This is a genomic window from Streptomyces sp. NPDC017936 (genome assembly GCF_044328485.1).
GTDB lineage: Bacteria > Actinomycetota > Actinomycetes > Streptomycetales > Streptomycetaceae > Streptomyces.
This window is the reverse complement of sequence record NZ_JBIRHK010000001.1, coordinates 267,697-312,249: the sequence shown is the minus strand read 5'-3', so window position 1 is coordinate 312,249 and position 44,553 is coordinate 267,697. Positions and strand designations below refer to the sequence as shown.

Genomic DNA, 44,553 nt, shown 5'->3' with positions numbered 1-44,553 from the left:
CGTGTGCCGGGGGGGGGCAGGGTCCCCCCGGGGCCCGGGGGCGCGGGGGGGGGGGCGGCCCCGCCCCGGGGGGGGGGGGCCGGCCCCCCCCCGGGCCCCCGGCGGGGGGGGGCGCGGGCCCCACGGTCATGTCGCCTGCCGCGCCCCGCTCGCCCGCGACAGCAGTCCGTCGACGATGGCCACCAGACCGGCGCGGTGGGTGTCCTGTGTGGTGATCTCGTCCCACCGGTCGGCGAGTGAGGCGAGCCGGGGGAACTCCTGCGGCGTCAGGGCGGCGAACGCCTTGTCGCGGTGCGGCGGCCGCTCGAGCCCGGCGCGGTGCCGCTCGCGGTTCACCCGGATGGTGAGTTCGCCCGCCGTGTAGTACCAGATGACGCGGTAGGCGTAGACGGCCTCCTCCGGGGTGAGCCCGCACCGGATCCCGGCGTCGATCATGTTCTCCACGATCCACAGCGCGGACACGGCCATCAGGTCGTCGGAGGCGAGGACCTCCACGATCCACGGGCACTCGGCGAGGATGTCGTGCAGCGCCTGGCTCGCCGAGATCAGCCGTTCCCGCGGATCGTCGGGCAGCGGGGGGCGCGGGAACCGCTGGGCGTGCCGTTCGAGCAGCAGGAGCAGCAGTTCGTCCTTGTCGCGCACGTAGTGGTAGAGCGCCATCGCCGTGCTCGACAGCTCCTGCGCGAGCCGGCGCATCGACAGGTTTTCCGGCCCCTCCTCGTCCAGGAGGCGCTGGGCCGCCGTGAGGATGGCCTCCTGGGACAAGCGGGGCGGGCGGCCGGTTCTGCCGGTGCGTCGGGTCTGAGACGTCATCCCTGTGTCTTCCTGTTGTTCGTGCCGGATCCGGAACGGGGCGTCGGCCGTGGGGCGGTGGCGGCCTCAACCGGGGCGCCGGGCGGCCGGCGGCGCCGTCGTCGTCCTGCCCGGCTCGCCCGTCGGGACCTCCGTCGTCCGCGCCGTCGTCCGCGGGAGGTGACGCACGATCCAGTCGGCGGTGTCCCTGGGGGGCAGCGTAGCCGCCATGACGTGGACACCCGACGGGACCCGGCCCCTCGTGACCTCGTGCGCGGTGATCGAGGCGAACACCCCCACCAGTCCGGTCACGTCCGTGCAGTGCAGGAGCGCGCTCCTGCGCACGCCGGCGCCGTCGGCCCTCGTTCCGTCGAGCGTGCCGTACATGACCTGGTACGGGGAGCTCCCGGCCGCGTCCCGCAGGCTCGCCCTGGCCAGTTCCCGGGCGGCGGCCATGAGCGCCCGGTCCTCGCCCGCCGCCGGCCCCCGCAGGGCGAACCGGTCCAGGAAGGCGGGCACTCCGGGGCCCTTGAGCACCTCGTGCCAGCGGGCCTCCCGCAGCCGCAGCAGGTAGGCCTGCTGCCGCAGCTCCTCGGGGAGGACGCGGCGGACGGCGACGGCGTGGGCGGGCGGTTCGGCGGGCGACGCGAGGGCCTGCGGCACGTCGAGGGTCTCCTCGCCCCGCGAGCCCTGGCCGTCGCACGTCGGACAGTCCTCGGGGTGCCCGTCGCCGGGCAGGTCGACCGCCCGGCGCTTGCCGAGCAGACAGGAAACCGCCGTGTGCGGCGGGATCGCGCCGAGGCCGCCCCACCAGCCGCTGAAGCGGGTCGCGGAGTCGAGCCCGTCGGCCAGCCAGCGCGGCACCCAGCCGGCCAGGGTGCCCGAAAGACCCGTGAAGAGCACGGCCGAACACGGCCCCGACGGGGTGCGCGAGCCGCCGTCGTCCGTCATGCCGACGTAGTGGACGCCGGCCGCGAGGACCGCGGCGCGGACCCGGCCGCGGAGCGAGAACGCGGTCCCGGAGCAGTCGAGCACGGTGTCGCAGCCCCGGACGAAGTGCATCAGGCTCTGGCTGTCGCGGGCGTCGACCACCGCGGCCTCGGCGCAGTCGCCGAGCCGGCGGGTGAACCGCCAGGCCCGGTCGGCGGAGCGTCCGCCGATCCGCAGCCGGTAGCCGCCGCCGTCGGCGAGGAAGCGGGCCGCGGCCGCGCCGACGCGCCCGTACCCGCCGAGGATCCCGATCATGGGTGCCGTCTCGATGCTCATGCGTGTTCTCCCGGATGTGTCGGACGTCCGCCGAGCAGTCCCTCGACGATGTCCTCCAGGGCCTCCCGGTGGGTGTCCCGCGCGGTGAGCGAGGACCAGCGGTCGGCGAGCGAGGTCAGACGGGGGAAGGCGTCGGACGACAGGGTGGCGAAGGCCTGCTCGCGCCGGGTGGGGCGGGTCAGTTCGGCGTGGTGCCGGCGGCTGGTCGTGCGGATCAGCAGGACGCCGACCGTGAAGTGCCAGATGGCCTGATGCGCCTGGGCCGCCTCCTCGAGGGTGAGACCGCACTCGACCGCCGCGTCGAGGAGGGCCTCCATGACCCACAGCGCGGACACGGCCAGGAGGTCGGGGGAGGCCAGGATCTCGTTCAGGAAGGGGTACTGGGCGAGGACGTCGTGGAGCAGCTGGGCGGCCGCGAGGAGTCTCTCGCGCGGATCCTCCGGCAGGACCGGCCGGGCGTGGCTCCGGGACCGGTGGGCGACCAGCAGGAGCAGCAGTTCGTGCCGGTCGCGCACGTGGTGGTAGAGCGCCATCGGCGTGATGGACAGCTCCTTGGCGAGCCGTCGCATCGACAGCCGCTGGGGTCCCTCGCTGTCGAGGATGTGCAGCGCGGCCGTGACGATGGCCTCCTGCGAGAGGGGCGCGGACTGCCGCGCGCCGCCTTTGCGCCCGTTCCGGGGCTTCATCCCTGGTTCTCCCATCCGAGTCGTGGAGCCGTCCGTCCGCGCTCCGACCGCCGGCCGGATCACTGCGTTGTGCTGGGTCGTTCGGGGCGGGGGTGACAACGGCAGGAGTCCGGGCTACAGTTATTGTACGCGTACGACTTACAAGTATAAAAACCCGAGGGAGGGGGCTCGGCGTTCGGATGGGACGGGCTCCGTCGCACACCGCTGTCACCCGGTGCGGCGGACGGGGCCAGGCGGCCCGGTCAATCCCCCGTGCAAAAGCACCGGGCCGCCTCCACATCGTTTTCCGTGGAGGGAATTGAATTCAGCCAGAGTGGCGCTGCGCGCAATGTCTGTCGAGCGAGGGAAAGTCAAGCCACGGTAAAGTCTCGAAGGTGTCATGGAATGTTGTTGATGCGGAGATAAGTCCTTGGGTAGAGTCGGCCTCGGTTCGGCCGCTCTTGGGGTTTGCAAGCGGGAGTCACAGGGGTATTCAGCCGCCGGGGTGATGGTGTTTCTGGCGGTCGGCCTCCTGTGAAACAAGGCTTCACGGGGTGTTTTCGCATGCCCAAATGTCCCTTCGGGCTGCGCTGGTGGGCTGGTCGCCGCCTGCGGAATCATCGCGTGATGACTTTCCCGTAACATGGACTTCACCACCTCCTTGAATTCTCCTCGGAGGAACGGTCGAGTGTTTTCCGCCCTTGTAGTGGTCAATTTCGGTCGTTAGCTCCAAGGAGGAAGAACCGTGGTTCTGTCGTACCAGACGAATACCGTGCGCACGGGTGTCGAGCCACTGGTCGCGGCGACGAGTCTCGCCGCGTCGGGCCTGTTTTCCACTTATGTCGTGTACGAAGCGGCGGACGGCTGGTCGGTGGCCGGCGGCACGGCGGCCGAAGTCATACTCAAGCCGGACACCGTGCGATGTACGAAGGACGGCACCACCGTGGAGCGCCCCTGGCAGGGCGACCCGCTGGCCCAGGTCCGCGAGTTCCTCGACGGCCTGGAGCTGGCCGACTGGCGGGCCTACGGCTGGAGCGCCTTCGAGCTCGCCTACGCCGTCGCCGGCCGTCCGGTCGACAACGACGTCCTGCTCCACCTCGTCGTCCCGCGGACGGAGACGCGCCTGTCCGGGAACCACGCGCTCGTGCGCGGTCTGGACCCGCAGGAGATGGCCCTCGTCGAGAAGACCCTGACCGGCCTGGAGCCGGAGGCGGCCCCCCGGGGCCGGCCCGTCGACGTGGACATCGAGGCGGGCGCCGACGCCTACCGCGGCTCCGTGGCCGCCGTCGTGGACCGCATACGCGCCGGGAAACTGCAGAAGGCCGTCGTCTCCCGGATCGTCCCCGTCACCGCCGACGTCGACTTCACGGCGAGCTACCTCGCCGGACGCCGCGCCAACACCCCCGCGCGCTCCTACCTGCTGAACATGGGCGGCCTCCAGGCCCTGGGATTCAGCCCGGAGACCGTCGTGGAGGTCGAGCCCGACGGCACCGTCTCCAGCCAGCCGCTGGCCGGCACCAGAGCCCTGACCGGCGACGCCGACCAGGACCGGCGGCTGCGCGAGAACCTCCTGGCGGACCCGAAGGAACTCCACGAGCACGCCATCTCGGTGAAGGTCGCCGTCGACGAACTCGCCGGGCCCTGCAAGCCGGAGACGGTGGTCGTCCAGGAGTACATGGTGATCAAGGAGCGGGGCTCCGTGCAGCACCTGGCCTCCAGGGTCGTGGGCCGGATGCCGCGGGAGGCCGGCCCCTGGGACGCCTTCGCCGCCGTCTTCCCCGCCGTCACCGCCTCGGGCGTGCCCAAGCACCCCGCGTACGACGCCATCACGGCCGTCGAACCGCGCGAGCGCGGCCCCTACGCGGGCACGGTGATGACGCTGGCGCAGGACGGCTCCATGGACGCCGCGCTCGCCCTGCGCAGCGTCTTCCGCCGGAACGGCGAGACCTGGCTGCAGGCCGGCGCCGGCGTCGTCGAACAGTCCCTCCCCGAGCGGGAGCTGGAGGAGACCAGGGAGAAGCTCAGGTGCGTGGCCGGGTGCCTGGTGGCGCCCGCGGCCGAACGCGCGGCGGCGGCGCCGGACGCCGCGCCCGAGAAGCGTCTGTACGTCTGAACCACCGGCAGGAGCGGATCCGGTGACCGTGACCACGATCTCAGGAGGCGACGGGGCCATGCCGACAGCGGGGGAGCCCTTGGAAGTGCAACTGCTCGGTCCGGTCCGTGCCTGGAGGCACGGAAGAGAGGTCGTCCTCGGACCACCCAAGCAGCGAGCCGTGTTCGCGTTGCTCGCCGGCCGGGCGAACGACGTGGTCAGCGTGGATCACATCATCGACGCGGTGTGGGGCGGAGACATCCCGCAGACGGCGGCCAACGGCGTCCACACCTACGTGGCCGGACTCCGCCGGATCCTCGAGCCGCAGCGCAGCCGGCGCGAGAGCGGCGAACTGCTGATCTCGACCGCCGGCGGATACGCGCTGCAGACCAATCCCGAGGCGGTCGACGCCACGCTCTTCGCCCAGCGCCACGCCCAGGCGCGGCGCGCACGCGCCGAGGGCAGGCTCCAGGAGGCGCTGGAGACCGCCGAGTCCGCCCTGTCCCTGTGGCACGGGGAGGCGCACTCCGGCGTTCCCGGCCCGTTCGCGGCGATGGAGCGGACGAGGCTCCAGGACCTCAGGCTCACGGCCGTCGAGGAGTGGGCCGCCGACATGCTGGCGGCGGACCGCCCCGTCGAGGCGGTCACCGTGCTCCTCGGCGCCGTGGCCGAGGAGCCGCTGCGCGAGAAGCTGCGCTGGCTGCTGATGACGGCGCTGTACCGGTGCGGACGCCAGGCGCACGCCCTGGAGGTCTACGCCGAGACCCGGCGGCTGCTGCGGCACGAGCTCGGCATCGACCCCAGCGCCGAACTGCGCACGCTGCACCAGCAGATCCTGACCGGCAGCCCACTCTCCCCGGGCGGAGCCGCCCGCGCGAGCGCCGTCGTCGCCGGGGGCGCCCGGACCGCCGCCCCGGAGCCCGCCGCGCCCCGCATGGTGCTCGCCGAGACCCCCCGGCCCGCCCAGCTTCCCCCCGTGGCCAGGGGGTTCGTCGGGCGTCACCGGGAACTGGAGCACCTGGCACGGCTGCTCACCGAGAACGACAGGCGGGGGACCTCCACGCCCATCGTCGTCATCGACGGCCCGGCCGGAGTGGGCAAGAGCGCCTTCGCGCTCGAACTGGCCCACCGGCTGTCGGAGCACTTCCCGGACGGGCAGCTCTACGTCGACCTGCGCGGGACGAGCATGGAGGGCCGTTCGCTGAGCGCCTCCCAGGCCCTGCTCCAGGTGCTGCGCAGCCTCGGGGTCGACGACGCCCGCATCCCCGCGGATCCCGTGAGCCGCGCGACGCTGTACCGGAGCCTGCTGCACGGCAAGCGGGTCCTCGTGATGCTCGACGACGTGCTCAGCGCCGACCAGTTGCGGCCGCTGATCCCGGGCGGCTCCTCCTGCGTGCTCAGCACCGGCCGACAGCGCCTGGGCGGGCTCGCCGTCCGCGACGGCGCGCATCTGCTCCGGCTCGACCCGCTCGGCACCCAGGACGCCCTGGCCCTGCTGCGGTGTCTCAGCGGGGACCGGCTGCTGCGTCAGGAGGCCGTGGCCAGGCGGCTGGTGGGACTGTCCGGCGGACGGCCCCTGACGCTGCGCATCATGGCCGAGACACTGGCCGCCAACCCGGACGTGCCCCTGACGGCGCTCGTCGAGCGCTTCGCCGAGGAACACGGCCGGCTCGACCGGCTGGCGTCGGGAGGCGACGCCTCGACCAGCCTGCACGCCCTGTTCGAGACGGCGTACCAGGCGCTGCCCGACGAGGCGGCGAGGATGTTCCGGCTCCTCGGGCTCTTCGGCGACGGGACGATCACCGTGTCGGCGGCGGCCGAGCTGACCGGCACCGGCGAGCGGGAGGCGGCCGGCACGCTGAGGCTGCTCGCGCGCCGCCACCTGCTCGTCGAGGACGACCGGGGTACCTACCGGTTCCACGAGCTGATGCGGCTCTACGCGGCCGAGTGCGCCGAGCGCGAGCCGCTGACCCACCGCAGCGCCGCCGTCGCACGTCTGCTGCAGGCGACCGCCTCGGTCGCCTGAGGACCGGGACCGTCCCGCCCCCGGGGGTGCGACGCGGGCCACGGCGGCCTCGCCGCGTCCGCACGCCCGGGGCGTACGGACGGCCCCCGCCCCGGTGGCACTCGCCCGGACGCCGGACGCCGGTCCGCCCCGGGCCACGGGACCCCCCGGGGGTCCCCCGCGTTACCGCGCCCCGTGACACCTCCCCCTGGTCACGGGGCGCCTCGCATGCCCGGGGCCGGGGACCCGTGACCGGCCCCCGGCGGGGCGTCGCGGGCGTTAGAGACCGTTCAGAGCATCTGTAGGCGGCTGAAGGAGAGTGGTCGCCATGGACGGTAATCAGGTGGCATTGCTCCTCTTCGACCTCGCGTTCATCCTCGCCCTGGCCCAGGCACTCGGGCACCTCGCCACCAGGATCGGACAGCCGCCCGTGGTGGGCGAGATCCTCGCCGGCGTGCTCCTCGGGCCGACGCTCCTGGACGGAGCGGTCTCCGACGCACTGTTCCCCGACGGGATACGGCCGTTGCTGAGCGCGATGGCCGACGTCGGCGTCACCCTGTTCATGTTCGGAGTGGGACTGGAGATCGAGCGCCAGGCGCTGCGCGGCCGAGGGCGGATGGCCGCGGTCGTCAGCCTCGGATCGACGGCGGTGCCGTTCGTCCTCGGCACCGGCCTCGGCTACCTCCTGCTGCGCCACCACGAGACCGACCAGAAGGCGGCCTTCATCGTCTTCATGGGCCTGGCCGTGTCCGTGACGGCCTTCCCCGTGCTGGCGAGGATCCTCACGGACCGCAAGCTCACCGGCACCACGCTCGGCGGCATCGCGCTGGCCGCGGCGGCCCTCGTGGACATCGTCGCCTGGACCGCCCTGGCCGGGGTGCAGGCCGCGATCGGCGGCGGGGGCGCCCACTGGCGGGTGGCCCTGATGATCCCGTTCGTCGCGGTGCTCGTCCTGGTCGTACGCCCCTGGCTGCGCCGCACGCTCCGGGGCGACGGCCGCGGGCCCGCCGCGTCCTGGTGGTACGCGCTGGTGCTGGTCGGCGCCCTGCTCTGCGGCGCGGCGACCGAGGCCATGGGCATGCACTACATCTTCGGCGCCTTCCTCTTCGGCCTGATCATGCCGAGCGAGGACGCGGACCGGCTGCGCGCCGACCTCATGCAGCGCACCCGCACCGTGACCTCCGTGCTCCTGCCCGTCTACTTCGTCGTCGCCGGACTCAAGGTGGACCTCAGGCAGTTCGGCTGGGCGCAGATCGCCGAACTGGCCGGTGTCCTGGCGGTCGCCGTGCTCGGCAAGTTCGGCGGGACCTACCTGGGCGCCCGGAGCACGGGGCTGCCCGCGAGGGCCGCCACGGCGCTCGCCGCGCTGATGAACACCCGCGGCCTCACCGAGCTGGTCATCCTCGGCGTCGGGCTCCAGGCCGGGCTGCTCGACGGCGGCCTGTACTCCCTCATGGTCGTCATGGCGCTGGTGACCACCGCGATGACCGGTCCGGTGCTGACCCGGACGTACGCGAAGCCCGTGATCGTGCCGGAGACCACGCCCGGGCCGTCCGACCGCTCCCCCTCCGTCACCCCCGCCGCGTAGCCGGCGGAAGCGGGACAAGGACCAGAAGGAGAAGAAGCAGACATGCTCTCGGCCGAACTCGGGGAATCCGTCCGCCCAGGCACCCGCCGTCAGGATCACCAGACCGGGTCGGTCCGGACACTCGACGGACTCTTCACCCGGGCCGCCCGGCGCCACCCGCGGGCCGTCGCGGTGCGCGAGGGGCCCTACACCCTCTCGTACGGCAAGGCCGACCTCCTCTCCGCCCAGCTCGCCACGGCGCTGCTGAGCGCCGACGTACAGCTCGGGGACCCGGTCCTCGTGCACTGCGCCGACCACCGGCAGGCGCTCGTGGCCCACTTGGCGGTCATGAAGGCGGGCGGGGTGTGCGTCCCGGTGCCCGCCGGCCTCACCGTCGGCCAGACCCGCCGGATCGCCGTGGTCAGCGGCGCCGACACGGTGCTGTGCAGCCGCGCCACCCAGGCGGTGTGGGAGCAGGCCCGCCGCCGGCGGTTCGCCGTGGACGACGCCGAACTGTGGAAGCGGCTCGGAGCGCGCCCCGTCGACCGGGCGCTGCCGCGCTCCGCGCCCGCCGAGCCGGCCTACCTGCTGGCGGCACGGACGGACGGGGCGTGCAGCTCGGGACACCTCGTGGACCACCGGGCCTGGCACCTGGCGATGGCCGCCAGGTCCGATCAGGCCGGACCCGCCGGCCGGACGGTCGTCGTCGCCGAACATCCCACCGGGCCGGCCACCCTGTCCGCGATGTGGTGGGCCTTCGGCTCGGGCAGCACCCTCGACGCGCGGCCCGACGCCCCCGTCGCGGGTCTCGACGGGGCCGTCGCGGTGTACGACTCGCAGGAGTACGCGCACGTGCTCGACGCCCTCGCGCGGGAACCCCGCCCGCCGCGGCCCCGGATGGTCCTCCTCGTGGGCGCCCCGTGCGCACCCGGGCTGGTGGCCCGGCACGCCGAGATCCTGCCCACCACGGTCCTGCGCGCCGAGTTCGCGCCCGGCGGGAGCGTGCTGCCGTGGGCGGTGAGCACGCACCCCGCGGAACAGGGCACGTCCTGCGGCGGGAGCCCGGTGGTCGGGGCGGCCCCGGGCGTACGGCTGAGCGTGCGCGGAGCCCTGGGGGAGGACCTCCGCGGCGGGCAGCCGGGGGAGGTGTGCGCCCGGGGGCGGACCCTGCCCTTCGACGTCATCGGCGACGGCCCGGCGCCCGGCCGCGGAGGCGCCCTCCTGCGTTCCGGCTTCGCCGGCCGGCGCAACCCGGACGGAGGCGTCGTCCTCACCGGCCTCAGCCCCGCGGACGCCCCCTAGCACCCACCCCGTGAGCCGGGACGACGGAGGAGGGCGCCCCCCCCCCGGGGGCGGGCCCCCCCCCCCCCCCCCCCCCGCCCGCCCCCCGCGCCGGGGGGCCCACGCCCCCCCCCCCCCCCGGGGGGGGGCCGCGGGGGGGGGCCCGCCCCCGGGGGGGCGGCGCCCTCCTCCGTCGTCGCACGGGGCGCGGCCCCGGGGGCGGTGTCAGGCAGGCCCGTCGCTCCGGGCCGTGATCCACTGCCACTGGGTGTACGAGTCCCAGGCGAACTGCGCCCCGTGCCGGGCGCCGTTGCCCGAGGCGCCGAAGCCGCCGAAGGGCACCACCGCCTGGTGGTTGACGGTCTGGTCGTTGACGTGGATCATGCCGGTGCGCAGCCGGTCGGCCAGGCGGAGCCCCCGTTCGGCCGAGCCCGTCCGCACCGCCGCCACCAGGCCGTAGTCGGTGTCGTTGGCGACGGCCACCGCCTCGTCGTCGTCGCGGACGACGACGACCGGCGCCACCGGACCGAAGATCTCCTCGGTGAACGCGGGCATCTCCCGGGTGACCCCGGTCAGGACGGTCGGCGGGTAGAACGGCCCGTCCGGGACGCCGCCGCACCGGACTTCGGCGCCGGCCGCGGCGCTGTCGCGGACGATGCCGTGGACGCGCCGCAGCTGACGGGCGTCGATCACCGGGCCCAGGTCGACCCGGTCGGTCCACGGATCGCCGACGGTGAGCCGCCGGGCCTCCTCGACCAGCCGGCGCACGTACTCCCCGGCGACCGACGCGTGCACGATGTGCCGCCCCGCCGCCATGCAGATCTGGCCCTGGTGGAAGAAGGACGCGAAGGCTCCCGCCGCCGCGGCCGCGTCCAGATCGGCGTCGTCGAGCACGATCAGCGCGTTGTTGCCGCCGAGCTCCAGCGAGACCCGCTTGAGGGTGCGTCCCGCCACGGCTCCCACCTCCCGGCCGACCGCGGTCGAGCCGGTGAACGACACCATCGCCACGGCCGGGTCGGCCGTCAGCGCGCCGCCCGCGACCGCGTCGCCCGGCAGCACGTGCAGAACCCCCTCCGGGAGCCCCGCCTCCTCGAAGAGGCGCGCCACGACCAGGCCGCCCGAGACCGGGGTGCGGACGTCCGGTTTGAGGACCACGGCGTTGCCCAGGGCGAGCGCGGGGGCCACCGCGCGCAGGGCGAGCAGCAGCGGCACGTTCCACGGGCTGATCACCCCGACCACGCCCAGCGGCACCCGGCGGGCCACGCTGGACCGGCCCGGCGCGGACGGCAGGACCTGCCCGTGCGGCTGGGTGGGCAGCGCCGCCGCCTGCAGGAGTTCCTCCACCGTGTCCGCGATCTCGGTCTCCGCCTTCGCCCGTACCGCGCCGCCCTCGCGGACCAGCCACCGGACGACCTCGGCGCGGTGCTCCTCCAGCACGGCGGCCGCGCGCCGCAGCACCGCCGCCCGGGCGGCGGCGGGGAGGGCGCCCCACGCCGGCTGCGCCCGCGCCGCCCCGGCCGCGGCCCGCGCGACGTCCGCGGCGTCGGCGACACCGACCCGGGCCAGCGTCTTCCCGGTCGCCGGTTCGGTCACCTCGACGACGGCGTCGCCGGACGCGGACCGCCAGCCGTCGCTGAACACCGTCCCGGCCGGCCCGACCGTGTCGACCAGGCTCGTCATGGCTTCCTCCTGATGTTCCGATGTCGTCTTCGGGTCCGTCCGCACGCCCGTCAGGCACTGTCGGCGTGGCTCGTGACGGGGACGTCGATGAGGACCGGCTCCGCTCCCGCTGCGGCACGCGCCACGGCCTCGGCGAGGTGGTCCGTCGAGCGGGCCCGCACCGCGGTGATGCCGAAGAACTCGGCGACGCGGGTGAAGTCGAGCTCCGGCGGCGTGAGATCCAGGCCGTCGGGGGTGCCCGGTGTTCCGTCCGCGAGGCCCAACAGGCCCGCGGCGGGCGTCAGATCGAGCCGCGGCGGCGTGAGCTGCAGGCCGCCGGCGCTGCGGCGGGCGGCCCGGCTCCGCTCGCGCCGGGCGGCCGTCTCCTTCAGCGTGCGGTACTCGCCGTTGTTCATCACCACGAAGGTGACCGGGACCCGGTAGTGGGCGGCGCTCCACAGGCCCTGGAGCCCGAACAGGGTGCAGCCGTCACCGAGCACGGCCACCACCGGGCGGCCGGGATCCCCCATCCGGGAGCCGATCGCGGCGCCGATGCCGGAGCCGAGCCCGCCGCCCACCGTGTGGACGTAGGACCGGGGACGCTCCAGCGGCAGGACGCTGCGCAGCAGCAGCCCGCTGGTGATCGCCTCCTCCACCACGACGCAGCCCGCCGGAAGCCCGCGGACCACGGCGTGGACGGCGGCCAGCGGGTCCATGGGGGCGTCGCCGCGGCGCCGCAGCGCGCGCTCGCGCACCCGCGCGCGGGCGGCCTCGTGCACCCGGCCGATCGCCTCGGCGCGCGACGGCGCCTCCGGCACCTTCCCGGCGAGCTGCGACGCGAGCGCCGCCAGCGTGGTCCGGACCCCGCCGACCAGGCCGAGCGCGACGGGGAAGGTCCGCCCCGGCTCGCCCGGGTCGTCGTCGAGCTGGATGACGGCCGTGCCGGCGGGAATCGGCGAACCCGGCTCGTAGTGGTGCGCCATGAACGCCCGGGTGCCGGCGATGAGCACCACGTCGTGGTCCTCGAGGGCGGCCCGGATCGCCGAGTAGCGGGCGTCGAGCATGCCCGCGTACAGCGGATGCACGGTGGGGAAGTCCACGCCGTCGTGCATCGGCTGGTGGAAGACGGTCGCCCCGGTCGCCTCGGCGACCGCCACCAGCTCGGCCACGGCGTCGTCGCGTCCCACCCCGTCGCCGGCGACGATCGCCGGGCGCCGCGCGGCGGCGAGCCGCTCGGCGGCCTCCGGCCATCCGGCGGCGGGACCGAGGCCGCCGAGGTGCGACCGCGGCGCGGGCGGGGCGACGGGCGTGTCCTCCTCCAGGAGGTCCATCGGGACGGAGAGGAAGACCGGGCCCGCGGGCGGCTGGACGGCGAGCGCGAAGGCCCGCCGGAGCATGCCCGCGAGGTCGTGGGCGTGCTGGACGTCGAAGGTGTGCTTGACCGCCGCGCGGGCGATCCCGGTCAGGTCGCCGGAGAGCATGGGGTCGTGCGCCAGATGGCGGCGGTCCTGCTGTCCCGCGGTCACCACCAGCGGCGTCCGCGAGCGCGTGGCGTTGAGGAGCCCGACCAGGCCGTTGGCGAGGCCGGCGGCGATGTGCAGGCTGACGAAGGCGGGACGGCCGGTGGCCCGGGCGTACCCGTCGGCCATCGCGACCACGGAGGCCTCCTGCACCCCGAGGACGTACTGGAGGTCGGGGGCCGCCGTGACCGCCTCGACGAAGGGGAGTTCCGTCGTGCCCGGGTTGCCGAAGACGCGGGTCACGCCTTCGTCGCGCAGCACCTCCAGCATCGCGTCGACGGGCCTCACGAGCCGCTTCCCGTCCGCCGCTCGGGGGACGCGCCGGCGCTGAACCGGTCCACCTTGTCGATGACGTCGGCGCTGTACAGCCGCAGCGACTGCTCGAGTGCGAACTCGGCGGCGTACGCGCGCAGGTGGTCCATCGGCTCCTCGGCGAGATTGATCATGTGCCGGTTCGGGACCACGGCCGGGCTCGCCAGGCGGGCGACGGCGGCCTCGACGCTCGCGTCCATCAGCTTGGGGTCGACCACCTCGTCGCAGACGGCCCCCGCCTCGGGCTCGTGCGCCCAGAGCTTGCGGCCGGACAGGATGACCTGCCGCGACAGCCGCCCGCCCGCGAGCGCGGTCAGCCGGAGGTTGGCCATGCCCGGCACGATGCCCTCCTGGGCCGCCGGAAGGCTGAAGTAGGAGTCGGCGGCGGCGACGACGTGGTCGACGGCGAACAGCAGCTGCATGCCGCCGCCGATGGCGAAGCCGTCGACCGCGGCCACCCACGGCTTCTCCACCAGGGGCCGGGGCCAGGCGCCGTCGACCCGCACTCCGCGGATCAGCTTGTGGAGGTAGCCGAGTTCGCGGCGGAGCAGGAAGTCCACGAACGAGATCCGGCCCTGGTGCAGGTCGACCAGGTTGATCCCGGCGCAGAAGACCCGGCGGCCCTGGTAGCGCGGGTGGGTCATCTTCCCGCCGCGCAGCACCCCCACCTCGACCCGGTCGTCGAGCAGGGCCAGGTCGACGGCCGTCTCCAGGTCGTCCACGAGCTGGTTGTCCTCGGCGTTGAGGAAACGGCCGTTGCACAGGGTGAGGTGAGCCGCCCGGTCGACCCGTTCCAGCCGTACGGTGCCCAGTTCGAGGTTCCCCGTCCGGTCGAACTCGCCCAGCAGCGACCGGGCGCGCAGGGTGGGCCGCAGCAGGGCGTGCATCAGATGGGGGCCGGCCTGCGGCGACCGCAGCACCCAGTGGAAGAAGATGCCCTGGTCGATCTCCCGCCCGTCCTTGTCGGCCTGCGTCGCGCACGCGCGCTCCGCCGCCATCTGCGCCTCGGTCGGGGTGAGGCCGGGAAAGGCCTCGGACGCGGCCAGCACCAGCTCGGACAGCGAGCGCTGCTCCCGCAGGCCCCCGGTCAGCTCGTGGTAGACCCGCTCGGCGTGCCGCTCCATGAAGGCGCTGCGCAGGCGCCGCTGGTCGTCGATCACCTCGGCGGCGAGCTGCTGCTGGCCGGGATCGCGCCCGGCCTTGGCCGGGAGTTCCGCGAGCACCTTCTCGGCCTCGGCCGTGTACGCCCTCAGGGCGTCGGCGTCCGCCCTGAGGGAGCCGCTGAGGACCGGTGCCTGCGCGGACCACCGCGCCACGCCCGGTACGGGAGACACCGTCATGCTCCCCACTCCTTCCGTGCCGCTCATCACGCGTTGCCGCGGGCGCCCGCGAACTCGCCCCTGGTCCGGCGCAGCGTCCGGTCGCAGGCGGCGAGATGCTTGCCCAGCGCCTCCTCGAAGCCGGTCACCCCGGCCTCGAGGACGAGCTGCCGACGGATCGCGAGCTCGGCGGCGTCCAGCCGGGCGAAGCGCCCGGCCAGCCGCGCGGCGACGGCCGCCGGGTCCTTGGCGGTCTGGTCGATCAGCCCGACGGCCAGGGCCCGCTGCTCGGACAGCTCGGCGCCGAACAGGACGAGCCGGCGGGCGTGCAGCCCGCCGAGCTGGTTGGTGAGGCGGTGCACGGCCATGCCCGCCCAGACGCCGTCGTTGTTCACCGGCACGGCGATCCGCAGGCCGGGCGCGCCGATGCGGTGGTCGGCGGTGAGCAGCACGTCGAGGGCGGGGCCGCTGCAGTAGCCCTCGACGGTCACGATCTTGGCGAAGCGGCCCTGCTCGAGCCGCCGCAGGGCCTTCTCCCAGCGGCTCACCACGTCGATCCCGACGTCACCGGGCCAGTTCCGGGCCGGGCCCGTGCCGTGCAGCCGGATCACGGCGCTCGTCGTGCCCTGCGCGTCCTCCAGGCGGTCGCAGAGCGCGTTGACGTCGGCGACCAGCAGGGGGCACAGGGGGCGGGTGCTGTCGATCTCGAGGGTGTGGGGGGACGGGGCGGGGGCGAGGTCCGAGGAAGACATGTGTGAGTCCCTGGTCGTGGGTGGCGTGTCGGAGAGGAGCCGGGAAACGGAGGGTGCGGCGCGGGGGCCGTTCAGTAGCGGACGAGCGCCGTCTCGAGCGTCGAACCGGGGCCCATCGTCATGAGGACGCCGTAGTCGCCGGGGCGCGTCACGCCTTCCCGCATCTGCTGCTCGTACGAGAAGAGGAAGGAGCCGCTGGAGAGGTTGCCGTAGTCGCGCAGCACGTCGGTCGTGTGCCGCACGTCGTGCCGGGTGAGGCCGAGGTTCACCGACACCGAGTCGATGACCTTCTTGCCCCCGGAGTGCACCAGCCAGTGGGCGATCTGACTGCGCCGCAGCCCGGTCCCGCTGAGCAGGGACGACACGACGCGCTCGGCGTGCGCGCCCACCACGTAGGGCACGTCGCGGTCCAGGTAGAAGCTGAACTTGCCCTGCTCCTCGTCCCAGTCGTAGCGCATGGCGTCCACGGCGTCGGGGACGATGCAGCTGGCGTACTTCAGCACCTGCGGGCCGGGCTTCTCCGGGTCGTGCGAGACGGCGATCGCCGCGGAGCCGTCGCCGAAGAGGCTGTTGACGACGGAGGTGCGCATCGTGCCGTCGAAGACGTACGCGGCCGAGCACACCTCGATGCACACCATCATGGCGATCTTCCCCGGGTTGGCCGAGGCCCAGCCGGTGGTCGCGTTGAGGGCGTTGAGGCCGGCGTTGCAGCCCATGCCGACGATGTCGAGGCGGCTGCAGTCGGTGGGGATGCCCAGTTCCCGGATGAGCAGGGCGCTGAAACCGGGCGTCAGCAGACCGGTGGAGGTCACGCAGACCAGGTAGCCGATGTCGCTGACCGCGGCCCCGATCCGCTTCAGGCAGGACTGCAGCGCACGGGCGCCCATGTCGGTGCCCCGGGCCTTGTGCTTGGCGAGCAGTTCGCCCTGGGTCTCCGCCCGCGGCCGGCCGTCGTCACCGTACGGCGGAACGTTCAGGAAACGCCGGTCTATCGCACTGTTGAGGAAGACGGAACGGATCCTGCTGTCCTGGATGCCGTACAGGTCCAGGAGATCCTGCTGGGAATAGGAGGAATCCGGGGTCGCGGTTCCGACGCCGAGAATGGTCGGTCCGCTCCGCGATGCCGCCCAGGGGGTCGTGTCTTCACCGAGGATCATTCTCACTGCCCCTCGCTCATGTCGGTGGAAAGGCTCTCGATGCTCTGTGAAACAGTCGCGGATTAAGCCTAGTTGAATGATCCGTGGCTGCGGATACCCCAATTTCTGTGAAGGCGGTCACCGTGTCCTCTAGGGGGAATAGGGGGGTGAATCCGAAAACACTTCCGCGAGTAAGGGTTCCGCCCCTGTCGTGTTTTCCGGCGTCTCCCAGAAGACCGGCAGATCGGTGCGGCGGCGCACCTGGAGTTTTCTGTAGATCTGGGTCAGATGCTGCTCGACGGTGCTCACCGTGATGCACAGCCGCTGCGCTATCTGCCGGTTGCTGTGACCGTGCGCGGCCAGGGCCCCGACCCGGCGCTCGGCCGCGCTGAGTTCCGCCGCGCGCTCGCCGCCGGGGCGGGGCTCCGCGAAGGCCGCCCCGGCCGGCGGCGTACCCGCCAGGCCCGGCTGCAGGGACCGGGCCAGGCGCTCCGCGTGGCACTCCCGCGCCGCCCGCCACGCCCGGCGCAGGGTCGGCCTGGCCCGCCGCCCGTCACCGTTCGCGGCGTAGGCGTTGCCGAGGTCGGCGAGGGCGTGGGCGAACTCCACCCGGTCGCCGGCCGCCTGGGAGGCCCGTGCGGCGTCGTCGAGCAGGGGCGGCCGCTCGTGCGGCTCCAGCGTCGCGGCCAGGTGCCGCAGTGCCCGGCCGAGGGAGCGCTCGTCGTCGGCGGGGAGGCCGTCGAGCTGCTCCTCCAGGAGCGCGCGCGCCTCGTCCCGGCGGTCGAGGTGCACCAGGGCCTGGGCGGTGTCGATCCGCCAGGGCGGCTGCCGGGGGCCGTCGGCCTCCCAGTCGCGCAGCAGCCGGCCGCAGGTCCGGAAGTCGCTGAGCGCGGCGTAGGGCCGGCCGACCGCCAGGTGGTACTGCCCGCGCGCCCGCAGGTAGCGCAGGCCGAACGGCGTCTCGAGCAGCGCGGCCGGCACCGGCGCGTTCAGGTACGCGGCGGCGTCCTCGTCGCGCCCGGTCTCCACCGCCGTGGTGAGCAGACAGGCGAGCGGCGCGCCCGCCAGTACGCCCCAGTGCGCCCGGGACGTCTCGTCCAGGGCCGCGGACGCGAGCTCGCCGGCGGCCCGCAGGTCGCCCTGGAGCAGCGCCGCGTCGGCGCGCGCCGCCGTGAACAGGCCCTGCCACCGCGGGCCGTCGTGCCCCGCCGCGTCCGCGAGCATCGGCAGGCACCACGGCGCGACCGTCGCCAGGCGCTCGGGCCTGGCCAGCGCCAGCAGGGCCAGGGCGATCCGGGAGAGCGGCTCGTCGGTGCGCAGGTCCTGCCAGAGGTGGTCGCCCGACACGGCCACGTCGCCCCGCACCGCGGTGAGCACGGTGCCGACCAGGGAGGGGGCGGCGCGGGGGTCGACGGGCGCGGCGGCCGGGGCGCCGGCGCCCGCGCGGCGGCGCCGGGCGGGATAGCACAGCTCCAGACAGGCGCGCACGGCACCGAGCCCGGCGGCCGTCGGCCCGGTCGCCGTCGCGGCGAGCCGGTCGAGCAGCGTGCCCGCCTCGTCCACCCGGCCGTGCCACAGCAGGTACTCGAGCACGGCCAGGGGCTGGTGCCCCGTCAGCAGACCGCGGCCCGCCGCGTCCGCGAGCGGGCCGAGGTGGCGCACGACGCGGGCGGGCGCGACGCGCCACTCGGCCTCGGCGAGCACCGCACGGCTCACGGCGCGCTGCTGCTCGTCGTCGGCCAGGGAGTGGGCCAGTTCGAGGCAGTCGAGGGCGAAGTCGACCTGGCCGCTGGCCGTGGCGCTGGCGGCGGACTCCCGCAGCACGTCCGGCGCCCAGGGTTCGCGGGTGTCCCCGGCGGCGATGAGCTGGTGGGCGATCGAGGTGGAGCGGCCGCCCTCGGCGTGCAGCATCGCGGCGGCGCGCCGGTGCCACGCGACGCGCCCGGGCGCTCCGAAGTCCCGCAGGACGGCTTCCTGGGCGGCCCGGTGCCGGTAGCGGCCCCGGTGCAGCAGACCCGACTCGTCGAGCAGTTCGACGAGCGCGCGGGCCTCGATGACGCCGGTTCCGGCGAGCCGGGCGAGGAACTCCGTGCGGTGCGTCTCGCCGACCACGGCGACGGCCCGGGCCACGGCGAGCGCGTCCGGTTCGAGGCGGTGCAGACAGCTCACGACCCGTTCGGCGAAGCGGTCGCCCACCACCAGACCGGTGGGCGGCTCCCTCACCGCCGAGCGGGCGGACGCCTCCCAGTCCTCGGCCAGCGCCCTGACGAGCAGGGGGTTGCCGCCGGTGACGGCGAACGCGCCCGAGGCCAGGCTGTGCGCCACGTGCGCGTCGAGGTCGTGGGCGAGCAGTGCCGCGACGCCGTCGCTGGTGAGCGGGGCGAGCCGGATCTGCGTGCAGTACGGGTGGCGGGACAGCTCGGTGCGCAGGTGCGCGTGCCGGGCGCCGGAGCGGTCCTGGTCGCCGAGGACCATCATGACGCGCGACCGGCGCAGCCGCCGGGCGAGGAAGAGCAGGCACTGCAGCGAATCGGCGTCCGCGTGGTAGACGTCGTCCACCCCGATGAGCAGCGGCTCCTCGGCGCTCATGTCGAGGAAGACCCGTGAGACGCCCTCCAGGACCTCGGGGCCGGCCGTGCCGTCCGCACGGGCCCCGCCGTCGATGACGGCCGCCGCCCGCCGGGCGTACCCGGCGTCGGCGCCGTGCAGGAGCTGGCTGAGGAGGCCGAAGGGCAGGTGGCGTTCGGTCGGCGAGGCGGCGGCGCCGAGGAAGCGCACCCGGGGACCCGCCACCCGCTCCGCGAAGGTGTGCAGCAGTTCCGTCTTGCCGACCGCCACCGGGCCCCGGAGGACGACGACGCTGCCGGCTCCGTGCAGACAGTTCTCCAACAGGTCGGACAGCTGCGCGAGTTGGGGATCCCGCTCGACCAGCACCATCCGTGTGCACCTCCTTGCGCCGTGACGGCTCCAGTCTGCGCGGAGCCCTCTGAAGGAGTGCTGGACGTTCTCTCCCCGCGGCCGGCGGGGTGTGCGGGAGGGGCCGGTGCCCGGAGAGGGCGGTGTCCGGGAGCGGACGGTGGGCGCGGGCGAGGCCGTGCACACGAAGGACCGGCCGCGCGGGTGCCCCTGCGCGGCCGGTCGGGTGGTGGGTGAGGACGAGGGGCGTCAGTTCCGTTCCGCCGGGGTCGCCTCCTCCTTGCGCGCGCCGGGACGGGGGGTGCGTCCGGCGTCCTTGCGGGCCGCCGGGCCCGGTACGGGGCCGGCGCTCGTGCGGGGGAGGAGGAACACGGCGACGAGGACGGCGAAGACCAGCAGACCGCCGTTGGAGGCGAACACCCTGCCGTACCCGTCGGTGAGCCGCGAAGCGGCGGAGGCGGACGCGGAGGCGTCCGAGGTGGCGGCGGCCGCGACCGTGCTCATCGCGGCCAGGCCGATGCTGCCGCCGAGCTGACGCGCGCTGTTGAGCAGGCCCGACGCCATGCCGGCCTCGTTCGGGGCGACCCCCGCGGTCGCCGCGTTGGCGATCGGGACGAGGAGCGGGCCGATGCCGAAGCTGGTCACCAGGGACGGACCGAGGACATCGGCCGGGAAGGTGCCGTCGGGCCTGATCCGGCTGAACCAGAACATCCCGACGGCGCCGATGATCCCGCCCACGATGAGCAGCTGCCGGGGCGAGAACCGGGCGAGCAGCTTCACCGCGTACAGCGACCCCACGACGAGACCGAGGCAGAACGGCAGGAAGGCGAGGCCGGCGCTCAGCGCACCGAACCCGAGGACCTGCTGGAGGTAGAGGGAGACGAAGTAGAAGGAGGTGAAGATCGTGATGGAGACCATCATCATGTAGAGGTTGGCGCCGGCCACCGACCGGTTGGTGAGCACGCGCAGCCGCAGCAGCGGTTCCTTGGCGGCGGTGCCCTCGTAGACGAAGAAGCCGGTCAGCAGGACCGCCGCGACGACCAGACCGGCGATCGTGCTCGTCGAACCCCACGACTCGGTCTCGGTCCTGACGAGCGCGAAGACCAGCAGCGACGTGCCCAGGGTGGCCAGGACCGCGCCGACCACGTCGAGCTTGCGCGCGGTGTCGCCCGCACCGGCCGCCGCCACGTGCCGCCGCGCGAGCCACATGCCGACGACCGCCATCGGGACGTTCACCAGCATGACCCAGCGCCAGTTCAGGTACTCCGTGAGCAGACCGCCCACCACGACGCCGACGGCGGCGCCGCCGGCCGTGACGGCGCTGTACACCCCGAAGGCTTTGCCGCGCTGCGGCCCGGCCGGGAAGCTCGTCGTCAGGACCGCGAGCGCGGCCGGGGCGATCAGCGCCGCGCCCACGCCCTGCACGGCACGCGCGGCGATCAGCTGGCCCGGGTCCTGCGCGAGACCGCCCAGGAGCGAGGTGACGCCGAAGAGCGCGAGACCGATCAGGAGCAGTGGCCTGCGGCCGAACCGGTCGGCGGCCCGTCCGCCCAGGAGCAGCAGTCCGCCGAAGGTGAGTGTGTAGGCGTTGACCACCCAGGACAGTCCCGACTCGTCGAAGCCCAGCGCGGTGCGCATCGACGGCAGAGCGACGTTCACCACCGAGACGTCGAGCGAGACCATCAGCTGGGCCACCGAGACGGTCCACAGGACCCCTCCGGGGCTTACGGCCCGTTCCTCTCGTGCCGAGTTTTTGTACATGTAAAAATAGTAGCCCCGCGGAATGGTCTTGTCGAGCGGGGACGGAGGGGCTCCCCGCACGGGGAGGCGTCCGTGCGGGGAGCCCCTCATGCCCCGTACGCGGGGGCGGCGCGCAGCAGCTCCGCCGTGAGCTGTCCGGTGGTCTTCACCGCCGCGCAGCAGCTCGCCGCCCAGGCGAGCGCCGCCCGGTGCTCCCGGGCGCTGAAGTCCGCGACCGCGTCGGCCGCGAGGAACACCTCGAGGTTGTGGCTGAACGCGTCCACCGCCGTGGTGACGCAGCCCAGGTGCGCGTACACGCCGCAGATCACGAGCTGGTCGCGGCCCAGCCGCCGCAGCTGCCGCTCCAGGCCCGAGCCGAAGAAGGCGCTGTAGCGCCAGGCGGACAGCACGGCGCCGCTCACGTCCGGGGCGAGCTCGCTCACGATGGCCGCGTCCTCCAGGACGTCGTCGAGGCCCTTGCCCCAGAAGTCCGTGAGCAGACCGCGCTCGCCCGGCGCCTGGGTGCCGGGCTGCACGGTGTGGACGACCGGCACGCGCAGCCCGCGGCAGGTGTGGAGCAGGGCCGAGCAGTTGGCCAGCAGGGCGTCGAGCGGTGACGTGCCGCGGGCGTACGGCCGCAGGAAGAAGCCCTGCATGTTCAGGATGAGCAGAGCGGCCCGCTCGGGGTCCGCGACCCAGTCGACCCTGTTCTCGACGGCCGGGTCCGGACCGGGCATCGGATACGGATGGATCACGGGGACGTCCATGGTCTGCCGTTCCCTCCGCCGCATTCGTCAGGAGATGAAGTCGTACGACAGGAAGCCGTTCTCCATGTCCTCCGCCCAGGACCCGTACCGGCGCATGCCGTAGAGCAGGGGGATCGGCCGGCGCAGGGAGGTGACCCGCGTGGCGCGGGCCATCACCACCGTGTGGTCGCCGACGGCCTGTTCGGCGGTGACCGTGCAGTCGGCGATGGTGTGCGCCGCCTCGGTCAGGTGCGGCCCGCCCTGCCGGGCCGGCGCCCACGGCACCCGGTCGAACCGGTCCGCGGCCCCCGAGCCGAACAGCTCGGCGGTGGACCGGGCGTGCTGGTGGAGCAGGTTCACCGACAGCGACCCGCTGTCCAGGACCGCGCCGAGGGTGGGACTGCCGGCGCGCAGGCAGACGAGCAGGGTGGGCGGGTCGAGGGCGACGCTGCACAGTGACGTGCACGTCATCCCCCAGGGGGTGCCGTCCGGGGACTGCGCCGTCACCACGGAGACGCCCGTGGGGAATCCGGCGAACAGACGGCGCAGATCGGCTTCGTACCGCTGGTGCGACATGGTTCCTCACTCGCCTCGGTCGGCAGGGATGCGGACGGGGAAGGGCTCCGGCCCTCCGGTTCCGGACCGCCGGACGGCCTCGTGGGGAAGGGGGGTGTCCACGAGGCCGTCCGGCGGGGGGAGGCGCCGGGGCCGCGACAGCGCCCCCGGCGGGCCGGGTTCGGGGACCGGGATCAGTAGTCCGCGGAACCGGCCCCGGCCTCCGCCTCCTTGGCGAGCGCCATGCCCCGGGCGGCGTTGAGCATGCGCTTGCCGATCTCCGGCGGCGCCTGGGTGCGCGACCACTCCTCGGCCGCCTCCATCCGCTCCCGCGTCATGTTGAAGCAGCGGTTCTCCGGCGAGCCGAACTTGTCGGCGTGCGCGATGAAGTCCACTTCCTTCTGGATGTACTCGTGGATGCGCGCGGCGGCGTCGCCCGGCTCGACGGTCCCGGCCTCGACCGCCTCGCACAGCTCACGGGTCAGCTTGCCCATGCGCACGAAGGTCTCGCTGATCGGCAGGGGGGACCCCGGGTTCCCGGACCGCTCGGTCTCCAGGAAGACGTCGGGGTCGCCGGTCTCGCTGAACCGGTAGTAGGCGTCCTCGACCATCATGTTGCCGCTCATCGTCCCGAGCATCCAGGTGCGGTTGACGGCGTTCCACAGCTCGTAGTGCCCGAAGCCGACGAACGAGCTGTAGACCAGGTCGTCGTGGAAGTCGAACAGCCCCTGGTGCAGGGCCTCCACGTGGGCGAACCGCTCCTTGGACCAGTCGCCGTCGCGGGAGGCGGCGATGAGCCGCCAGCCCAGCGCGTTGACGAGCTCCAGGGTGTTCGCCAGGCCGCGCGAGTACAGCGCGTCGATGAAGCCGGCGGCGTGGGACGTCAGGCAGTAGCGGTCGCCGACGACCGTCTTGGCCGAGTACTGCAGCCGGCCGGTGGAGACCCACGGACGGACCGTCTTGGCGCCCTCGAACTGCCAGGCGATCTCGGGGAACCGCGCGAGGAAGTCCTGGAACTCCTGCTCCGGGGGCGTGTCGCCCTTCGGGTACTTCCGCGGGTCCAGGGTGAGGCCGACGCTGCACAGCGGGTTGCGGGCCGCGTCGTGGTTGTCGAACGGGATCACCCAGAGCCAGCCGCCGTCGAAGACGTGGTGCAGCGTGCCGTGGTGCCAGGGGCTCGGCTGGTCGTGCTGCTGCGCCGTGGGCGAGTCGTCGAACGGCTTGACCCCGATCATGTGCGTGAAGAGACAGCGCGAGTGGGTCCGGGCGCGCGTGGGCGTCTCGCGCAGCTCGAACTTCTCCGCGAGCGGCGAGCGGAACCCGCTGCCGTCGACCACGTACGAGGCGCGGAACTCCTCGCCGTGCTCCGTACGCAGGACCGCGCCCTCGTCCGGGTCGACGTCGATCTCGGTGACCCGGGTCGCGAGCCGCGCGTCGGCGCCGTACGTGAGCGCGACGTGGAACAGGTGCGCGTCGACGTCCTGGCGGAACAGGTGGGTCTCGGTGCGCAGGTCGACCGGGACCACGAGCTGGTTGATCTCCTGCGGATTCTGCGGCTGCCCCTCGCGGTGGTAGACGAAGCCGAAGTTCTGCTTCTGGCCGCAGTTGGGGGAGATCTCCTCGATGGTCCCCTTGTAGTGCGACAGGGCCTTCAGCTCGGGCACGTCGTAACGCTTGGCGATGAGCCGCGCCATGCCCGAGGTGTACGGGATGGTCGACTCGCCCACCGCGAAGCGCGGGTGGGTGCCCGCGTCGAGGATGAGGGTCTTCACCCCGTTGCGGGCGAGCACCGCGCCCAGCATGCCGCCGGCCATGCCGCTGCCGAGGATCACCACGTCGTACCGGTCTGTCGCCGCGGAGGCGGAGTTCTTGCCGTGCACCAGTTCTTCCTTCCCGTTGAGGGGCGGTCGGTCGCTCAGTTCCCGGCGGTGGCGGAGGGCTCGGTCTGCGGGACGAGGTCGTCGACGGTGATGTCCAGGGCGAGGTGCTTGCCGCGCAGGCCGGCCAGGAGCGTGACGAAGTCGTTCGCCGGCGTGTTCTTCTGCTCCGGGTCGATGATCGACTGGGCCAGCTTGTGGTAGTCCTCCTTCTTCAGCGACCGGTCGTAGAAGCGCTCCACGAAGGAACGGACCTCGTTGAAGAAGCTCAGGTAGGCGGTGGCGTAGCGCTTGAGCGCCACCTCCTCGATCTCCGGGTACTGCAGCACCTTGTCGATGACCCGGGACAGGATGCTGCCCGCGGTCGTCGCCAGCGCGACACCGGTCGAGATCAGCGGGTCGACGAACGCGGCCGCGTCGCCGACGGCGGCCCAGCCCTTCCCGTAGACGGTCTGGTTCGTGTACGACCAGTCCCGGGCGCTGCGGAAACCGGCCGACTGGCGCGCGTCGCGCAGCATGTGCTTGAGCTTCGTGGTCTTCTCGACCTCGTCGCGGAAGAGCTGCTCCAGGCCCTGGTCGCTGTCGCCGGCGACCGTGCTCGGCGTCACGAAACCGACGCTGACCGTCCCCTTGTCGAGCGGGATTCCCCAGAACCAGCCGTTCTCGATGCCCTCGATCAGGATGTTGGTGTACTGGTCGCCGGGCAGCCGCTCGCAGTTGTCGAAGTACGTCCACACGGCGACGTTGCGCAGCTTGTCGTGCCAGTGGATCTCCGAGTACTTGCGGGTGAGGACGCGCGCCTGGCCCGAGGCGTCCACCACCATGGAGGACCTGACCTCGTAGGTCTCCTTGCCGCCGCGCACCGTGAAGCGCACGCCCGTGACCCGGTCGTCCTCCTCGACGGGCTCCTTCACCGTGGCGTCCTCGACGACGTACGCCCCCAGCTCCCGCGCCCGGTCCAGGATCACCGAGTCCAGGTCGGCGCGCCGCGTGTGGTACGCGAACGGGTACTCGCCGCCGTCGACGAAGGAGAAGTCCCAGGCCGCCTGCTCGCTTCCCCAGACGAACGTGCCGCCGTACTTGCGCTCGAATCCGCGCTGTTCCAGCCGTTCGGTCAGCCCCATTTCCGCCATGGGGGCCATCACGACCGGGATAAGCGATTCACCGACGTGGTAACGCGGAAAACGCTCTCGGTCGAGAATCAGCACCTTGTGGCCGCGCTTGGCGAGAAGTCCGGCGGTGGTGGCGCCGGCCGGGCCGCCCCCGATAACGATGACATCGAATTCAGTGGGTATGCCAGTGAGACTGGACGGCATGCTCGACCTTCCCGATCCGAAACGTGCCACGCCCGCCGAGCGGGCTTCCGCAGCACTGCGTTGGCTGGACCCAGCCAGGTTCGGGGAGGCGGGCTGAATGCCTTCTGCACAGCCTCTGGACGACTCCTTGTGAAATCCGGAACGGGCGCTGGATCGGGGGAGGAAATAGGGGTTGTATTCGCCGTCCCGGACTTTCTAGCGTTACGCGAGGTGAGCTCGCCGGTCACGGCGGAGGTATGAGCAGGCTCAAGCAGGCAGGAGCGTACGCGTGACGCAAGTCGAAGACATCCGGCCACTTTCCGCGGTGCTGCGCGACCACGCGCTCCACCGCCCGGACCAGGTCGCGTTCGCCGACGAGGAGCGCGAGGTCACCTACGCGCGGCTCGCCGAGCGCACGGGGCGGCTGGCCGGCCACCTGGCCGGAGCCGGGGTGGGACGCGGCGACCGGGTCGCGATCCTCCTCGGCAACAGCGTCACGACCGTCGAAAGCTATCTCGCGGTCACCCGTGCCGCGGCCGTGGGCGTGCCGGTCAACCCCCAGTCCTCGGACGCCGAACTGGCGCACCAGCTGGACGACAGCGGGGCCCGCCTCGTCATCACCGACGCCGCCCACCTGGAGCAGGTCGAGCGCATGAGGACGACCCGGGAGGGGATCCTCGTCGTCCTCGCGCACGGCGACGCCTCCCGCGCCGGCGCCCGAGCGGCGGGCACCCTCGCCTTCGAGGAGCTCGCCGAGAGCGAGCCGGCCCGGGGCCCCCGGGACGACCTCGGCCTCGACGAGCCGGCCTGGATCCTCTACACCTCCGGCACCACCGGGGCGGCCAAGGGCGTGGTCTCCCACCAGCGGGCCTGTCTGTGGTCCGTCCACCACTCCTACCGGGGCGTCCTCGGCCTCGGCCCCGACGACCGGCTGCTGTGGCCGCTGCCGCTCTTCCACAGCCTCGCGCACATCCTCTGCGTCCTGGGCGTGACCGTCACCGGCGCCACCGCGCGCATCCTCCCCGGGTTCGGCGCCCAGGACGTGCTGGAGGCCCTGCGCGCCGAGCCGTTCACCCTGCTGCTCGGCGTGCCGTCCATGTACTTCCAGCTGGTCGAGGCGGTGGAGGCGGCCGAGGAGAGCGGCCGGACGGTCCCGAAGCCGCGGGTGTGCGTCGTCACCGGCGCGGCGACCGGCGCGGCGCTCGCCTCGGCCGTCGAGCGGGTGCTCGGCGCGCCGCTCGTGAACAGCTACGGCTCCACCGAGACCTGCGGCGCGATCACCATGAGCCGCCCCGGCTCCTCACGGCCGCCCGGCACCTGCGGGACCGTGGTGCCCGGCGGCGAGCTGCGTCTGGTCGACCCGCGCACCGGTCTCGACGTGCGGGACGGCGACGAGGGCGAGGTCCTCGTCAGGAGCCCGAGCCTGATGCTGGGGTACCACGGCCGGCCGCAGGAGACCGCGGCCGCGCTGCGCGAGGGCTGGTACCGCACCGGAGACCTGGCCCGCCGCGACGCCGGAGGACACCTGACGATCACCGGCCGCGTCAAGGAGCTCATCATCCGGGCCGGCGAGAACATCCAGCCCGGCGAGATCGAGGACGTCCTGCGGAGCGTCCCCGGCGTCGAGGACGCGGCCGTCACGGGCCGCCCGGACGAGGCGCTGGGCGAAGTGCCCGTCGCCTACGTGGTGCCCGCCGCCGAGGGGTGGTCGCCCGCCGAGGCGCTGGCGGCCTGCCGGGACCGGCTCAGCTACTTCAAGGTCCCGGCGGAGCTGTACGAGATCGCCGCCCTGCCGCTCACCGCCTCCGGCAAGGTCAGCCGCCGCAGGCTGCCGCACCTGCCCGCGCGGCTGCGGGGCGTCGGCGCCAGCCATCACGACCGGCTGTGGCGCACGGGATGGGTCCCGTGGGAGCCCGGGCCGGCACCGGCCGACGCCGATCACGTGCCGTCGGCGTCGGACCCGGAGCCGGCGGCCGGCCCGGCGCCCCGCTGGGCGGTGATCGGAGCCGGGGACCCGGCGTTCGCGGAGGCCGTGCACCGGGCGGGCGGCGTCACCGAGTCCTTCCCCGGCATCGGGGCGGCGCGTGCGGCCGGGCCGTTCGACGGCTTCCTGCTGACGGCCGGCGCGCCGGACACGGACGCGCTGCTGTCCGGGGTGCTCGCCGCGGAGGCGGACGGGCCGGTGGACGCGCTGTCCGGGGTGCTCGCCGCGGAGGCGGACGGGCCGGTGGACGCGCTGTCCGGCGTGCTCGCCGCGGGGGCGGACGGGCCGCACGGCGCCCGGGTCGTCGTCCTCACCCGGCACGCCCTGGCCGGCCGCCCCGACGAGCGGGTCGATCCGGCCGCCGCGGCCGCGCGCGCCCGGCTCCTCGCGGCCGGGACCGGCCGGACGGTCCTGGTCGACGCGGAACCGGGGGAGCGGCCCGGGGAGGCGTACGTCGCCGCCTGGCGCGCCGTCCTCGAAGCACCCGCGGGGGAGCGGGAGTTCGCCGTCCGCGGCGGGGAGGTCCTCGTCCCGCGGCTCGCGCGCGTACCGGCGACGGCCGAGGTCGCCGACGTCCCGCCGCGACGGGGCGGCACCGCCCTCGTGACTGGTGCGGCCACCCGCCTCGCCCGCGTCCTCGCGGCCCACCTCGTCGTCGACCACGGGGTCCGCGACCTCGTCCTCACCGACGCCGACCCGGCCGCGGCCGAGTCCCTGGCCGCCGAACTGACCCGGCTCGGCGCCACCGTGACGGTGCGCACCGAACGCCCGGACACGCCCGAGGGCGCCGCCGCCCTGCTCACCGCCCCGGGCCCGGACCGCCCGCTCGACACGGTCGTCCACCCGGTGCTCACCCCCGCCGACGCGACGGCCGCGGCCTGGCTGCTCGCACTGACCCGCGACACCGGGCACACGACCCTCACCCTCTGCGGCACGCTCGCCCACCACGGCACCCACCCCGCCGACCCCGCCACGGCGGCGGCCACGGCCTACGCCGCCGCGCTCGCCCAGGGCGCGCCCCACGCCGGCTTCCTGGCCTTCGGCCCGGTCACCGCCGACGGCGACACCCCGGACACCCCGCCGCCGGGCCTCGCGGCGCTCACCGCCCGCGAGGCGGCCGACGCCTTCGACGCCGGGCGGGCGACGGCGGGCGGCCAGGCCCTCGTGCTGCGCACCGACCCGTGGACCGTGCGGTCCGCCGGAGCCGCCCGGCTGCGCCGGCTGCTGCACGCGCCCGCCGCCGACGCCGGCCCGGCAGCCGACGAAGGGCTGCGGGACCGGCTCGACGGGCTGCCCCCCAGGGCCCGCGAGCGGGCGCTGACCGACCTCGTACGGGACGAGGCGGCACGGGTGCTCGGACTCGACGGGCCGGGACGGATCGACCCCGCCGGCGCCTTCACCCACCTCGGGCTCACCTCGCTCACCGCCGTCGCCCTGCGCGACCGGCTGTCCGCGCGGACCGGCCTGCGCCTGCCCGTGCCGATCGCCTTCGACCACCCGACCCCCGCCGCGCTGGCCGCCGCCCTGGACCGCGAACTGTTCGGCCGCCGGCCGGACGCGGCCCCCGCACGGCCGCCCGCGCGCGCCGGCGGCGACCACCACCACGACCCCGTGGTCGTCATCGGCATGGGCTGCCGCTATCCCGGCGGCGTCGCGTCCCCCGAGGACCTGTGGCGGCTCGTCGCCGAGGGCCGCGACGCGATCGGCCCGTTCCCCACCGACCGCGGCTGGGACCTGGAGCGGCTGCTGGACGGCGACGGCACGCGGCCCGGCACCTCCGCCACCGGATCCGGCGGATTCCTCGACGCGCCGGGCGACTTCGACGCCGCGTTCTTCGGCATCAGCCCGCGCGAGGCCCTCGCCATGGACCCGCAGCAGCGGCTGCTCCTGGAGGTCGGCTGGGAGGCGATCGAACGCTCCGGCATCGACCCGGCCGCCCTGCGGCAGACCGACACCGGCGTGTACGTCGGACTGATGTTCCACGACTACGCCAAGAACCCCGGCCCCCTCCCCGAGGACCTGGAACGGCTCCTCGGCACCGGCACCGCGGGCAGCGTCGCCTCCGGACGCCTCGCCTACACCCTGGGCCTCACCGGCCCGGCCCTCACCGTCGACACCGCCTGCTCCTCCTCGCTCGTCGCCGTCCACCTGGCCGCGCAGGCCCTGCGCCGCGGGGAGTGCTCGCTCGCCCTGGCCGGCGGCGTCGCCGTCATGGCGACCCCGAGCACCTTCGTGGAGTTCAGCCGCCAGCACGGTCTCGCGCCCGACGGACGGTGCAAGGCCTTCGGCGAGGGCGCCGACGGCACCGGCTGGTCCGAGGGCGTCGGCGTCGTCGTCCTGGAACGCCTCTCCGACGCGCGCCGCAACGGCCACCCCGTGCTCGCCGTGATCCGGGGCAGCGCGGTCAACCAGGACGGCGCCAGCAACGGCCTGACCGCGCCCAGCGGACCGGCCCAGCAGCAGGTCATCCTCCGGGCCCTGGCCGACGCGGGCCTCACGCCCGCCGACGTGGACGCCGTCGAGGCGCACGGCACGGGGACCGTGCTCGGCGACCCCATCGAGGCCAACGCGCTCCTCGCCACCTACGGCCGGGACCGGGACCCGCGGCGCCCGCTGCTGCTCGGCTCGCTGAAGTCCAACATCGGCCACGCCCAGTCCGCGGCCGGCGTCGGCGCCGTCATCAAGATGGTGCAGGCGATCCGGCACGGCGAACTGCCCCGCACCCTGCACGCGGACCGGCCGACCCCGGCCGTGGACTGGGACTCCGGCGCGATCCGGCTGCTCCGGGAGCACACCGCCTGGCCCGCGACCGCGGACCGCCGCCGCGCCGCCGTGTCCTCCTTCGGCGTCAGCGGCACGAACGCCCACCTCGTCCTGGAACAGGCCCCCGACCCCCTGCCCGCCGCCGCGCCGGCCGCACTCCCCGACGTCGTGCCGGTCGTGCTGTCGGCCCGCACCGGACCGGCACTGCGCCGCCGGGCCGAACTCCTGCTGGACGTGGTCCGCGCGGACCGGGAACGGAGCGTCCCCGACCTCGCGGCAGCCCTCGCCACCACCCGCACCGCCTTCCCGCGACGCACCGCGTTCGTCGTGGAGGGCGCCGCGGAACTGGAGCGCCGGCTGGCGGCCGTCGCCGCCGGCGAGGACACGGGCGCCGCACCGGACGGGGCGTTCGCGGAGGCCTCCCTGGCCATCGGGTTCACCGGCCAGGGCAGCCAACGACCCGGGATGGGGAAGGAGCTGTACGCCGCCTACCCCGTCTTCGCCGCCGCGTTCGACGCGGCCTGCGCCGCCCTCGAACCGCACCTCGACCGGCCGCTGCGGGACGTCATGTGGGCCCCCGAGGGCACACCGCAGGCCGTGCTCCTGGACCGTACCGACTTCACCCAGGCCGCGCTGTTCGCCCTGGAGAGCGCCCTGTTCCGGCTCGTCGAGTCCTGGGGCGTCGTCCCCGACCTCGTCCTGGGGCACTCCGTCGGCGCGCTGGCCGCCGCCCACGCGGCCGGGGTGCTGTCCCTGCAGGACGCCGCCTCGCTCGTCGCGGCCCGGGGCCGGCTGATGGCCGCGCTGCCGCCCGGCGGCGCCATGACCGCGATCGAGGCGACCGAGGACGAGGTCCGCACCGCGCTCGCGGCCACGGCCGGCGTCGTGGCCGTCGCGGCGGTCAACGGCCCGCGCTCGGTCGTGGTGTCCGGCGAGGAGGAAGCGGTGCGGGCCGTGGGCGAGACGTTCCGCACGCGAAAGCGCCGGGTGACCGCGCTCCGGGTCAGCCACGCCTTCCACTCGCCGCTCATGGATCCCATGCTGGAGGAGTTCGCGGCGGCGGCGCGCGAGCTCACCTACCGGCCGCCCCTCATCCCGATGATCTCCGACGTCACCGGAGGGCTCGCCGACGCGACCCGGCTCTGCTCGCCCGCCTACTGGGTCCGCCACGTCCGGGAGGCCGTCCGCTTCGCCGACGCGGTACGCGCCCTGCCCGGCGAGGGGATCACCGCCTTCCTCGAACTCGGCCCCGACCGGCAGCTCACCGCCATGGCGGGCGACTGCGTGCCCGGCTCCCGGCTGGCCCTGTGCGCAGGGCAGCGCCGCGGACGGCCCGAGGCGCGCTCGCTGCTGGAAGCGGTGGCCCAGGCCCATGTGCGCGGTGTCCCCGTCGACTGGCCGGCGCTGTTCGCCGGACGCCCCGCGCACCCGGTCGACCTGCCCGTCTACCCCTTCGAGCACCGGCGGTACTGGCTCGCGTCCGGGACGGCGGACGCCGGCCCCGCCGCGCAGGCGGCGACCGCGGCCCCCGCGCCCCCGCCGGACGACCCCTCGGCCGCGCAGCGGCTCCGCACCGACCTGACCCGCCTCTCCGGGGAGCAGCGGGAACGGACGCTGACCGAGCTGGTACGCGCGGAGGTCGCCGCCGTCGCCGGCTTCGACGGCCCGCACGAGGTCGACGCCCACCGCAACATGACCGACCTCGGACTGGACTCCGTCTCCGCCGTGGACCTGAGCGAACGCCTCGGCGCGCGGACCGGACTGGACCTGCCCGCCTCCCTGGCCTTCGACCACCCCACGTCGACGGCCATCGCCCGCCACCTGCTCGACGCGCTCCACGCCTCGGGCCTCGCCCGGGAGGACGGCGGGGCCCCGGCCCCGGAGGGAACGGTCTTCGGCGAACTGGCCAGGCTCGAGGCGTCCGTCGAACGGGACCGCCCCGCCGCCGCGGCGCGCGTCCTGCTCGCCGAACGGCTGCGCACCCTGGCCGCGCGGCTCGCCGACGGCCCGCCGGAACACTCCGACAGCGCGGAGGAGACCTCGCTCGGCGACCGGATCGCCGGGGCCACCACGGTCGACCAGCTCTTCGACCTCATCGACAACGAACTGAAGGGACCGTGACGTGACGGGTACCGAGGAGAAGCTGGTCGACTACCTCAAGAAGGTCACCGCCGAGTTGCACGAGACCCGTCGGCAACTGCGCAGCGCCACGGAGGCGAGCCGCGAGCCGATCGCCGTCGTGGGCATGGCCTGCCGCTATCCCGGCGGCGTGCGGTCGCCCGAGGACCTGTGGCGGCTGGTCCTGGAGGAACGGGACGCGATCTCCGGCTTCCCCACGAACCGGGGCTGGGACATCGACGGCATCTACGACCCCGACCCCGACCGGCCCCGGACGTGCAACGCCCGCGAGGGAGGCTTCCTGCACGACGCCGCCCTGTTCGACGCGGAGTTCTTCGGGATCTCGCCCCGCGAGGCGCAGGCGATGGACCCGCAGCAGCGGCTGCTCCTGGAGACCGCCTGGGAGGCGTTCGAGCGCGCGGGAATCGACCCGGCCTCGCTGCGCGGCAGCGACACGGGCGTGTTCACCGGTGTCGTCCACCACGACTACGCGACCGCGCGGGTGCCGGACGAGCTGGAGCCCTACCTCGTCACCGGCCTGTCCGGGGGCGTGGCCTCGGGCCGCATCTCCTACACGTTCGGCTTCGAGGGGCCGGCGGTGACGGTGGACACGGCGTGCTCGTCGTCGCTGGTGGCCCTGCACCAGGCGGCGCACGCGCTGCGCTCCGGCGAGTGCGCCCTCGCCCTGGCCGGCGGGGTGACGGTCATGGCGACACCGCGCGCCTTCCTGTCCTTCAGCCGGCAGCGGGGCCTGTCGCCCGACGGGCGGTGCCGGGCGTTCGGCGCCGGGGCCGACGGCACCGGCTGGGCCGAGGGCGTGGGAATGCTGCTCGTCGAGCGGCTGTCGGACGCCCGGCGCAACGGCCACCCGGTGCTCGCCGTGCTCCGCGGGTCCGCAGTGAACCAGGACGGGGCCTCCAACGGACTGTCGGCCCCCAACGGCCCCTCCCAGCAGCGGGTGATCCGCAAGGCGCTGGCCCACGCGGGCCTCACGGCGCGGGACGTCGACGTCGTCGAGGGACACGGCACCGGCACCAGGCTCGGCGACCCGATCGAGGCCCAGGCGCTCCTCGCCACGTACGGCCGGGAACGCGACGCCGACCGCCCCCTCTACCTGGGGTCCATGAAATCGAACGTGGGCCACACCCAGGCCGCGGCCGGGGTCGGCGGCGTGATCAAGATGATCGAGGCGATGCGGCACGGCGTCCTGCCCAGGACACTGCACGCGGACGAGGCGACGCCGCACGTCGACTGGTCGGCGGGAGCGGTGGAGCTGCTGACGAGCCGGCGCGCCTGGCCCGAGACGGGCCGGCCGCGCCGGGCGGCGGTGTCCTCGTTCGGGATCAGCGGCACGAACGCCCACGTGATCCTGGAGGCCCCGCCCGAGGAGCCCGGGCCGGCCGGCGCCACCGGCCCCGCCCGCGACGGCTCGCGGGACGCCGTACCGTCGCCGGTGCCGTGGCCGCTCTCCGGGCGGGACGCCGGCGCGCTGCGGGACCAGATCGCGCGGTTGCGGACGTACGTCGAGGAGACACGGGCCGACCCGGTGGACGTGAGCCGCACGCTCGCCCGGCGCGCGGTCTTCCGGCACCGGGCGGTGCTCCTGCGGGACGGCGCCGGCGTCCGCGAGGTCCGGGGCGTCGCACGGCCGGGCGGCACCGCGCTGCTGTTCTCCGGCCAGGGCAGCCAGCGCCCGGGCATGGGACGGGAACTGTACGAGGCCCACCCCGTCTTCGCGGAGACGTTCGACGCCGTCGCGCGGCACACCGGGCTGCCCCTGAGGGACGTGGTCTTCGGCGAGGCGACGGACGGGCTCCTGGACCGGACGCGCTACGCGCAGCCGGCCCTGTTCGCGGTGGAGGTGTCCCTGTACCGGCTGGTGCGCGACCTGGGCGTCGACGTCCACGCGGTGGTGGGCCACTCCGTGGGGGAGGTGGCCGCGGCCCACGCGGCGGGCGTGCTGTCCCTGGAGGACGCCTGCCGCCTGGTGGAGGCGCGCGGCCGGCTGATGCAGGAGCTGCCGGCCGGCGGCGCGATGGCGGCGGTGGAGGTCTCCGAGGCCGAGGCCACGGCGGCCCTGGCCGGCCTGGAGGACCGGGTGGCGCTGGGGGCGGTCAACGGCCCGGCGTCCGTCGTGCTCTCCGGCGAGGAGACCGCGGTCCGCAAGCTGGTGGACGCCTGGCGCGAACAAGGCCGCCGCACCCACTGGCTGACGGTCAGCCACGCCTTCCACTCACCGCTGATGGACCCGATGCTGGAGGAGTTCCGTGAGGTCGTGGCAGGACTGGAACTCCACGAACCCGTGCTGGCCGGGCTGCCCGCCGAGGTCGTGGACCCCGAGTACTGGGTACGGCACGTGCGCCGCCCGGTGCGCTTCGCCGACGCCGTGGCACGGGCCCGTGAGGCCGGCGCCGCACGCTGGCTGGAGGTGGGCCCGGGCGGCGTCCTGACCGCTCTGGCGCAGAGGATCGTGCCCGACGCCGAGGAACAGGTCTTCGCCGCGGCACTGCGCGCCGACCGCCCGGAGCCCGCGTCGCTCCTCACGGCGCTGGCCCAGGTGCACGTCGACGGGGGCACGGTCGACTGGAGCCGGCTGTCGGACGGACACGGCACGCTGACGGACCTCCCCACGTACCCCTTCCAGTACCGGCCCTACTGGGTCGAGGACCAGCCCCTTCCCCCGGCCGAGTCCGCCGCGCCGTCCGCGCGTCCTGCCCCGTCCCCCGACCGCCGGGGCGACGGGGCCGCCGGGACCGCGGCGGACGCACCGGGCGCGGTGGGCGGACCCGTCGCCGGTCTGACCGGGGCCGAGCGGCTGGCCGCCGTGACCGAGCTCGTACGGACCGAGGCCGCGCAGACCCTCGGCCACACGGGTGCGCCGCTCAGCGCGGACCGCACCCGCCGGGAGCTGGGCTTCGACTCGCTGACCGCGATCGAGCTGCGCAACCGGCTCGGCCGCACGCTCGGTCTGCGCCTGCCCGCCACACTCGTCCTCGACTGCGAGGACCTGGCCTCGATCGCGGCCTTCGTCGACGCGCGCCTGGAGGACGCCTCCTCGGGCCGGCCGGTGGACGACGACCGGTCCGAGGAGGGCGGCGACGCCGGCCTGCTGACCGAGCTGTTCCGGGACGCGGCCGGCGCCGGGCGCATCGACGACGCCGTGACGCTCGTCGAGACCGCCGCACGGATGCGCAGGACCTTCACCGACCCCGCGGACCCGGCCGTGCGGCGCGCCCCGGTCTGGTTCGGCCGCAGGTCGGCCCGCCCCACCGTCGTGTGCCTGCCCTCCTTCAGCGCGATCGCCGGCCCGCACGTGTACGTCCGCTTCGCGGACGGCTTCAGCGACGCGTGGCGGGCGGCGGCCCTCGTCCATCCGGGTTTCCGCCCGGGCGAACCGCTGCCGGAGTCGGTGGAGGTCCTGGCGGAGATGCACGCCCGGACGATCACCGAGACGGTGGGGGAGGCGCCGCTGCTGCTCGTCGGCCGCTCCGCGGGCGGCTGGCTGGCCCACGAGGTGGCGGCCGCCCTGGAACGCAGGGGCAGGACCGCCGACGGCGTCGCGCTGCTCGACACCCCGGCGAGCGGGGACGACCCGCGCGGGTACGCGCTGATGGTCGGCGGGATGCTGGAGCGCGACAGCCGGCTCATCTCGATCGACGACCACCGGCTGACCGCGATGGGGGCCTACCGGCGGCTCTTCCGGGACTGGAAGCCCGAACCGATCGCCGCCCCCACCCTGCTGGTGCACGCCGCCACGCCGTACGGGGCCGACGGAACGCGGATCGCCTCCTGGCACCTCCCGCACGACGCCGCCGAGGTGAGGGGCGATCACTTCACGATCCTGGAGGAGCACTCCACGACGACCGCGGAAGCGGTGGAGCGGTGGTCGCGGTCGCTGCTCTGACCCGGCGACCGCGGCCGGCCACGGTCCCTTCCCGCCCGCGTCCGCCACTCGACGACCGACGACCGACGACCGACGACCGACGACCGACGACCGACGAACGACGAACGGGGAACGACGGATGCCAGACGCCCTGCAATGCGTCCGCTACGACAAGCACGGCCACGTCGCCCGCATCACCCTGGACCGTCCGCGGGTGCTGAACGCCATGAACCTGCGGATGCACGAGGAACTCGCGCAGGTGTGGGACGACTTCGAGTCGGACGACGACATCTGGGTGGGCGTCCTCTCCGGCGCCGGCGAGCGGTCCTTCTCCGTCGGCCAGGACCTCAAGGAACTGGTCCGCCGGGTCGACGAGGGCACCGTCACCTCCACGTTCGGCAGCCGCGGCCAGCCGGGCTGGCCCCGGCTGACCGAGCGGTTCTCGCTGGCCAAGCCGCTGATCGCCCGGGTGAACGGGTACGCCCTGGGCGGCGGCTTCGAGCTGGCCCTGGCCTGCGACATCGTGATCGCCGCGGAGCACGCCGAGTTCGCGCTGACCGAGGCGAGGCTCGGACTCGTCGCGGGGGCCGGCGGGGTGTTCCGGCTCACCCGGCAGGCGCCCTTCCGTGTCGCGATGGGACACCTGCTGACCGGCCGCCGCATGACCGCGGCCCGCGCGTACGAACTGGGCCTGGTCAACGAGGTGGTGCCGGCCGGTGAGCTGGACGCCTGCGTGGACGGCTGGCTGGAGGACGTGCTGAGCTGCGCGCCGTTGTCCCTGCGCGCCGCCAAGGAGGCCGCGACGGTCTCGGCCACGCTGCCGCTGGACCGGGCGTTCGCCACCCGCTACCCGTGGGAGGAGCGGCGGATGCTCAGCCGGGACGCGGTGGAAGGCCCCCGGGCCTTCGTCGAGAAGCGCCCCCCGAAGTGGACCGGAACCTGACCGAGACCGAGACCGAGACCGAGAACGAGACCGAACGACACGACGAGGCGCCGCCCGACGAAAGGTCCCCTCCCATGTCCCTCGACTCCCGACCGGGTTCCGGACGGGCCCCCGTACCGCGACCGAGCGTCCAGGAGTTCATCGACTCGGCCCCGATGGGGCCGCGGCAGTGGCTCGTCGCGCTGCTGGGCCTCGTGGTGATGGTCGCCGAAGGCCTCGACGTCACCATCGCGAGCTTCGTCTACCCGCACGTCATGCGCGACTGGGGCACACCGATGAGCGCGGTGACCACCACCGTGACCGCCGGGGTGCTGAGCATGGCGGTCGGCGGTGCGGTGGCGGGACCGCTGGCCGACCGGTACGGGCGCAAGAGCATGGCGGCGGCCGGGATCCTGGTCTTCGGGACGGCCACGGCGGCGATGTCGCTCGCCACGACCATCGAGCTCCTCGCCGTCCTGCGCGTCGTGGCGTGCGCCGGGCTCGGGGCCGTGGCCCCGGTCGTCATGGCGATCGTCGCCGACTCGACGCCGGCCGCGCGCCGCGCGCCGGTGGTGGCCCTGGCCTTCTCGGGCATCGCGGCGGGCACGGTCGCCGGGGGACTCCTCGCGTCGACCGTCCTGCCCCGGGCCGGCTGGCCCGCGACGCTCGCGCTCTGCGGTCTGGCCCCCCTCCTGCTCGTCCCCCTCGTGGTGGCCTGCGTCCCGGAATCGGTGGGCGTCCTGCTCGCCCGCGGCCGGCCGGCCGAGCAGGTCCACGAGAGCCTCGCCCTGCTGGCGCCGGGCCGGGACACCTCCCACGTCGATCTGACCCGCGGCCGGGACGACGAGCGGCCGTCGATGCGGCGGGCCGGCGCGATCCTGCTGTCCCGCTCCCTGGCGCCGGTCACGCTCCTCGTCTGGCTCTGCTACTTCGTCCTGCTGGGGGTGGTCTTCCTCCTCCTCAACTACCTGCCGCTCATGGCGGGGCGCGCCGGGCTGACGGCCTCGCGCACCGGAGCCGTCGTCGGGCTGTTCGGCGCCGGAACCCTGTGCGGACAGCTGCTGGCGTCCTTCGGCCTCGGACGGTACGACCGCTTCCGCTTCCTCGCCCTGGCGTCGGGCGTCAGCGCCCTCGCGGTCTGCGTCACCGCGGTCCTGGACACGGGCCACGCCGGGATGTTCACGCTGATCTTCGTGCTCGGAACGTGCCTGGGCGGCTCCATGGGCGCGCTCCAGGCCGTCGGAGCGCTGGCCTACCCGCCGTCCCTGCGCGCCACCGGCATGGGATGGATGAGCGGCGTCGGCCGCATCGGCACGCTCGCCAGCGGTCTGCTCGGCGGAGTCATGATCGACGCCGGATGGGGCATCTCGCGGATCTTCTTCGTCATGTGCCTGCCGCTCGCGCTCACCGGCGCGGCGGCGCTGCTCCTGCGCGACCAGGTCCGTCCTGCGGACTGAGACCGCCGCACGACGACGGCCGGCCGACGGCGGCGCGCCGCCGTCGGCCGCTCCCGCCGGGCCCGACGCCGCCGTGGCCGCAGCGGGGGACGACGGATGCGTCAGGCCACGGTGACCTCGACCGGCAGCCGCTTGATGCCGTTGACGAAGTTCGACCGCACGCGCGGCACGTCTCCGGCCGGCCTGATGTCCGCCAGGCGCGGGATCAGCTCCTCGAACATGATGCGGATCTCGGTGCGGGCGAGCAGGTTGCCCAGGCACAGGTGGGGGCTGCCCTTGCCGAAGGTGACGTGGTCGTTGTCCCGCCGGGTGACGTCGAAGTCGTAGGGGTTGCCGAAGACCTCCTCGTCGCGGTTGCCGGAGGCGAACCACATGACGACCTTGTCGCCCTCCCTGACCCGCTTGCCGCCGAGCTCGACGTCGCGGGTGGCGGTGCGGCGGAAGTGGTAGACGGGGGAGGCCCAGCGCAGGAACTCCTCCACCGCCCCCGGGATCAGGGAGGGGTCCTCCTGCAGACGGGCGAGCTGCTCGGGGTGCTGGAGCAGGGCCAGCATCGAGTGGGTGATGGTGTGGCGGGTGGTCTCGTTGCCGGCGACGACCAGGAGCAGGAAGTAGTTGTCGAAGTCCTGCGCGGACAGCGGGACGCCGTCGCGCGGGGTCTCGTTGACCAGCCGGGAGATCAGGTCCGTGCCGGCGCCGCCGCGCCGCTGCCGGGCCAGCTCGCGGCCGTAGGCGAAGACCTCCAGGGAGGCGGGGGAGCGGAACGGCAGGTCGCGGTACTTCTCGCTCTCCTCGCTGTGCAGCAGCACGTCGGCGTAGTCGGGGTCGGTGTTGCCGATGATGCGGTTGCCCCAGTCGATGAGCTGCTGGTTGTCCTCCGGGGGCACGTCCAGGAGGCGGGCGAGGACGTTGATGGGGAAGTCGGCGGAGATCTCCTCGACGAAGTCGAAGGTGCCCTTGGCGAGGGCCGCGTCCAGGGTGGTGGCGGTCAGGCCGCGCAGGAAGTCGGCGTAGCTGTTGATGACGCTCGCGCCGAACTGCCGCTGCAGCAGGCTGCGCAGGGCGCGGTGGCGCACCCCGTCCAGCTCCAGGATGGAGGCGCGCTTCTTGATCTGGTCGTCGTCGACCTCCTCGAGGTTGACGAACCTCGTGGAGGTGAACGTCTCGGCGTCGCGGTCCACGCGGGCGATGTCGGCGTGCCGGGTGACGGCCCAGAAGCCGGAGTTGGGGGCCTCCTCGGGCTGCCAGTGGACGGGGTCCTCGTGGCGGAGGGTGTGGAACATGCGCCACGGGGTCACGCCGTCGGTGAAGTGGTCGAGGTTCGCGAGGTCGACGTCGGCCAGGGGCAGGGGCTCGCGCACGGCGTCGGTCACGGACTGGGCGGCGGTGGTCATGGGGTGGGTGCTCCTCGGCGTCACAGGTGGTAGGCGTACTCGGTGAACTCCCAATCGGTGACGTGCCGTCGGAAGCGCGCGACCTCGTCGCGCTTGTACGCGAGGTAGGAGGTGGTGAAGTCCTTGCCGAGCACCTCGGTCAGCGCCGTGTCCGCCTCCAGCGCGTCGAGGGCGGCGGGCAGGCTCATCGGCAGGACGGCGGACTTCGTGGTGTCGTAGCCGTATCCCTCCAGCGGCGCGGGAGGCTCCTCGCCGGCCAGTACGCCCAGCAGGGCGGCGGCGAGGGTGCCCGCGATCAGCAGGTAGGGGTTGGCGCTCGCGTCGCCGAGGCGCAGTTCGAGGCGGGCGCCGGAGCCGCGCTCGGGCGGGATGCGGACCATGGCGCTGCGGTTGTCCAGGCCCCAGTCGACCAGCCAGGGCGCGAGGGTGTCCGGGCCGAAGCGCTTGTAGGAGTTGACCGTGGGGTTGGCGAGGGCGGCCAGCGCGGGGGCGTGGGCGAGGATGCCGGCCACGGCGTGGCGTGCGGTCGCCGAGAGGCCGTAGGGGGCGGCGGGGTCGGCGAAGGCGTTCGTGTCCTCGCCGGTCAGACAGGACAGGTGCAGGTGGAAGCCGGAGCCGCCGGCGCCGTTGAAGGGCTTGGCCATGAAGGTGGCGAGGCGGCCCTCCGCGCGGGCCAGTTCCTTGACCGCCGCCTTGAAGCGGAAGGCGCGGTCCGCGGCGGCCAGCGCCTCCGAGTGGGTCAGGTTGATCTCGAACTGCGAGCCGTCGAACTCGTGGTTCCCGCTGCTGACGCCGAGGTCCAGGTCGCGCAGCAGGCGCAGGGTGCGCAGCAGGTGGTTGTCGCCGTCGGCGCGCAGGCCCGCGGTGTAGACGACGCCCTCGGCGTCGCTGTAGCGGCGCCAGCCCCGGGCGGTCCCGGGGGCGGCGTCGCACAGGAAGTACTCCAGCTCCGGGCCCACCACCGGGCGCAGCCCGTGCTCGCGGCACCGATCGAGGACGGCGCGCAGCAGGTCGCGCGGGGACTCCGGGGCGGGCAGCCCGGTGGCCGGGTCGCTGACGTCGCCGAGGCAGGTGGCGACCCCGGGCTCCCACGGCAGGGCGGTGAGGGTGTCCAGGTCGGGCGTCACGCAGATGTCGGGCAGGCCGGCGTCCAGGCCGCCGGAGACCGGGACGACGTCGCCCTGCGGGGTGGTGTGGTAGACGGCCCGGCAGAACGCGAGGCCTTGTTCGCAGGCCGAGGGCAGGTGGTCGAGCAGGACGTCCCGGGCTCGTTCGGTGCCGATGAGGTCGGGATAGGTCACCCGGACCACGTCGATGCCCTCGGCGGCCAGCCGTTCCATGTGCCGGCGGACGGGCGGGGTGTCGGATGCGCTCACCGGTGTCTCCTCTGGGGGGAAGGGGGCGCCTCCCGGAGCGCGGGGCGCTGGGGGAGAGGGGACGGCCTCGGGCTGCGCGAGGGGCAGGGGCCGTCCGGTTGTTTGGTGCCAAACGGTAGGGACGGGCGTCACCTTCCCGCAAGGGGGTCGTCGCAGAAATTTATCCATCCGGATAGCTATTGACCAGAGCCCGGCCCGTTCCTATGTTGTTTGATGCCAAACGAGTTGGGGGTGCGGTGATCCGCACCCCTTTGGCCGGGGCCCGGCCCGCGTGGTCCGGGCCCCTTCTCCCCTCTCCCCGACGCCCCCTCAGCACCAGGAGGACCGGCCATGAAGGTCGTCGTCGACATGAACAAGTGCCAGGACCACGGCCAGTGCGTCTTCGCCGCCCCCGACGTCTTCGGCTTCGACGACGCCGGACGCCTGGCCTACGTCCCCGACCCCGACGACGCGCTGCGCGACGAGGTCGAGGAGGCCGCGGACGTCTGCCCGCTGCAGGCCATCCGGATCGAGGACTGAGCGATGAGCGCGACCGTCGTCGTGGCCGGCGCCTCCCTGGCCGGCCTGCGCGCCGCCGAGCAGCTGCGCGCCGCCGGCTGGGCGGGGCCGATCACCCTCGTCGGGGACGAACCCCACATGCCCTACAACCGGCCGCCGCTCTCCAAGGAGGTCCTGGCCGGCAAGGCCCCCTTCGCGTCGCTCGCCTTCCGCCCCCGCGCCAGTGTCGCGGACGTGAGCTGGCGGCTGGGGACCCGGGTCACCGGGGCCGACCTCGACCGCCGCGTCGTCCGGCTCGACGACGGGGAGGAGCTGCCGTACGCCGGTCTGGTCGTCGCCACCGGCATGCGCCCCCGCCGGCTGCGCTGCCCCGGCCCGCTGGCCGGGCGGCACACCGTCCGCACCCTCGCCGACGCCCAGGGGCTGCGGGAGGCGCTGACCCGGCCGGGAGCGCGGGTGGTGGTCGTCGGCGCCGGATTCATCGGCTGCGAGGTGGCCGCCACCGCCGTGGCCCTCGGCGCCGCCGAGGTCACCGTGGTCGACCCGCTGCCGCTGCCGATGGTCGGTCCGCTGGGCGACCTGCTCGCGAAGGCGCTGCTCGGACGGCACGAGCGGCGCGGCGTCCGGTTCGCCCTCGGCACCGGCGTGGCCGGGTTCGAGGGGGACGACCGCGTCACCGGCGTGGTCCTGTCCGACGGCACGGTCCTCGCCGCGGACGTGGTGGTGGAGTCGGTCGGCTCGGTCGCCAACACCGAGTGGCTCGACGGCAACGGCCTCGACCTCACCGACGGCGTCCTCACCGACGCGCACCTGCGGGCCGGCGGACGGCCCGACGTGGTCGCCGTCGGCGACGTCGCCCGCTTCCCCAACGCCCGCTACGACGGCGTCCCCCGCCGCGTCGAGCACTGGTCGATCCCCACCGACACCGCCAAGCACGCCTCCCGCGTCCTCGCCGCCCACCTGACCGGCGCCGACGCCGGTCTCGCGCCGTTCGCGCCGCTGCCGACCTTCTGGAGCGACCAGCACGACTTCCGCCTGCAGTCCTTCGGCGCCCCCGCCCTCGGCAAGGACGACGTGCGCGTCCTCGACGGCGACCCGGACGGCGACGTCCTGGCCGGCTACCACACCGGCGGCCGCCTGGTCGGCGTCGTCGCCCTCGGCGGCCCGGCCGCCGCCGCGGCCGCCGCCCGCCACCGCGCCGGACTGCTGAAGCAGCCCGCCCTCACCGCGTAAGGAACACCAGTGACCAGCGTCCGTGGATTCTTCCACCCCAAGACGGCGACGGGTGCCTCGTCGCTGATCCCCTCCCCGCCCTGGCGCTACTCCGGCGACCTGCTCACCGTCGAGTACCGCACCGATCCCGCACGGGTGCGCGAACTGCTGCCCGAACCCCTCGGACTCGCCGACGAGGACCCGGGCGCGGTCGCGCTGATCTGGGCCGACTGGCAGTCCTGCTCGGCGAGCGGGGAGGAACTGCTCGACCCGGTGCGCGCCCAGTACAAGGAGGCCTTCGTGGTCGTCCGCTGCACGTACAGGGGACGGACCTACACGCGTTGCGTGTACATCTGGGTCGACAAGGACTTCGCCATCGCCCGCGGCCTGCACCAGGGCTACCCGAAGAAGCTCGGCTCCCTCCACCAGACCCGCCCGCACCCCTACGGGCCGGCCCCCCGCATCGAGGCCGGGGCACGCTTCGGCGCCACCCTCGCCGCGGCCGACCGGCGCCTGGCCCAGGCCGTCGTCACCCTGCGCGAGCCGTCCGAGACCAACGGCTTCGTCAACGGCCACCCGATGGCCCACCACCGCTGGCTCCCGTCCGTCGAGAAGGGCAAGGGCCTCGCCCTGGACGAGCTGATCGAGTCCGGCGCCGCCTCCTTCGAGGGCGGCCAGGCCTGGGTCGGCGACGCCGACCTGGAGCTGTTCGAGGCGCCCACCGAGGAACTGGCCCGCCTGGAGATCCGCGAGCCGATCGCCGCCTACTACCGGCAGGTCGGCGTGGTGTGGGACGGCGGCCGCCTGCTGGAGTCGCACACCTCCGGCGCCGAGTGAGCCCGCACCGCACCGCACCGACCCCGAGGAGTCCCAGGACATGAGCGAACACCTCATCACCGTCGCCGGAGTCGCCGTCGACACCCGGCACTGGATCGGCGGCGAACGCGTCGCCTCCACCGAGACCTTCACCGACGTCTCGCCCATCGACGGCAGCACTCTCGGCGAGATCGCCCGGGGCACCGCGATGGAGGCCGCCGCGGCCGTCGCCGCCGCCAAGGCCGCCTTCCCCGGCTGGGCCGCCACCCCGCGCGCCGAGCGCGCCCGCATCCTGCACGCCGTCGCCGACGGCGTCGAGAAGCGCCTCGAGGACCTGGCCGTCGTCGAGACCACCGACAACGGCGCCCTGCTGCGCTCGCACCGCCGCGGCGTGATGCCCCGCGTCGCCCACAACTTCCGCTTCTTCGCCGACCGGCTGCTGAAGCCGGACCACGAGGACTTCGAGACGCGCGGCCACACCAATCACGTCAGCTGGGACCCGGCCGGCCCCTGCGTGCTGATCACCCCGTGGAACGCGCCGCTGATGCTGGCCACGTGGAAGGTGGCCCCGGCGCTCGCGGCCGGCAACACGGTGGTCCTGAAGCCCGCCGAGTGGACCCCGCTGACCGCCTCCC

General features: G+C 74.3%; 27 protein-coding genes and 1 pseudogene (1 of these 28 only partly in view). 12 read left to right on the top strand and 16 right to left on the bottom strand.

Annotated elements, in window-relative coordinates; translation table 11 throughout:
- Nucleotides 1–126: 126 nt before the first annotated feature.
- The 3 genes from ACH4F6_RS01235 to ACH4F6_RS01225 all read right to left on the bottom strand — a co-directional run bounded on the left by ACH4F6_RS01235 (nt 127) and on the right by ACH4F6_RS01225 (nt 2,744).
- A complete protein-coding gene (locus ACH4F6_RS01235; RefSeq protein WP_397957722.1) occupies nt 127–813 on the bottom strand; it encodes a TetR/AcrR family transcriptional regulator in 687 nt (228 codons plus the stop codon).
- Between the two features lie 66 nt (nt 814–879).
- Nucleotides 880–2,058, bottom strand: coding sequence for a saccharopine dehydrogenase NADP-binding domain-containing protein (locus tag ACH4F6_RS01230; RefSeq protein ID WP_397957721.1), 1,179 nt, complete (start codon nt 2,056–2,058; stop codon nt 880–882).
- Nucleotides 2,055–2,744 (bottom strand): TetR/AcrR family transcriptional regulator, encoded by a 690-nt coding sequence (locus tag ACH4F6_RS01225; protein WP_397957720.1) that lies wholly within the window; start codon nt 2,742–2,744, stop codon nt 2,055–2,057. Before ACH4F6_RS01225 ends, ACH4F6_RS01230 begins: the two co-directional genes overlap by 4 nt.
- Nucleotides 2,745–3,468: 724 nt before the next feature.
- On the opposite strand from ACH4F6_RS01225, the gene ACH4F6_RS01220 reads away from it, so the two are divergent.
- The 4 genes from ACH4F6_RS01220 to ACH4F6_RS01205 all read left to right on the top strand — a co-directional run bounded on the left by ACH4F6_RS01220 (nt 3,469) and on the right by ACH4F6_RS01205 (nt 9,689).
- Nucleotides 3,469–4,836, top strand: coding sequence for a salicylate synthase (locus ACH4F6_RS01220; protein ID WP_397957719.1), 1,368 nt, complete (start codon nt 3,469–3,471; stop codon nt 4,834–4,836).
- Between the two features lie 58 nt (nt 4,837–4,894).
- Nucleotides 4,895–6,841 carry a BTAD domain-containing putative transcriptional regulator gene (locus ACH4F6_RS01215; RefSeq protein ID WP_397957718.1) on the top strand — a complete coding sequence of 649 codons (1,947 nt, stop codon included), beginning with the start codon at nt 4,895–4,897 and terminating at the stop codon, nt 6,839–6,841.
- 307 nt (nt 6,842–7,148) lie between these two features.
- Nucleotides 7,149–8,408, top strand: coding sequence for a cation:proton antiporter (locus ACH4F6_RS01210; RefSeq protein WP_397957717.1), 1,260 nt, complete (start codon nt 7,149–7,151; stop codon nt 8,406–8,408).
- Nucleotides 8,409–8,450: 42 nt separating this feature from the next.
- Nucleotides 8,451–9,689 (top strand): AMP-binding protein, encoded by a 1,239-nt coding sequence (locus ACH4F6_RS01205; protein WP_397957716.1) that lies wholly within the window; start codon nt 8,451–8,453, stop codon nt 9,687–9,689.
- A gap of 204 nt (nt 9,690–9,893) precedes the next feature.
- Here the strand turns inward: ACH4F6_RS01205 and ACH4F6_RS01200 are convergent, their stop codons facing one another.
- The 11 genes from ACH4F6_RS01200 to ACH4F6_RS01150 form a co-directional block, all read right to left on the bottom strand.
- Nucleotides 9,894–11,348, bottom strand: coding sequence for an aldehyde dehydrogenase family protein (locus ACH4F6_RS01200; RefSeq protein ID WP_397957715.1), 1,455 nt, complete (start codon nt 11,346–11,348; stop codon nt 9,894–9,896).
- Between the two features lie 50 nt (nt 11,349–11,398).
- The gene (locus tag ACH4F6_RS01195) at nt 11,399–13,135 is read right to left on the bottom strand and encodes a thiamine pyrophosphate-binding protein (RefSeq protein WP_397957714.1); all 1,737 of its coding nucleotides are present in this window, start codon (nt 13,133–13,135) and stop codon (nt 11,399–11,401) included.
- Nucleotides 13,132–14,499, bottom strand: a complete 1,368-nt coding sequence (gene dpgC, locus ACH4F6_RS01190; protein WP_397957713.1) for a (3,5-dihydroxyphenyl)acetyl-CoA 1,2-dioxygenase DpgC — start codon at nt 14,497–14,499, stop codon at nt 13,132–13,134. The genes ACH4F6_RS01195 and dpgC overlap by 4 nt, the downstream gene beginning before the upstream one ends.
- 26 nt (nt 14,500–14,525) lie before the next feature.
- Entirely contained in the window at nt 14,526–15,230 is a 705-nt protein-coding gene (gene dpgB, locus ACH4F6_RS01185) for an enoyl-CoA-hydratase DpgB (protein ID WP_397957712.1), read from the bottom strand.
- Nucleotides 15,231–15,301: 71 nt separating this feature from the next.
- Nucleotides 15,302–16,387, bottom strand: a complete 1,086-nt coding sequence (gene dpgA, locus ACH4F6_RS01180; protein WP_397957711.1) for a 3,5-dihydroxyphenylacetyl-CoA synthase DpgA — start codon at nt 16,385–16,387, stop codon at nt 15,302–15,304.
- A gap of 129 nt (nt 16,388–16,516) precedes the next feature.
- Nucleotides 16,517–19,303, bottom strand: a complete 2,787-nt coding sequence (locus ACH4F6_RS01175) for an AAA family ATPase (RefSeq protein ID WP_397957710.1) — start codon at nt 19,301–19,303, stop codon at nt 16,517–16,519.
- Nucleotides 19,304–19,531: 228 nt separating this feature from the next.
- Nucleotides 19,532–21,043: an MFS transporter gene (locus ACH4F6_RS01170; protein ID WP_397957709.1), complete on the bottom strand. Its 1,512-nt coding sequence runs from the start codon at nt 21,041–21,043 to the stop codon at nt 19,532–19,534.
- Nucleotides 21,044–21,129: 86 nt separating this feature from the next.
- Complete coding sequence (locus ACH4F6_RS01165; RefSeq protein WP_397957708.1) at nt 21,130–21,789, bottom strand: isochorismatase family protein; 660 nt, start codon at nt 21,787–21,789, stop codon at nt 21,130–21,132.
- 27 nt (nt 21,790–21,816) lie between these two features.
- Nucleotides 21,817–22,344: a flavin reductase family protein gene (locus tag ACH4F6_RS01160; protein WP_397957707.1), complete on the bottom strand. Its 528-nt coding sequence runs from the start codon at nt 22,342–22,344 to the stop codon at nt 21,817–21,819.
- 173 nt (nt 22,345–22,517) lie between these two features.
- Nucleotides 22,518–24,203 carry an NAD(P)/FAD-dependent oxidoreductase gene (locus ACH4F6_RS01155; protein WP_397957706.1) on the bottom strand — a complete coding sequence of 562 codons (1,686 nt, stop codon included), beginning with the start codon at nt 24,201–24,203 and terminating at the stop codon, nt 22,518–22,520.
- A 35-nt stretch (nt 24,204–24,238) separates the two neighbouring features.
- Nucleotides 24,239–25,516, bottom strand: coding sequence for an NAD(P)/FAD-dependent oxidoreductase (locus tag ACH4F6_RS01150; RefSeq protein ID WP_397957705.1), 1,278 nt, complete (start codon nt 25,514–25,516; stop codon nt 24,239–24,241).
- A 268-nt stretch (nt 25,517–25,784) separates the two neighbouring features.
- Here ACH4F6_RS01150 and ACH4F6_RS01145 point away from each other — a divergent pair, with 268 nt between their 5' ends.
- From ACH4F6_RS01145 to ACH4F6_RS01130, 4 genes and pseudogenes are all read left to right on the top strand, one after another.
- Nucleotides 25,785–32,363: a beta-ketoacyl synthase N-terminal-like domain-containing protein gene (locus ACH4F6_RS01145; RefSeq protein WP_397957704.1), complete on the top strand. Its 6,579-nt coding sequence runs from the start codon at nt 25,785–25,787 to the stop codon at nt 32,361–32,363.
- 46 nt (nt 32,364–32,409) lie between these two features.
- A pseudogene (locus tag ACH4F6_RS01140) lies at nt 32,410–36,264 on the top strand (type I polyketide synthase); the annotation flags it as partial.
- Between the two features lie 118 nt (nt 36,265–36,382).
- On the top strand, nt 36,383–37,186 hold the full coding sequence (gene dpgD / locus ACH4F6_RS01135) for an enoyl-CoA-hydratase DpgD (RefSeq protein ID WP_397957703.1): 804 nt from the start codon (nt 36,383–36,385) through the stop codon (nt 37,184–37,186).
- Nucleotides 37,171–38,622 (top strand): MFS transporter, encoded by a 1,452-nt coding sequence (locus tag ACH4F6_RS01130; protein ID WP_397957702.1) that lies wholly within the window; start codon nt 37,171–37,173, stop codon nt 38,620–38,622. The genes dpgD and ACH4F6_RS01130 overlap by 16 nt, the downstream gene beginning before the upstream one ends.
- A gap of 101 nt (nt 38,623–38,723) precedes the next feature.
- Here the strand turns inward: ACH4F6_RS01130 and ACH4F6_RS01125 are convergent, their stop codons facing one another.
- Nucleotides 38,724–40,016, bottom strand: coding sequence for a cytochrome P450 (locus ACH4F6_RS01125; RefSeq protein WP_397957701.1), 1,293 nt, complete (start codon nt 40,014–40,016; stop codon nt 38,724–38,726).
- Nucleotides 40,017–40,036: 20 nt separating this feature from the next.
- Nucleotides 40,037–41,392: a glutamine synthetase family protein gene (locus ACH4F6_RS01120; protein ID WP_397957700.1), complete on the bottom strand. Its 1,356-nt coding sequence runs from the start codon at nt 41,390–41,392 to the stop codon at nt 40,037–40,039.
- Nucleotides 41,393–41,722: 330 nt separating this feature from the next.
- Between ACH4F6_RS01120 and ACH4F6_RS01115 the strand changes: the two genes are divergently transcribed.
- The 4 genes in view from ACH4F6_RS01115 to ACH4F6_RS01100 are tightly spaced (at most 40 nt apart) and all read left to right on the top strand, a layout consistent with a single transcriptional unit that may run on beyond the window.
- On the top strand, nt 41,723–41,911 hold the full coding sequence (locus ACH4F6_RS01115) for a ferredoxin (RefSeq protein ID WP_397957699.1): 189 nt from the start codon (nt 41,723–41,725) through the stop codon (nt 41,909–41,911).
- 3 nt (nt 41,912–41,914) lie between these two features.
- Nucleotides 41,915–43,123, top strand: coding sequence for an NAD(P)/FAD-dependent oxidoreductase (locus tag ACH4F6_RS01110; protein WP_397957698.1), 1,209 nt, complete (start codon nt 41,915–41,917; stop codon nt 43,121–43,123).
- Nucleotides 43,124–43,132: 9 nt separating this feature from the next.
- Nucleotides 43,133–43,939, top strand: a complete 807-nt coding sequence (locus tag ACH4F6_RS01105) for an acetoacetate decarboxylase family protein (RefSeq protein WP_397957697.1) — start codon at nt 43,133–43,135, stop codon at nt 43,937–43,939.
- Nucleotides 43,940–43,979: 40 nt separating this feature from the next.
- Nucleotides 43,980–44,553: the 5' end (the start) of an aldehyde dehydrogenase gene (locus tag ACH4F6_RS01100; protein ID WP_397957696.1), read on the top strand. The gene runs 890 nt beyond the window's last position; the window shows 574 of its 1,464 coding nt (coding positions 1–574); it begins with the start codon at nt 43,980–43,982; the stop codon falls past the right edge of the window.

What these genes read in the sequence shown, in the direction of transcription:
- ACH4F6_RS01235 (WP_397957722.1), bottom strand. Translation starts at nt 813, where the DNA reads ATGACGTCTCAGACCCGACGCACCGGCAGAACCGGCCGCCCGCCCCGC.
- ACH4F6_RS01230 (WP_397957721.1), bottom strand. Translation starts at nt 2,058, where the DNA reads ATGAGCATCGAGACGGCACCCATGATCGGGATCCTCGGCGGGTACGGG.
- ACH4F6_RS01225 (WP_397957720.1), bottom strand. Translation starts at nt 2,744, where the DNA reads ATGAAGCCCCGGAACGGGCGCAAAGGCGGCGCGCGGCAGTCCGCGCCC.
- ACH4F6_RS01215 (WP_397957718.1), top strand. Translation starts at nt 4,895, where the DNA reads ATGCCGACAGCGGGGGAGCCCTTGGAAGTGCAACTGCTCGGTCCGGTC.
- ACH4F6_RS01210 (WP_397957717.1), top strand. Translation starts at nt 7,149, where the DNA reads ATGGACGGTAATCAGGTGGCATTGCTCCTCTTCGACCTCGCGTTCATC.
- ACH4F6_RS01205 (WP_397957716.1), top strand. Translation starts at nt 8,451, where the DNA reads ATGCTCTCGGCCGAACTCGGGGAATCCGTCCGCCCAGGCACCCGCCGT.
- ACH4F6_RS01200 (WP_397957715.1), bottom strand. Translation starts at nt 11,348, where the DNA reads ATGACGAGCCTGGTCGACACGGTCGGGCCGGCCGGGACGGTGTTCAGC.
- dpgC (WP_397957713.1), bottom strand. Translation starts at nt 14,499, where the DNA reads ATGACGGTGTCTCCCGTACCGGGCGTGGCGCGGTGGTCCGCGCAGGCA.
- dpgB (WP_397957712.1), bottom strand. Translation starts at nt 15,230, where the DNA reads ATGTCTTCCTCGGACCTCGCCCCCGCCCCGTCCCCCCACACCCTCGAG.
- dpgA (WP_397957711.1), bottom strand. Translation starts at nt 16,387, where the DNA reads ATGATCCTCGGTGAAGACACGACCCCCTGGGCGGCATCGCGGAGCGGA.
- ACH4F6_RS01175 (WP_397957710.1), bottom strand. Translation starts at nt 19,303, where the DNA reads ATGGTGCTGGTCGAGCGGGATCCCCAACTCGCGCAGCTGTCCGACCTG.
- ACH4F6_RS01170 (WP_397957709.1), bottom strand. Translation starts at nt 21,043, where the DNA reads ATGTACAAAAACTCGGCACGAGAGGAACGGGCCGTAAGCCCCGGAGGG.
- ACH4F6_RS01165 (WP_397957708.1), bottom strand. Translation starts at nt 21,789, where the DNA reads ATGGACGTCCCCGTGATCCATCCGTATCCGATGCCCGGTCCGGACCCG.
- ACH4F6_RS01160 (WP_397957707.1), bottom strand. Translation starts at nt 22,344, where the DNA reads ATGTCGCACCAGCGGTACGAAGCCGATCTGCGCCGTCTGTTCGCCGGA.
- ACH4F6_RS01150 (WP_397957705.1), bottom strand. Translation starts at nt 25,516, where the DNA reads ATGCCGTCCAGTCTCACTGGCATACCCACTGAATTCGATGTCATCGTT.
- dpgD (WP_397957703.1), top strand. Translation starts at nt 36,383, where the DNA reads ATGCCAGACGCCCTGCAATGCGTCCGCTACGACAAGCACGGCCACGTC.
- ACH4F6_RS01125 (WP_397957701.1), bottom strand. Translation starts at nt 40,016, where the DNA reads ATGACCACCGCCGCCCAGTCCGTGACCGACGCCGTGCGCGAGCCCCTG.
- ACH4F6_RS01115 (WP_397957699.1), top strand. Translation starts at nt 41,723, where the DNA reads ATGAAGGTCGTCGTCGACATGAACAAGTGCCAGGACCACGGCCAGTGC.
- ACH4F6_RS01110 (WP_397957698.1), top strand. Translation starts at nt 41,915, where the DNA reads ATGAGCGCGACCGTCGTCGTGGCCGGCGCCTCCCTGGCCGGCCTGCGC.